Consider the following 56,624-nt stretch of genomic DNA (forward strand, 5'->3'; position numbering starts at 1 on the left):
AGGCTGTTGGTCGCCACCCAGGCCAGCGGGGCGACCTGGAAGATGACGAAGAAGACGGCGAACGGCAGCAGGCAGAGCAGGGCCAGGTAGCGGCCACGGGCGCCGCCATTCACTTCAGCAACTCCCGGCAAACTGTTTTGTCGTGCGCGGCGCCCAGCAGCTCGCAGATGGTGCCGCACAGCTCGGTCTGCAGCGGTTTGGCGGCCGGGTCCAGGCTGAAGGCGTCGCCAAACACGAACAGCGGCACTTCGCGCTCCTCGGCCAGCAGGCCGTTGTGCGAGCGGTCGTTGTTCATGCCATGGTCGGCGGTAACCAATACCTGATAGCCCTCTTCGAGCCAACCTGGCAGGTAGTCGGCCAGCAAAATATCCACGCTGCGCGCAGCGTTGCGGTACTGGCTGCTGTCCAGGCCGTGACGGTGGCCGATGTCGTCAACGCTCATCGGGTGCACCAGCAGGAAGTTGGGGGCGTGACGGCGGCGCAGGTACTCACCGTCGGCCAGCAGGTGCGAGTCGGGGTAACGGTCGTCCCAGTAGAACAGCCCGTGCTGGATCGGCAGCTTGGGCGCATGGGTGTGGCGGTCGCGCTGCGGGTCGAAGGGCGAGCGGTTGTACAGTTCGCTCATCCAGTGATAGGCCGCGGCTGCGGTGCCCAGGTTGGCCTCGCGGGCGTAGTGGAACACGCTGCGCTGGTTGGACAGGCGGTTGATGTTGTTGTGCACGATGCCGCTGTCGATCGGCGGCACGCCGGTGAGGATGCATTCGTACAGCGGCCGCGACAGCGACGGCAGCTCGCATTCCACCCGGTATAGCGCGGCGCGGTCGGCCTCGACGTAAGCGTGCAGGTGGCCCATGGCGTGGTGAGCGACCTGGTAGTTGAGGCCGTCCAGCAGGACCAGGATGACGTTGTGGCTCATTCAATACTCCGCAAAGGAACCGGGGAGGGCTTCGCCCTCCATTCGCGACACAAGGCCGCTCCCACAGGGACAGCGAAAACCTCTGGGGCGACGCGGGCCCTGTAGGAGCGGCCTTGCGTCGCGATGGGCTGCGCAGCAGCCCCAGGATGGTCCTGCCTTACTCCATTTCGATGATCACTTGCTCCTGCCACATCTGCGGCAGTTTCTTCGAGGTGGCTTCCCAGGCTTCGGCGTTCTTGATCGGCTGGGCAGCACCGTACTGCTCGTTAGGCAGCAACTTGGCTTGCACATCCGCTGGCAGCTTCAGGTGCTCGGCACGGATCGGCCGCGCATGCCCCTTGGCCAGGTTGATCTGCCCGGCGTCGCTGAAGATGTACTCGCGGGTCAGCTTGGCCGCATTGGGGTGCTTGGCGTACTTGTTGATGACCGTGGTATAGCCGGAAATCACCGAACCGTCCGACGGGATCAGCACCTCAAAACGTTTGGGGTCGATCTGTTCACGGTAGCTCAGGCCGTTGAAGTCCCACACCACGCCAACTTCCACTTCGCCCTTTTCCAACGTCTGGATAGTCGGGTTGGCCAGCGACAGGCGCTTCTGCTGGGCCAGCTTGGTGAACAGCTGCAGGCCCGGCGCCACGTTGCTCTCGTCGCCCTTGTAGGCAATGGCCGCGGCCAGCACGCCGTTGGCGGCCTGGGCGGCGGTGCCGACGTCGCCGATGGCGACCTTGTACTTGCCTTTTTCCAGGTCATGCCAGGACGTCGGGCGTTCGCCTTCCTTGACCAGGTCTTTGTTGATGATGAAGGCGATGGTGCCGGTATAGGCCAGTGCCCAGTGGCCGTCCTTGTCCTTGGCCCACTCCGGCACCTGGTCCCAGGTGCTTGGCTTGTAGGGCTGGCTGACGCCCTTGGTCACTGCGATCGGGCCGAAGGCGGCACCCACGTCGCCGATGTCGGCGCTGGCGTTGTCCTTCTCGGCTTCGAACTTGGCGATCTCCTGCGCCGAACTCATGTCGGTGTCGCTGTGCTTGAGGCCGTACTTGCTGGCCAGGTCTTCCCAGGTGCCTTTCCAGTTGGCCCAGGCATCGGGCATGCCCACGCTGTTGACCGTGCCTTCCTTGCGGGCGGCATCTTCCAGGGCCTTGAGGTCCGCGGCCATGGCCGAGGTGCAGAACGCGATGGCAGAGCCGAGCAGTGACGCCATGAACAACTTTTTCATCCGTAGCTCCTTGGGTGGGTGCCTTTTACCGATCGTTGTTATGAGTGAAACCGTTGCCTGGAACCTTTGGTCTAGGTCAGCAAACCTTGAGCCAAGGTAGGCCGCTTGCGTGACAGTTTGATGTAGGGAAGGGCCCGCGCAGGTGGCCGAGGGCTCCTGGCAATACAGCGTAGACCATGGCGCAGCCCCGGTTTTGCTGGGCTGGCCCGATTCTGGCAGTGCTCTGGGCGCAACCTTGTCACAGGATGTTCATCAGCCCTGCCTAGGCTTGCACTATTCTCCAAATGCCCTGTTCTGGGGCTGGAATAGTCCAGATAGGTAACCCTTGATGCAGCCGATGCCACCGCGAGCGGTAACAGCCATCTGCCATGCCCTGCAGGAGCAGATCGAGCACGGCCTGTTGGCGCCGGGCGGCAAGCTGCCGGCCGAGCGCCGGCTCAGCGAGGTGTTCGACACCACGCGTATCACCCTGCGCGAGGCGCTAGCCCAGCTGGAGGCCCAGGGCTTGATCTACCGCGAAGAGCGCCGCGGCTGGTTTGTCGCGCCCGAGCGGTTGACCTACGACCTGATCGAGCGCAGTCACTTCCATGCCATGGTGCGCGAGCAGGGTCGGGTGGCCAGTACCGAACTGCTGTCGGCGCGGCTGCAGCCGGCTTCGGCGGCCATCTGCGCGCGCTTGCAGTTGCCGGCGTTGTCCAGCGTGGTGCTTATCTGCCGCTTGCGGCGGATTGACGGGCGGGCGGTGCTGTATGCCGAGCACTACCTCAACCCCCGGTATTTTCCGGAGATTCTCGAACAGGATCTGGCGCAGTCGCTGACGGAGATTTATGGGCGAGTGTATGGCATCGAGTATGGGCAGGTGTGCTTTGAAATTTTGCCGACGGCGTTGCCGGTGGAGGCGGCGGGGGCGTTGAAGGTGTCGGTGGGTAGCCCGGGGTTGCACATCACTCGGGTCAACAGCGACCAGTACGGGCACCTGATCGACTGTGACCTGGAGTACTGGCGGCATGATGCCATCCGCATCCGCGCCCTGGCTGGCTAGGACGCCTTAACTGGAGGAACCGGAGTCTGCGACTGTTCCTCCACCGGCCGTCACCACCTGCACCGATAGCCGCGGCGTCGCCAGATCCAGCCCCGCCTCATCCAGCTGCCGCTTGAGCGCCAGGTTGAACGCCCGCGACACTTCCCATTGCTTGATCGGTGCGGTCTTGAAGCGTGCCCGCAAGATTGCCGAACCCGACTCGAAGCTCTCCACCCCCTGCAGCTCCAGCGGCGACCAGATGTTGCGGCGCATCAGCGGGTCATTGCGCAGTTTTTGCCCCACTTCCCGAATCAGCGTGATCGCCTGGTCGATGTTCATGCTGTGCGGGATGGCCACGCGGAAGATCGCGTAGCCGAACTCCCGCGAGTAGTTCTTGATGCTCTTGATTTCGCTGAACGGGATGGTATGCACGATGCCGTCGATATCGCGCAGGCGCACGGTACGAATGGTCAGCCCCTCCACCGTGCCCAGGTGCCCGCCGACATCCACGTAGTCGTCGATGGCCAGCGAGTCTTCGATGATGATGAACAGACCGGTGATCAGGTCGGCCACCAGCGACTGCGCGCCAAAACCGATGGCCAGGCCGATGACACCGGCACCGGCCAGCAGCGGTGTGACGTTCATGCCCATGTTGGCCAGGGCGACGATCACCGCAATGATGAAGATGATCACGAACATCACGTTGCGGATCAGCGGCATCATGGTTTGCGCGCGGGCATTGGCCAGCCCCCGGCGCGAGCGCACCAGGGCATGGTGTACGGCGGTGTCGGCCAGGATCCACACCAGCCAGGCGACGATCAGCGTGCCCGCCAGGCCCAGCAGGCGCAGGCTGATGTCGTGGCCGTCGCCTTCGGCGAAGCTGATCATCGACACGCCCCACACGCGCAGGCCCAGTTCGATGAACACCAGCCAGATGAACAGGTGCACCAGCAAATAGCCGAAGTTGCGCAGGCGCTCTGTGTACACCGCCTGGCGTTTGTTGGCGCGTTTGGGGTTGGCGGCGTGGCGGCGAACCAGGCCGTTGAGCACCATGCACACCACCACCAGCACCGTGCACATCAGCGACTGGCGCAGGGCGGTGCTGGTGTCACCGGCGGAGACGAAGGTGGCGAACAGCGAAATGGCCACCAGGATCAGCGCCGGGATGAACCAGAAGCTGCCGAGGATCTCGATGGTGTCGCTGAGGGTGCGGCGGGTCAGGCGCCGCGACAGTGGCTGGTTGCGGATCAGGTGGGCGATCGGGCGGCGAAAGCGCAGGATGAACAGCCCGGTGCACAGTGCTGCAACCACGTTGGCCAGGGTGGCCAGGGCGTGGGCCAGGTGGGTACCGAGGGCCACCAGCATGCGTGGGTCGCTCATTGCCTCGCCAAAGGCGGCGAAACTGCCGATCAGCCACAGTGGGCGGAACGCCTTGTGCCGCAGGATGTGCAGGGCGCGGTGGCGGTGTGGGCCGTCCAGCAGCGAGAAGGCGATGACACAGATGGCCGAGAAGCAGGTACCGACCACCAGCGCGTAGGCCAACACCATCGCCAGCGATTTGCCCAGCGACGGTGGCAGCACGAAGCTCAGGTATACGGTGAACACCAGCGCCACCAGCCAGGGGCCGAGCTTGCGCAGGGCGAAGCGCACCAGGTCCCAGGTGCGCGGGTGCTGTGGCAGTTCTTCACTCAGGCCAAAGCGCAGGCGTACCCGGTGACCGACCCAGTTGAAGGCGTAGGCCAGCACGCTCCACACGGCAATCACTGCAGCAAAGCCGAACAGGATCGCAGGCCACTGGTGCACCGGCACCATCAGCTCGCTCAGCTCGGCCTGGGCTTGTTCGATTTCCGCGGCCCAGCGGTGGAACGGGCTGGCATCGCCGCTGAACTGTTTCTCAAAGTCATGCAGGGCGCCGCCTATCAGGCCGAGCACGCCTTGCTCGACGCTGGGTTGCGATTGCTTCGTGGCGTCGCGCAGCTTTTTCAGGTCGGCCAGCAACTTGGCCCGTTGCTGATCGTTTTCAAGGTTTTTGATCACCTCGTCCAGCGACTTGCCCAGCGGCTCGGTGGCCTCCGGTTGCGCGGGCGCACTGCCGCCCAACAGGCCGGGCAGGCCCGCCGCCTGTACCGGGGTGATGAACAGCACAAGCAGCAGGAACAGGTAACGCAGGAGGGCAGGCACAGGCAAATCTACCTCAGGTCAAACGATTGACCGAGTGTAGAGGTTTATGTCGGCAGTTTCTCGAGGATCTTCCAGCAGGTGAGGCCGAAGATCCCCAAAGTGCCGATCCACATCATGAGCACACCGATATTGCGCTCGCGCATGCTGAAGCCGATGGTCAGCAGCAGCAGGAACAGGAACACCGGCACGAACAGGGACAGGAACGGGGACATGGACAGCAATCCTTATGCAGTGGGGCCATGTAACAAGCATAGCGCTTGGCAAGCGAGGCGGGATTGACCTTGAGCAGGTGTAAGCAGGCCCGGGCCTGCTTGCACCTGCCTGCATCAAGGCAATTCGCGGCTACGGTAGAAGGCGGTCAGTACCTTCACCAGGTGCGCCAGGTCGTGGCTGCCACACAGCTCGCGAATGGAATGCATGGCAAAGGTAGGCAAACCGATATCCACCGTGCGCACGCCCAGGTGGCTGGCGGTAATCGGCCCGATGGTCGAGCCGCAGCCCATGTCGCTGCGCACCACGAAGCTTTGCACCGGTACTTCCTCGGCCATGCACAGGTGGCGGAAGAAGCCGGCGGTTTCGCTGTTGGTGGCGTAACGCTGGTTGTTGTTCACCTTGATCACTGGGCCGGCATTGAGCTTGGGCCCGTGGTTACCGTCGTGCTTGTCGGCGTAGTTGGGGTGCACACCATGGGCATTGTCGGCCGACACCATCAGCGAGCGCTGGACGGTGCGCACGTAGGCGTCGCCATCGGGCAGCAGGCGCTGCAGGGTCTGCTCCAGCATCGGGCCGTCGGCACCGCAGGCCGAGCAACTGCCGACTTCTTCGTGGTCGTTGCACACCAGCACGCAGGTTTCGTCGCTGTCAGCGGCCAAGAGGGCCTGCAGGCCGGCATAGCACGACAGCAGGTTGTCCAGGCGGGCGCCAGCGATGAAGTCGCCGTGCAGGCCAATCAGCGCGGCGTCCTGGGTGTCGTAGAAGCTCAGCTCGTAGTCCAGGACCACGTCGGCGATCAGCTCGTGCTCACGGGCCAGTTGCTCGGTGAGCAGGGCGCGGAAGTCGATACGTTCGTCACCGGCGACCTGGGCCAGGATGGGCGGCAGCTCGTTCTGTGGGTTGATCGCCCAGCCTTCATTGGCGGTGCGGTTCAGGTGAATGGCCAGGTTGGGGATGATCGCGATCGGCAGCTTGAAGTCGATCAGCTGGCTTTCGACTTTGCCGTCACGGCGATAGGTGACGCGTCCGGCCAGCGACAGGTCGCGGTCGAACCACGGCGCCAGCAAGGCACCGCCATACACTTCCACGCCCAGTTGCAGGAAGCCCTGGCGCTGCAGTTCGGGCTGTGGCTTGACCCGCAGGCACGGGCTGTCGGTGTGGGCGCCGACCATGCGGATGCCGTTCAACAGTGGGGCCTGCTTGCCCAACTTGATGGCGATGATCGAAGAGTCGTTACGGGTGACGTAATAACGGCCGCCAGGCACGGTGGCCCAACTGTCGCGTTCGTCCAGGCGCTGGTAGCCGGCAGCCTCGAGGCGCTGGGCCAGGCTGGCGGTGGCGTGGAAGGGCGTGGGGGAGGCCTTGAGGAAGTCGATAAGGCCAGTATTCAGTGCGTCGCGCATAGCTCACTCCAGACAGCAGTGGCGCGAGTTTAGCGCAGAATGTCGACAATTTGTGTCTGCCTCTTCGCGGGCAAGCCCGCGAAGAGGCCGGAACAGCCAGCCAAAAATCAGAAGGGTGCAGGGCACTCGAACTTCAACCGCTCCCCCGAGACCGGGTGGGTAAAGCTCAGCATCGACGCATGCAGGCACAACCGTTCATGGGCCGCCAGCGCTTCGGGGTTGGCATACAGCCGGTCACCCAGCAGCGGGTGGCCGATGGACAGCATGTGCACGCGCAGCTGGTGCGAACGCCCGGTAATCGGCGTCAGCTCCACACGGCAGTAGTCGCCGCAGCGCTCGACGATGCGCCAGAACGTCAGGGCATGCTTGCCCTGCTCGTGGTCCACCACATGCCGTGGCTTGGTTGGCGGGTCGTAGCGCAGCGGCAGGTCGATACTGCCGCTGTCCAGCGCGGGTTGGCCCCAGCACAGGGCGGTGTAGGCTTTTTCGGTTTCGCGGTCGTGGAACTGGCGCGACAGCTCGCGGTGGCTGTCGGCATCGCGGGCCAGCAGGATGATGCCGGAGGTTTCCCAGTCCAGACGGTGCACGATCAGTGCGTCGGGGTAGCCGTTTTCCTGCAGGCGGGTGATCAGGCAGTCCTTGTTGTCCTCGGCGCGGCCGGGCACCGACAGCAGCAGGGTCGGCTTGTTGATCACCAGGATGGCGGCGTCTTCGAAGAGGATCTGGACATTCGACAGCGGCATTGCAGTTCTCACGAAAGTAGCAGAAAACGCTGGGGCCGCTTTGCAGCCCTTTCGCGACACAAGGCCGCTCCCACAGGGGAGTGCATAACCCTTGTGGGAGCGGCCTTGTGTCGCGAAAGGCTGCAACGCAGCCCCAGCTTTTAGCCTGATCAGCGATCCGGCAGGGTGATGTTCAGCTCCAGAATCGAGCAGCTGCCCTGGTTTTCCAGCTCGATATGCACGTCATCGTTGCCGATGTTCACATACTTGCGGATCACCTCCAGCAGTTCTTTCTGCAGCGCCGGCAGGTAGTCCGGCTCGCTGCGTTGGCCGCGCTCGTGCGCCACGATGATCTGTAGACGCTCTTTCGCTACCGACGCGCTGGTCTGTTTCTGTCTGCCACGAAAGAAGTCAAAAAGGTTCATGGTTTACTTGCCTCCAAACAGTCGCGCGAAGAATCCTTGCTTCGGCACTTCGATGAACCGCAGGGGCTTTTCTTTGCCCAGCAGACGGTCGACGGTATCGCTATAGGCCTGGCCGGCATCGCTCTGGTCGTCGAGGATGACCGGGATACCCTGGTTGGAGGCCTTCAGCACTGCCTGGGACTCGGGAATCACGCCCTTGAGCTTGATCGCCAGGATTTCTTCGACGTCGGCGATGCTCAGCATTTCGCCCTTTTCCACACGCTCTGGGTGGTAGCGGGTGATCAGCAGGTGTTCCTTGATTGGCTCTTCGCCGTTCTCGGAGCGGCGCGACTTGCTCGACAGAATGCCCAGCATGCGGTCAGAGTCACGTACCGAGGACACTTCGGGGTTGGTGACCACGATGGCTTCGTCGGCGAAGTACATGGCCAGGTGCGCGCCTTTCTCGATACCGGCCGGCGAGTCGCAGATGACGTAGTCGAAGGTTTCCTTCAGCTCCATCAATACCTTTTCCACGCCTTCCTGGGTCAGCGCGTCCTTGTCACGGGTCTGGCTGGCGGCCAGCACGTACAGGTTCTCGAGGCGCTTGTCCTTGATCAGGGCTTGCTGCAGGTTGGCTTCGCCGTTGACCACGTTGACGAAGTCGTACACCACGCGGCGTTCGCAGCCCATGATCAGGTCGAGGTTACGCAGGCCCACGTCGAAGTCGACGATGACGGTCTTGTGGCCGCGCAGTGCGAGGCCGGTACCAATGGCGGCGCTGGTGGTGGTCTTGCCCACACCCCCCTTGCCGGAAGTAACCACGAGAATCTTGGCCAAGGTGTTTCACCCCTAAAATAGTCGGGACACAAGTCCCTGCAAATAACTGAAATAGCGTAAATGACGGCAACGGTAAAAAAGTTGCTCTAAAAATGCTGGCAAGTATCCGTTAAAGACGGGTGATGTTCAACACGTCACCAGACAGGCTGACTTGCACGCCGGTACCCCACAGCGGGTCGCGGCGCAGGTCTTCGCAGACTTTGTACTGGCCGGCGATTGAAACCATTTCGGCGGTCATCTGCTGGCAGAAGATCCGCGCCTTGGTATTGCCTTTGATGCCGGCCAGGGCGCGGCCACGCATGGCGCCGTACACATGGATGTTGCCATCGGCCAGAAGTTCCGCACCCGGGCTGACCGAGGCGGTAACGATCAGGTCGCCACCCTGAGCATAGATCTGCTGGCCGCCGCGTACTGGCGCAGTAATGATGCGGGTCGGGCGCACTTCGGGTTCGGGGGCCGGTGGTGGCGCCGGGGCGGGTTCGGGCTTTTTGACCACCTCGGGCTCGGGCTCCAGCGGCCGTTCGCGCGCGCCGGACGGTGGCAGCACCGGCAGGTCGATGGCGATGGCGGCGGCGATGTCCTCGATGCGGTTGGCGCGGATGGCCAGGGTACGCAGGCCATGGTGGCGGCAGATGCGCATCAAGCCGGGCAGGTCGATTGCCCCTTCGTCGGCCGGCAGCTTGTCCAGCGCCAGCACCAGCGGCGTGTTGCTGAAGAAGTTCGGTGCCTGGGCGACTTTGGCCGCCAACTGGCGGTCAAGGGCTTCAAGGTCATTGCGCGCCAGTTCCAGTACTGTAATGGCGAGCATGCTGCCCTTGAGCTGGAACACGGAGGCGGTGTCGGGTGTGTGGTTTGGGCTCATGGTCTGCATAGACGGCTTGTTGCGAAAAAAGTGCCCTGACTTATAACGAGAACACCGGTTGCCCGCAACATGCGCTGATCCGTTGTAGAATGCGCGGCCTTTGTCTTTCCGGATGCTTCAATGGAACGCCCGCGTTTTCGTCCCTATTACCTTCACCCCAAGTTCTGGGGCCTGTGGCTGGGCCTGGGCCTGCTGTGGCTGGTGGTCCAGTTGCCGTACCGGGTGCTGTTGAAAATCGGTGCGGCACTGGGTGCCGTGATGTACCGCTTCGCCGGTGAGCGTCGGCGCATCGCCGCGCGCAACCTGGAGCTGTGCTTCCCGGAACTGTCGGTCGACGAACGGCGGCATTTGCTCAAGGCCAACTTCGCCTCTACCGGCATCGCCTTCTTCGAAATGGCCATGAGCTGGTGGTGGCCCAAGGCCAGGCTCGCGCGCCTGGCCCATATCGAGGGGCTGGAGCACCTGCAGGCCGCCCAGCAGGCGGGGCAGGGCGCCATCCTCATGGCGGTGCACTTCACCACCCTGGAAATCGGCGCCGCGCTGCTGGGCCAGCAGCACACCATCGACGGCATGTACCGCGAGCATGGCAACGCGTTGTTCGATTTCATCCAGCGCAGCGGCCGTGAGCGGCATAACCTTGACTCGCTGGCAGTGGAGCGCGAAGACGTGCGTGGCATGCTCAAGCTGCTGCGTTCGGGCCGGGCGATCTGGTACGCACCCGACCAGGACTACGGCGCCAAACAGAGCATTTTCGTGCCGCTGTTCGGCATCCCCGCAGCCACGGTCACCGCCACCACCAAGTTCGCCCGGCTGGGCAAGGCGCAGGTTATTCCGTTCACCCAGAAGCGCCTGGAGGATGGCAGCGGCTATCGTCTGGTAATCCACCCGCCACTGGCGGATTTCCCAGGCGAAAGCGAAGAGGCCGACTGCCTGCGTATCAACCAGTGGGTCGAGGGTGTGTTGCGCGAGTGTCCGGAGCAGTACCTGTGGGCGCACCGCCGGTTCAAGTCACGGCCCGAGGGTGCACCACGGCTGTATGAGAAGAAAAAGCGCTGAAAAATAGCTGATCCAGGAAGGAGTTCATGGCCCCACCCCCGGTAACCGGTCTTATCCTTTCTGGCGGCGGCGCCCGCGCCGCCTATCAGGTTGGCGTCCTTGCCGGCATTGCCGAGTTGCTGCCTGCCGGCGCACATAATCCGTTCCCGGTCATTGTCGGTACCTCTGCCGGTGCCATCAACGCCGTTACCCTGGCCAGCGGCGCCACTCATTTCAACGAGGCCGTGCAACGGCTTACTGCCTTCTGGCAGAACTTTCGCAGCCATCTGGTCATCCGCAGTGACTGGCCCGGAGTCGTTCGCCAAGCCAGCCGTTTCGTTGGCCATAGCCTGCTGGGCCTGGGCGGCCAGGCGCCGGTGGCGCTGCTGGACAGCAGCCCACTGCGCAGCCTGCTGGAGGCACACTTGAACATGGATGGTATCGGCCATTCTCTGGCGGCCGAGCAGTTGCGCGCCGTGGCCGTCACCGCCTTCGGCTACGAGTCCGGCCAGGCGGTCACCTTCTACCAAGGGCGCGGCACCATCGAAGCCTGGCTGCGCCATCGCCGCATCGGCGTGCCCACGCCGTTGACCATCGACCACCTGCTGGCCAGCGCGGCCATTCCGCTGCTGTTTGCCCCGGTGCAGTTGGGCGACGAATATTACGGTGACGGTGCGGTGCGCCAGTCGGCGCCGATCAGCCCGGCCCTGCACCTGGGCGCCAGCCGGGTGCTGGTGGTCGGGGTCAGCGGCAACCCGCAGCGGCCGGCACCGCCATTGCCCACTCAGCGCGTGTTCAGTGGCCAGCAGCCGAGCCTGGCGCAGATCGGTGGGCACATGCTCAACAGCACGTTCATCGACAGCCTGGAAGACGACATCGAGTTGCTGCAGCGGCTCAACCACCTGAGCCGCTTGCTGCCAGCGCACTTGGATGCCCGGCGCCTGGGGCTGGCGCCGGTCGAGGTGCTGGTCGTGGCGCCGAGCCAGCCGCTGGACGAAATCGCTGCCCGGCACCGGCGTGAGCTGCCGGCGGCGTTGCGCTTGTTCCTGCGCGGGCCGGGGGCTACGCGGACCAGTGGAGCGGGGGTGTTGAGCTATCTGCTGTTCGAGGCGAGTTATTGCAGTGAACTGATCGAGTTGGGGCGACGGGATGCTTTGGCCAAGAAGCGGGAGTTGTGTCAGTTCCTGGGGATTTGACGTTGTCAGTTACGGCCCATTCGCGGGTTCATCGAGGCGGCGAACCGCCGCGAATGGGCCAGCACAGGTTACTCGGCTATCTGCAACTTGCGCGCTTGGGTATACACATACCGCACCTTTTCATACTCGAACGGCGAGTTCAGCTGGCCATAGCGGAACTTGGTGGTGTAGCGCTTATCCACCACCTGCAGGGCAAAAATTTCCGGGTGGTCGGTGCTGGTTTCGGGCACGTTCAGGTAGTTGATGGCCTGCTCGCCCGCATAGTCCACCACCAGCCCGGTGGTATCGCGCAGGTTCGATGGCCCCAGCACCGGCAGCATCAGGTAGGGCCCGTCTGGCACACCGTAGAAGCCCAGGGTCTGGCCAAAGTCTTCGCTCTGGCGTGGTAGGCCCATGCTGGTCGCCGGGTCCCATAGCCCGCCCACACCAATGATGGTATTGAACATCAGCCGGGCAGTGATCTCTGCCGAGCGCTTGACCTTGAGCTGCAGCACACTGTTGAACAGGTTCGGCACATCGCCCAGGTTGTTGAAGAAGTTGCTCACCCCGGTACGCACGAAGCGCGGGGTGACGTACTGGTAACCACTCACCAGCGGCAGCAGTACCCATTGGTCCAGCCGGTAGTTGAAGTGGTAGACGCGCCGGTTGATCGACTCCAGCGGGTCGTAGACGTTCAACGCTTCCAGGGTGGAGCGCTCGAACTCGCGCTGGTCCAGCCCCGGGTTGAATTTCAGTTCGCGCAGCGGGTCGAGAAAACCGTCGGCTTCGGGCGCCAGTGGTGCGGCGGTCACTTGCGGGTCGGCCTCGATCACGCTGGCCCGAGGGGCGGTTTCGGCGGCCAGGGCTTGGCCGGCGGCCAGCAGGGCAGTGGCGAAGAGGAGTTTGTTAACCACGGAAGAACTCCAGCATGGCGTCACTGTTGACGCGGTAATTGAGGTTGCCGCAGTGGCCGCCGTGGGGGTAAAGGGTCAGGCGGTCACCGAACACCTGGCGCAGGAAGCCGATGTCGCCCGGGCCGAGGATGACGTCGTCGGCGTTGTGCATCACGGCGATCTTGTCGCTGCTGCGCAGGTAGTCTTCCAGGGCATACAGGCTGACCTGGTTCACCAGTTGCAGGATGCTGTTGCCATCGGTGCGCGCACGCCACATGGGGATCACCTGCTCGGTCATGTAGCAGTCGAAGTCGCACTGCAAGGCGCGTTTGAAGAACGGCGTGAGGCTGCTGCCTTCGGTGATCGGGAACTTCGGCGGAATGATCAGGCCACGGCGGTTGATCAGGTCGGAGGTGAAGGCAATGTCGGCCGCCGAGAAACGGAACGAGGTGCCGATCAGCATGGCCATCTGCTCGTTGGACAGGTGCTGGCGCGACTGCTGGAAGTCATACAGCAGGGCGTCGTTCAGGTCGATGTAGCCCTTGTCCTGGAAGTAGCGAGTGAGTTTTTGCAGCATCAGCTCATAGAACGTGGTGCTGCGGTCGATGCCCTTGACCTGCGTTTGCACCAGTTTGTCCAGGTTGTTGATCGAGGTGTACAGGTTGACTGGCGGGTTCAGCAGCAGCACGCGCTTGAAGTTGAAGCTGCGGCGGGTTTCGTCCAGGTGGCTGACGAAGGCGGCGTCGAGCGCGCCCAGGCTGTAGCCGGTGAGGTAGAACTCGCTGATTGGCAGGCGTGGGTGCTGGGCGCGCACGGCCTGCATGACCCGGTACATGTCTTCGGCGTCTTCCTGGCTGACGCCGGGGGTGGCAAAGCGCGAGGCGGCGCTCATGAAGTCGTAGCTGGTGGGTGACGACAGCTGCACCACGTGGAAACCAGCCTGGTAGAACAGCTTCTTCAGGTACTCGTTGATGCTGCTGCTGTAGGGCGCACCGGTGCCAGCAATGATGAAAATCAGTGGTGCCTCGTGATCCTGGCGGGCCAGGCGGTACTTGAGCTTTTTCACCGCCCAGAAGTTGTCGGGCAGAGTGAACTCGCGCTCCGGGCGCAGGTTGAGGCTGTAGTCGGACTGGTTGATTTCGTCGTCGCTGGGCAGGGTCGGGCGCTGGTCCGGCGGCGTGGTGGCGATGGTGGCTTCGAACGGGTTGGTCAAGGGGTAGCCGTAGCTCGCGGCGTCGATATCCCGCGCTGAAGCGGCCACAGCCATAAGCAGGCTGCCGAGCAAGGCAGCGAGGCGCAAAGATCGAAGCATGTAATCCCCCAAAAGAACGCAAGGTCGAGCAGTGTGCAGGCTAGGACCACATCAACGCAGGCAAAGTTGCCTGGCGCGGTGGCCTTTGGTGTGCTGGTTATCTGCAACATAGCTGCAGGTTTGTGATTTTGCCTTACAACCGGGCTTAAGCGATCATGGATGAATTCGATTACCGCTATTGGAGAACTGGATGTCTCGTTCGCTGCCGGCTGCGCTGCTGGTACTGCTTCTAGGGTTGTGGCTCGCGGCCAGTTACGGCGTGCGCTATGGGCTGATGGAGGATGGCCAGTGGGTAGGGCTGTGCACGTCGCCTGCGGCGTATTGGCAGTGTGAAGTACGCGCGCTGCTGGGCTTGGGTATTCATCATCAGGTGTTGGCCTGGAGTGGGTTGGCGTTGGCGCTGCTGGCACAGGTGGTTTCCGGCCGCGCCGGCTGGTGGTTGGCGGTGGTGGCATTGGTGTTCGCGGTGCCTGCGCTGGTGTTGTACACCGCCAGCATTGCCGTGTTTGCGCTGGTGCTAGCGGGGCTGCGGCTTGTAAGAAAAGCCAAGGCGACGCGGTCTGTGTAGGAGCGGCCTTGCGTCGCGATGGGCCGCGCAGCGGCCCCGGCAATCTGTGCTGCTTCTCGAATTCTGGGGCCGCTTTGCGGCCCATCGCAACACAAGGCCGCTCCTACCGTTACCTGTGTTTTCAGGCTTTTCGAGTCATTCGCAAGCTCCGCCACAACGCTGCTGTCATCAGCACACTCACTACCGCCCAGATCAAGGCCTGCTGGTTCTCCAGCCCTTCCACGAACAGCTGCGGCGCCACCCCGGCGCCGACGATGAACGCCAGCAGCGCCACCTCCGCCCGCCGCGCCCTTACCGGCCACAGCACATACACCAGCGCCGGCAACGCCAGCGCAGCGCTGGGGAAGCTGCGGTAGCGCGGGTCGAACACCATCGCCAGCATGCTCACCGCTGCGGCAAAACCCGCCGCCAGCAACAGCCAGCCGGCCCGCGCCTGCAGCCAGGCGAATAAACGTTCGCGCCAGCCGGCCCGTTGCGCCAAGGCCAGCAGCGCATGGGCCAATACCAGCAGGTTCAGCCCGGCCAGTGCCACCGCCCACACCCACTCCCCGACAAAGCGTGCATGGGTGCGCATCAACTCGCCCCACAGCCCCAGGCAAACCGCGCCAAACGCCGCCAGCAGTGGCAGCAACACTGCCGCCTGCACAGTCGCGGGGCGCCCGGCGAGCATCAACATGACCAACATCAACACCGCACTCGCCAGCAACCACTGTGGCCAGTAATGCAGGTTGCTCACCGGCCCTTCGAGCACGCCCTTGTCCTGCCGGTCGGCATCGTAAAGCCCCCAGTAACCGCCTACAGCACCTTCGTTGGCACGCTTCCACGGCTGGTCGAAGGCTTCGATCAGGTTGTAGCGCCAGCCGTTGCTTTCGGCCATGGCCACAAAGCCGCGAATGAAGCGCGCCTCGTTGGCTCGGCTGGGCACAGCGGTCTCGCGCTGGCGGCCTTCGCTGGGCCAGCCGGTTTCGCCGATCAGGATGTCCTTGGGCGCGAAGCGCGTGCCGAACACCCGGCGCACGTCGGCAACGTGGGCCAAGGCATCGTCGATGCCGCGCGGTTCGTCCTCCCAGTAGGGCAGCAGGTGGATGGTCAGGAAGTCCACCGCCGGTGCCACCTGCGGGTGCTGCAGCCAGAAATCCCAGACATCGGCGTAGGTCACCGGCACTTTGACCTGTTGCTTCACTCGGGCGATCAGCTTGGCCAGGTGTGCACCGGTCACCTCTTTGCGCAGCAGTGTCTCGTTGCCGACGATCACCGCGCTGACCACATCCGGGTTGGCGTTGGCGGTGGCGATCAGCAGGTCGATTTCCTTGTCGGTGTCGGCCGGGTGAGCGTTGACCCAGGCGCCCAACATCACCTTCAGGCCATGCTTGCGTGCCAGCGCCGGGATTGCCTCAAGGCCGCTCATGGAATAGGTGCGGATGCACTGGAATCGCTCAGCCAGCAAAGCAAGGTCGGCGTCCATCCGTGCCGGGCGCAGCTGTAATGGCTGGTCGTAGGGTGACTGGTCTTTGTCGAACGGCGTGTACGAGGCGCACTGCAGCTTGTGCGTCGGGCTGGCCGCATCGGCCAGGTGTACCGGCTTACCCAGCCCGTACCAGAGCCCTCCAAGCCCAAGCAGGGCCAACAGGCAGGCAAGCAGGTACAACGGCAACAGCAGGCGGGCAGAACTGGGCATCGGGCGGTCCATCGTCAGGCGCAAAAGGGTAGATAGTAGCCCGGCGCCAATGCTTTGGCATGCAAGGATCGCGCAGGCCGGCGTAGGCCGATGGCGCTAATGGCACAGTGCTGTCGCATATGGGGCGGGTGCAGGTCGCAGCTGGATCAGGTCGACCTGTGTTGCAGGAAGATGATGCAATCTCCAAGACCTGACGAGGGGATGCTTTGATGGCGACTTTGAAAAAAATGCGACGTTTCCTGGGTGTGGGCACCGCCCTGGTAATGGCCATGAGCGCTGCACAGGCAATGGCTAAAGAAGTAAGCATAGGTTACGTGGATGGTTGGGCCGACAGCGTGGCGACCACCAACGTGGCCGCCGAAGTGATCAAGCAAAAGCTCGGCTACGACGTGAAGTTGCAGGCCGTGGCCACGGGGATCATGTGGCAGGGCGTGGCAACCGGTAAACTCGATGCCATGTTGTCGGCCTGGCTGCCGGTGACCCATGGCGAGTACTGGACCAAGAACAAGGACAACGTGGTCGACTACGGCCCGAACTTCAAGGATGCCAAGATCGGCCTGATCGTCCCCGAGTACGTCAAGGCGGTGAGCATCGCCGACCTCAAGACCGATAGCAGCTTCAAGCAGAAGATCGTCGGCATTGACGCAGGCTCCGGTGTGATGCTGAAAACCGACCAGGCGATCAAGGACTACGACCTGACCGGCTACAAGCTGCAGGCCAGCTCGGGCGCCGCGATGACTGCGGAACTGGGCCGTGCCTACGCCAAGCAGCAGTCGATTGCGGTGACCGGTTGGGTTCCGCACTGGATGTTCGCCAAGTGGAAGCTGAAGTTCCTCGAAGACCCGAAAGGTGTGTATGGCGCGGCGGAAACCGTGAACAGCATCGGCAGCAAGGAACTGGCGACCAAGGCTCCGGAAGTGGCGGAGTTCCTGAAGAAGTTCAACTGGCAGTCCAAGGACGAGATTGGCGAGGTGATGCTGGCGATTCAGGAAGGTGCCAAGCCTGAAGCCGCGGCCAAGGATTGGGTGGCCAAGCACCCTGATCGTGTGAAGGAGTGGACTGGCAAGTAACAACCCGTTACTGCCAATTTTGCTTCTTCGCGGGTAAACCCGCTCCACAGGTACTGCGCAGGTTTCAACGCCTGTGTGATCCCTGTGGGAGCGGGTTTACCCGCGAAAGGGCCGCCACTTTGTTACGCAATCGGTAAAACACCGTTGCATCTAAGACTAAGGTCGTCTGGTTGGCGTTCAACAGCCGCATAAAGTAAGGGCGTGGGTTCCATCCCCTATCTGTGCTGCTAGGACAAAAACAATGAACGACAGCATTTACCTCTCGATACAAAACAGCCCCCGTTTCAAGGAGCTGGTTACCAAACGCGAACGGTTCGCCTGGGTGCTCTCGGCGATCATGCTCGGCCTGTACTGCGCCTTCATCCTCCTGATCGCCTACGGTCCTCACATACTGGGCGCCAAGCTCAGCCCTGAGTCGTCGATTACCTGGGGCATTCCCCTGGGCGTCGGCCTGATCGTTTCGGCATTCGTCCTGACCGCCATCTACGTACGCCGCGCCAACGGCGAATTCGATGAGCTGAACAAGGAAATCCTGAAGGAGGCGCAACAATGATTCGCCACGCCAAAGCCCTGGCCGTACTGGCCTGCGGAGCCTTCGCACCCGCCGTGTGGGCCGCCGATGCCCTGACCGGCGAGGTGCAGAAACAACCGCTGAACGTTTCCGCCATCGCCATGTTCGTGGCCTTCGTAGCCTTTACCCTCGGCATCACTTACTGGGCCTCCAAACGCAACAAGTCGGCAGCGGACTACTACGCGGCCGGCGGCAAGATCACCGGCTTCCAGAACGGCCTGGCGATTGCTGGCGACTACATGTCGGCGGCCTCGTTCCTGGGTATTTCCGCGTTGGTGTTCACCTCTGGCTACGACGGCCTGATCTACTCGATCGGTTTCCTGGTCGGCTGGCCAATCATCCTCTTCCTGATTGCCGAACGCCTGCGCAACCTGGGCAAGTACACCTTTGCCGACGTGGCCTCGTACCGCCTCGGGCAGAAGGAAATCCGCACCCTGTCGGCCTCCGGTTCGCTGGTGGTGGTGGCCTTCTACCTGATCGCGCAAATGGTGGGTGCCGGCAAGCTGATCGAGCTGCTGTTCGGCCTGGACTACCACGTGGCGGTCATCCTGGTCGGTATCCTGATGTGCCTGTACGTGCTGTTCGGCGGCATGCTGGCCACCACCTGGGTACAGATCATCAAGGCTGTGCTGTTGCTGTCCGGTGCCAGCTTCATGGCGCTGATGGTGATGAAGCACGTGGGCTTTGACTTCAACACGCTGTTCTCCGAAGCCATCAAGGTGCATGCCAAGGGCGAGGCGATCATGAGCCCCGGCGGCCTGGTCAAAGACCCGATCTCGGCGTTCTCGCTGGGCCTGGCTCTGATGTTCGGTACCGCTGGCCTGCCGCATATCCTGATGCGCTTCTTCACCGTCAGCGATGCCAAGGAAGCGCGCAAGAGCGTGCTGTACGCCACCGGCTTCATCGGCTACTTCTACATCCTCACCTTCATCATCGGCTTTGGCGCGATCCTGCTGGTCAGCACCAACCCGGACTTCAAAGACGCTGCCGGCGCACTGTTGGGTGGCAACAACATGGCAGCGGTGCACCTGGCCAATGCGGTAGGTGGCAGCGTGTTCCTCGGCTTCATCTCGGCGGTGGCTTTCGCCACCATCCTGGCGGTGGTTGCCGGCCTGACCCTGGCCGGTGCCTCGGCGGTGTCCCATGACCTGTACGCCAGCGTCTGGCGCAAGGGCAAGGCCAACGACAAGGACGAGATCCGCGTGTCGAAGATCACCACCGTCGCGCTGGGCGTGCTGGCGATCGGCCTGGGCATCCTGTTCGAGAAGCAGAACATCGCCTTCATGGTAGGCCTGGCCTTCTCCATCGCCGCCAGCTGCAACTTCCCGGTACTGTTGCTTTCGATGTACTGGAAGAAACTGACCACCCGCGGCGCCATGATCGGCGGCTGGCTGGGCCTGGTGAGTGCGGTGACGCTGATGATCCTCGGCCCGACCATCTGGGTGCAGATCCTTGGCCACGAGAAGCCAATCTACCCGTACGAGTACCCGGCGCTGTTCTCGATGGCCATTGCCTTCGTCAGCATCTGGTTCTTCTCGGTCACCGACAAGTCCAAGGCTGCTGATGACGAGCGTGCGCTGTTCTACCCGCAGTTCGTGCGTTCGCAGACGGGCCTGGGTGCCAGTGGGGCGGTGTCCCACTAAAAAAACGCTTCTTGCTTGAACACAACGCCCCGTCAATCGGGGCGTTGTCGTTTTGGTCCTGCGCCAGGTGTGGCGTCAAATCATGCCAAGCAACAACAACACCAGCAGAATCACCAGCACCACACCAACGATGCCCGACGGGCCATAACCCCAACTGCGCGAGTGCGGGAAGACCGGTAAGCCACCAATCAGCAGGAGGATCAGGATGATGATCAGAATCGTGGTCATGACAGAATCCTTGCGTGTTTGAGGGTCAAGGGCCTCGGACTGCTGGCCTCTTGTATGTTCGGACCGGTGCCGCTTGTGAAAGATTCCATCTGTGTGCTGCCTGCACTGGCCCTGTCGCTGGCTGGGCCGGGACTGACCGCATGGTCATGCCCGGCCATTCACTACCCTGATGAACCCTGCCTGCCTACTCGGCCTTGATTAGACTCGTGGCACAACCACTTGAAACAAGGCCAGCCACCATGCAAAACCGCATCATGATCACCGGCGCCGGGTCCGGCCTCGGTCGCGAGATCGCCCTGCGCTGGGCGCGCGAGGGCTGGCGCCTGGCGCTGGCCGATGTCAACGAAAGCGGCTTGCGCGAAACCCTGGAGCGGGTGCGCGAAGCCGGCGGCGAAGGGTTTGTCCAGCGTTGCGACGTACGCGACTACAGCCAGCTCACCGCATTGGCCCAGGCCTGCACCGAGCAGTTCGGCGGCATCGACGTGATCGTCAACAACGCCGGGGTCGCTTCGGGCGGGTTCTTCGCCGAGCTGTCTCTTGAGGACTGGGACTGGCAGATCGCGGTCAACCTGATGGGCGTGGTCAAGGGCTGCAAGGCGTTCCTGCCGCTGCTGGAGCGCAGCAAGGGGCGCATCATCAACGTTGCCTCGATGGCCGCGTTGATGCAGGGCCCGGGCATGAGCAACTACAACGTAGCCAAGGCCGGCGTGCTGGCACTCTCAGAGAGCCTGCTGGTGGAGCTGCGCCAGCTGGAAGTGGCCGTGCATGTGGTGTGCCCGTCGTTCTTCCAGACCAACCTGCTGGACTCGTTCCGTGGGCCGAACCCGGCGATGAAGGCGCAGGTTGGCAAGCTGTTGGAAGGCTCGCCGATCAGCGCGGCGGACATTGCCGATTACATCCATCAGCAGGTCGCCGCGGGTGAGTTTCTGATACTGCCCCACGAAGCAGGGCGCCAAGCCTGGCAATTGAAGCGCCAGGCCCCCGAGCGGCTGTATGACGAGATGGCGGAAATGGCGGTGAAAATGCGCACCAAGGCCCAGGCGCGATGAATAATCTGTAGGAGATTTTACCTGGCGGAGTAGGGTTCTTCTGATTCACTGCAGAACTATTGAGTAGGGGAATGCCGACACGGCAGGCTCCGGTTTTCCCTTTCGGTGGAGGACCGGACCATGCTGGTAATAGGACGCGAAGTGGGTGAGACCATCGTGATTGGCGATGATATTCGCATCAGGGTGGTGGAAACCCGTGAGGGGGTGGTGCGCTTTGGCGTGGATGCGCCGCGCGAGGTCCCGGTGCATCGGGCCGAGGTATACAAGCGCATCCAGGAGGCCAAACAAGGCAAGAGCTGCTAGTCAAGCAGCTCACGGGGCACATCGTGCTTGGCCAGCAACTGGCACTGCTGGCTTTCCGGGTCGAACAGGATGAACGCCTGGCCTTTGGCCAGGGCCTGGCGCACCCGCAGCACACGGGTTTCCAGCGGGGTGTCGTCGCCGTTGTCGGTGCCGTCGCGGGTGACGAAGTCCTCGATCAGGCGGGTCAGGGTTTCGGCTTGCAGTTGCTCGTAGGGGATCAGCATGGTGGGTGGTGTCTGAAGTAGGTGTGGCCATGCTACGCGAAACATTCGAGTTTTGGGGCTGCATAACAGCCCCAGGGCCTTCAGCCTTTATTGCCAACCAGGCTATCCACCGTCGGCACCCGCGTATCGCTCTCCATCTGCGCATCATGCTCCAGCTGATGGCTGAAGCGTTCAAGCGACGCATTGGCCGGTTGCGAATCGCTGGCGAACACCGGTGGGCTCAACAGGTACGCCGACAACAACCGGCTCAGCGCTGCCAGGCTGTCGATATGGGTACGCTCGTACCCATGGGTGGCATCGCAGCCAAACGCCACCAGCGCAGTGCGAATATCGTGCCCCGCCGTCACGGCCGAATGGGCGTCGCTGAAGTAATAGCGGAACAGGTCACGCCGCACGGGCAAGTCGTGGTCGCCGGCCAGTTTCAGCAGGTGCCGGGACAGGTGGTAGTCGTAAGGCCCCGACGAGTCCTGCATGGCCACGCTCACGGCATGCTCGCTGGACGCCTGCCCGGGCGCCACCGGGGCGATGTCGATGCCGACGAACTCGCTGACGTCCCAAGGCAGGGCACCGGCTGCCCCTGAGCCGGTTTCTTCGGTGATGGTGAACAGCGGGTGGCAATCGATCAAAGGTTGCCGGCCGCTTTCCACCACGGCCTTCAATGCTGCCAGCAATGCGGCTACGCCAGCCTTGTCGTCCAGATGGCGGGCGCTGATGTGGCCGCTTTCGGTGAACTCGGGCAAAGGGTCGAAGGCCACGAAGTCACCGATGCTCACGCCCAGTGCCTCGCAGTCGGCGCGGGTGGCGCAGTAGGCGTCCAGGCGTACTTCCACATGATCCCAGCTGATAGGCATCTGGTCGATGGCGGTGTTGAAGGCATGCCCGCTGGCCATCAGCGGCAGAACGCTGCCGCGGAACACCCCGGTATCGGTGAACACGCTGACGCGACTGCCTTCGGCGAAGCGGCTGGACCAGCAACCCACTGGCGCCAGGGCCAGGCGGCCGTTGTCCTGCAGCTGGCGCACACTGGCGCCGATGGTGTCGAGGTGGGCGGACACGGCCCGGTCGGGTGAAGTTTGCCGGCCCTTGAGGGTGGCGCGGATGGTGCCACGGCGGGTCAGCTCGAAGGGGATGCCCAGTTCGTCCAGGCGTTCGGCAACGTAGCGCACGATGGTATCGGTGAACCCGGTGGGGCTGGGGATGGCGAGCATTTCCAGGAGCACACGTTTGAGGTAGTCGAGATCGGGTTCGGGGAGTCGTTCGGACATGTCCAGGCCTCCGGTCGGGTTGATATTCCAGGCTGTGGCGCGGTCTTTGTAGGAGCGGCCTTGTGTCGCGAAAGGGGTGCGAAGCGCCCCCAGGATTTCAGCTTCGCTGCTTAGATTGCTGGGGCCGCTTTGCGGCCCTTTCGCGACACAAGGCCGCTCCTACAAAAAGCCGAGCAGTTGTCAGGCCAAAGGTCGGCTATGCGGAAACAGCAAGTCGATAAAGCGCTCGGCCGTTGGCTGCGGTTCATGGTTGGCCAGGCCGGCACGTTCGTTGGCCTCGATGATCACGTACTCCGGCTGCCCGGCGTCACGCACCATGAAGTCCAGCCCCACCACCGGAATTTCCAGCGCCCGAGCAGCGCGCACAGCAGCGTCGGCCAGTACCGGGTGCAGGCGCTCGGTGACGTCTTCCAGGGTGCCGCCGGTGTGCAGATTGGCGGTGCGCCGCACGGCCAGACGCTGGCCGGCAGGCAGCACGTCGTCATAGCCCAAGCCTGCCGCGCGCAAGGTGCGCTCGGTTTCGTCGTCCAGCGGGATGCGGCTTTCGCCACTGGTGGCGGCCTGGCGCCGGCGGCTCTGGGCCTCGATCAACTGGCGCACACTGTGCTTGCCATCGCCCAGCACCTGCGCCGGGTGACGGATGGCGGCGGCCACCACTTCGTAGCCGATCACCACGATGCGCAGGTCGAAGCCGGCATGGAAGCTTTCCAGCAACACGCGGCTGTCGAACTGGCGGGCGTGCGCCACGGCGCGGGTGATGTCGTCGATGCAGGTCAGGTTCACCGCCACGCCCTGGCCTTGCTCACCGTCGACCGGCTTGACCACGACTGCGCCATGCTCGTCGAGAAACGCCAGGTTGTCGTCGGCATTGCCCGCCAGTTGCTGCGCCGGCACCTGCAGCCCAGCGTTGTGCAGGGCGTGCTGGGTCAGGCGCTTGTCTTGGCACAGGGTCATGGTCACGGCACTGGTCAGGTCGCTGAGCGATTCACGGCAGCGAATGCGCCGCCCACCCAGGCTCAGCGTGAACAGGCCGCCAGCGGCGTCATCCACCTGTACTTCGATGCCCCGGCGCAACGCCTCGTCGACGATGATGCGGGCATAGGGGTTAAGGTCGGCTTGCGGCCCGGGCCCGAGGAACAACTGCTCGTTGATGCCATTTTTGCGCTTGACCGCAAAGGTGGGCAGGTTGCGAAAGCCCAGCTTCTGGTACAGGCGCTTGGCCTGGCGGTTGTCGTGCAGCACCGACAGGTCGAGGTAGGCCAGGCCCCGGCTCATGAAGTGCTCGATCAGGTGGCGCACCAGCACCTCACCCACGCCTGGGCGGGTGCAGTGCGGGTCCACGGCCAGGCACCACAGGCTGCTGCCATGCTCAGGGTCATCGAACGCCTTGGCGTGGTTCAGGCCCATGACGCTGCCGATCACAGCGCCGCTGTCTTCGTCTTCGGCCAGCCAGTACACCGGGCCGCCCAGGTGCCGAGGGGTCAGTAGTTCGGCGTCCACCGGCAGCATGCTGCGTGCCTGGTACAGGGTGTTGATCGCCTGCCAGTCGGCGGGGTTCTGCGCCCGGCGCACGCGGAAGCCGCGGAACACCCGCTGCGCCGGGCGGTAGTCGGTGAACCACAGGCGCAAGGTGTCGGACGGGTCCAGGAACAACTGCTGCGGGGCCTGGGCCAGCAATTGCTGGGGCGCGGCCACGTACAGGGCGATATCGCGCTCGCCGGGGCATTCGTCGAGCAAGTCCTCGGCCAGCGAAACCGGGTCGGGGTAGGTGTGGCCGATCAGCAGCCGGCCCCAGCCGCAGTGCACGGCTCGCGGCTGGTCGTGGGGCTGGCTGCCGTCGCCGGCCAGGCGCGCCTGCAGGCGCTCATAGGACGGCGCCTGGCCGCGCAGCAGGCGCTGCCCGTAAGCGATTTCATGGGCTTTCATCGGTCAGATTCCTTGTTCGCTCAGCCACAGGTTCAGCGCCGCCAGCTGCCACAGCTTGGAGCCGCGCAGCGGCGTCAGCTGGCCATGCGGGTTGCTCAGCAGGCGGTCGAGCATGGCTGGGTTGAACAGCCCACGGTCCTGGCTGGGGTCGGTCAGCAGCTCACGCACCCAGCCCAGGGTGGCGCCTTCCAGGTGTTTCAGGCCCGGCACCGGGAAGTAGCCCTTTTTGCGGTCGATTACCTCGTGCGGGATCACCCGCCGTGCTGCCTGCTTGAGCACCTGCTTGCCGCCGTCGGGCAGCTTGAAGCGCGCCGGGATGCGTGCCGACAGTTCCACCAGGCGGTAGTCGAGGAATGGCGTGCGTGCTTCGAGGCCCCAGGCCATGGTCATGTTGTCCACCCGTTTGACCGGGTCGTCGACCAGCATCACCGTGCTATCCAGGCGCAGGGCCTTGTCCACCGCGTCCCGTGCGCCGGGGCGGGCGAAGTGCTCGCGCACGAAGTCACCGGCGGCGTCGGTTTCCAACAGCCAAGGGGCCTGTACGGTATCGCGGTACTCGGCATGGCTGCGGTCGAAGAAGGCGTCGCGGTAGGCAGCAAAGGCATCGTCGGCGCCGGCCACCTGCGGGTACCAGTGGTAACCGGCGAACAGTTCGTCCGCGCCCTGGCCGCTCTGCACGCCTTTGCAGTGCTTGGCCACTTCCCGCGACAGCAGGTAGAAGGCGATGCAGTCGTGGCTGACCATCGGCTCGCTCATGGCGCGGAACGCGGCCGGCAACTGGTCGATGATTTCGTGTTCGGCAATGCGCAGTTGGTGATGGCGGGTGCCGTAGTGCTTGGCGATCAGGTCGGAATACTGGAACTCGTCGCCGCGCTCGCCGCCGGCGTCCTCGAAGCCGATGGAGAAGGTCGACAGGTCGTCCACGCCCACTTCGCGCAACAGGCCCACCAGCAGGCTGGAATCGACCCCGCCGGACAGCAACACACCCACGTCGACGGCAGCCCGTTGGCGAATGGCCACGGCGTCACGGGTGGCGTCGAGCACGCGGGTGGTCCAGCCTTCCAGGTCGAGATCGCGCTCGTCCGGGTTGGCGCCGTATTGCAGTTGCCACCAGGTCTGGCGCTCTACTTCGCCATGCCGGTCAATGCGCATCCAGGTGCCGGGTTCCAGCTTTTGCACGTTGGCCAGCAGGGTGCGCGGTGCTGGCACCACGGCGTGGAAGTTCAGGTAGTGGTTGAGCGCCACCGGGTCGAGCATCGGGTCGATGTCGCCGCCCTTGAGCAGCGCCGGCAGGGTAGAGGCAAAGCGCAGGCGCTCGCCGTTGCGCGACAGGTACAAGGGCTTCACGCCGAGGCGGTCGCGGGCCAGGAACAGGCGCTGGTTATCGCGCTCCCAGATGGCCAGGGCAAACATGCCGTTGAGCTTGGGCAGCAGTGCCGCGCCCCAGGCGTGGTAGCCCTTGAGCAGCACCTCGGTATCGCCGTCGGACCAGAAGCTGTAGCCCAGGTCTTGCAGTTCCTGGCGCAGTTCGGGGAAGTTGTAGATGGCACCGTTGAAAGCCAGTGACAGGCCCAGGGTGTTGTCGACCATCGGCTGCGCCGAGCCATCGGACAAGTCCATGATTTTCAGGCGCCGGTGGCCAAGGGCAATCGGGCCTTGGCTATGGAAGCCCCACGCATCCGGGCCGCGTGGCGCCAGGTGATGGGTGATGCGCTCTACCGCAGCCAGGTCGGCTGGGCGAGGGGCTTGGTCGATAGGGGTGAAACGCAACTCTCCTGCTAATCCGCACATAAGTCCTTACCGGTTTTTCCGTTGGGGAGGTGGTGCCCCGGATTAGGGCACCTTCAGGAACTGACCTGTGTGCTTTGCGAGAGTTTTAGAACAATCTGTTATATGAGGTTGAGTCCTGGGGGGCACTACGCCCCGAGAGCTATCACTTGCCCCGAATCAGCCTACGCAAGGCGAACCGGTTCGGATGACAAGCTTCTGCCACCGCGCGGGGCAACGGCAACGGTTCCCCGCACACCCAGGCCGCCACCAGCTCGCCACTCAACGGCGCTGTGATCAACCCGCGCGAGCCATGCCCACTGTTCACGTACAACCCGCCCAGCCATGGGCAGGCCACATCCGGCACCTGCCGCGCATCCCGGCCCAGCACCGCATAGGCCTCGGCAAACGCCTGGCTGTCGGCCAGCGGCCCGACGATTGGCAGGTAATCCGGGCTGGTGCAACGGAACGCTGCACGCCCCTGCAGTTGTTCAGCGTCCAGTTCAGCCACGCCCAGCCGCTGCGCCAGGTCGACGGAAATCTCGTCCAGCAGCGCCAGGTTGCCCTGGTGTTCGGCCACCGTCGGCGCAAGGTCTTCGCTGTGGAAATCAAAACTCGCGCCCAGGGTATGTTCATCCCCGCGCGGTGGTGCCACATAGCCTTCCGCGCACACTACGGTACGCAGCGCCCGGCTGCTGGCGGTGGCCGGCAAGCGGGTGATCTGCCCACGGATGCGCTTGAGCGGCAACTGCGCGCAAGGCTCGAAACGGCGCACATCGGCAGCGCCGGCCAGGACCACCACCGGTGCGCTGGCCAGCAGGCGATCGCCAGCCCAGGCTTGCCATTGTTGACCAATGCTGCGCAGCTCGATGACGTCCTGGTGGGTCAGCAGGCGAATACCTGGGTGCTGCAACTGCTGCTGGCACAGCGCCGGCGGGTGCACCCAACCCCCTTCGGGGTAGAACAACCCACCGGCTGGCAAGGCCACCCCGGCGATGGCTTCGGCCTCGGCGCGCTCCAGCGCGTGCAGCAAGTCGTGGTCGAAGGCGGCGGCCAGTTTGCCCTGGCGTTCGGCCTCCTTGGCGTCGAAGGCCAACTGCAGCACGCCGCAGGCATCCCAGTCCTGGCCACGTTGCAAGCGCTGGAGCTGGCGCCGTGTGTAGCCGAACCCGGACAGAATCATCTGCGACAGCGCGGTGCCATGGGCAGACAGCTTGAGGTACAGCACCCCTTGCGGGTTACCCGAAGCTTCCTGGGCCGGAGCTTCGTGGCGCTCCAGCACGGTGACCTGCCAGCCACGCCGGGCCAGGCTGGCAGCGGTGGTGCTGCCGGCGAGCCCGGCACCGATCACCAGCGCTTCGCGCGGCCCTTGTGCAACCGCTGGGCGTGCGTACCAGGGGGCTTTGGGACCGGGGACGGGGCCGACGTAGGCGCCGCTCATCACCTCCCACTTCTTGCCGATGCCTGGCACCTTCTTCATGGCGAAGCCAGCTTCGACCAGGCTGCGGCGTACCCACCCGGTGGTGGTGAACGTGCCCAGCACAGTGCCCGGGTGCGATAGCCGCGCCAGCTGCGCGAACAGCTCTGGGGTCCACATGTCGGGGTTCTTGGCGGGGGCGAAGCCATCGAGGAACCACACATCGATCTGTGCATCGAGTTGCGGCAGCTGTTCCAGCACATCGCCGATCAACAGCGTGAGGGTGACCCGGCCATTGGCGAAGGTGAACTGCTGAAAACCTGGGTGTACCGCCACGTATTGCTCCAGCAGCGGCTCGGTATAGGCAGCTAGCTCAGGCCACAGACTTACGGCGCGGGCCATGTCAGCGTGGCCAAGGGGGTACTTTTCGACGCTGACGAAGTGCAGGCGCGCGTCGCGGTGAGCGTGCTGGTCGAACAGCTGCCAGGCGCAGAAAAAATTCATCCCGGTGCCAAAACCGGTTTCGCCGATCACCCCGCAGGTATGCGGCGCCAGGTTGGCAAAGCGCTCGGCCAGGCGGGTCTGGCCGAGGAACACGTGCTTGGTTTCTTCAATGCCTTCGTTGACCGCGAAATAGACGTCGTCGTATTGCCGCGAGTGGGGGCGGCCCTGGTCATCCCAGTCGATCTGGGCGTGCTGGAGGAGGGTGGACATGGTTGGCTCGGTTGCAGCGGATGGCGAGATTTTATGTCATCCGGGTCAGCTGTGGGAGCGCGTTCATTCTCGAACAGGCCAGTACAGGCAGAAATGAAATCCGCTAGTCTTGGTTATCCATTGAAGGAGCCAGTGCATGTTCGAATCTGCCGAAATCGGCCACAGCATCGACAAGGAGGCTTACGACGCCGAGGTGCCCGCTTTGCGCGAGGCCCTGCTCGAAGCCCAGTACGAACTCAAGCAGCAGGCGCGTTTCCCGGTGATCGTGCTGATCAACGGCATCGAAGGCGCCGGCAAGGGTGAGACGGTAAAACTGCTCAACGAGTGGATGGACCCGCGCATGATCGATGTGCTCACGTTCGACCAGCAGACCGACGAGGAACTGGCCCGGCCACCCGCCTGGCGTTACTGGCGGGCCTTGCCACCGAAGGGGCGGATGGGCGTGTTCTTCGGCAACTGGTACAGCCAGATGCTGCAGGGGCGGGTGCATGGGGTGTTCAAGGACGCCGTGCTCGATCAGGCCATCATGGGCGCCGAGCGCCTGGAGCAGATGCTGTGTGACGAAGGTGCGCTGATCATCAAGTTCTGGTTCCACCTGTCCAAGAAGCAGATGAAGGCACGGCTGAAATCGCTCAAGGACGACCCGCTGCACAGCTGGAAGATCAGCCCGCTGGACTGGCAGCAGTCAGAAACCTACGACCGGTTCGTGCGCTTTGGCGAGCGCGTGCTGCGCCGCACCAGCCGCGACTATGCCCCGTGGCATATCGTCGAAGGGGTCGACCCGAATTATCGCAGCCTGGCGGTGGGGCGCATCCTGCTGGAAAGCCTGCAAGCCGCCCTGGCCAACAACCCCAAGGGCAAGCACCAGGGCAACGTGGCCCCGCTTGGCCGCAGCATCGACGACCGCAGCCTGCTTGGCGCCCTGGACATGACCTTGCGCCTGGACAAGGCCGACTACCAGGAACAGCTGGTCACCGAACAGGCCCGCCTGGCAGGCCTGCTGCGTGACAAGCATATGCGCCGGCACGCGCTGGTGGCGGTGTTCGAAGGCAACGACGCCGCCGGCAAGGGCGGTGCCATCCGCCGCGTGGCGGCTGCGTTGGACCCGCGCCAGTACCGCATCGTGCCGATTGCCGCACCCACCGAAGAAGAGCGCGCCCAGCCGTACCTTTGGCGGTTCTGGCGGCATATACCGGCGCGTGGCAAGTTCACCATCTTCGACCGTTCCTGGTATGGCCGGGTGCTGGTGGAGCGGGTGGAAGGCTTTTGCAGCCCGGCCGACTGGATGCGCGCGTACAGCGAGATCAACGACTTTGAAGAGCAGTTGGTGAACGCCGGCGTGGTGGTGGTCAAGTTCTGGCTGGCGATTGACCAGCAAACCCAGCTGGAGCGCTTCGAAGAGCGCGAGCAGATCCCATTCAAACGCTACAAGATCACCGAGGAGGACTGGCGCAACCGTGACAAGTGGGGCGAGTACACCCAGGCAGTGGGCGACATGGTCGACCGCACCAGCAGCGAGATTGCACCGTGGACGCTGGTGGAGGCCAATGACAAGCGCTGGGCGCGGGTGAAGGTGTTGCGCACCATCAACCAGGCGCTGGAAGCGGCGTTTGCCAAGGACAAGAAATAATCGAAGATCCTGGTTGCCTGTTCTGGCCTCTTCGCGTTTTTACCCGCGAAGAGGCCAGAACAGGCATCACATTTGCCAAGCCATGCCGCCGAAGAATGACCTGATGAATTCTTTTCTCGGCACGCTTTCCCGCCACGGCCCTCCAAGTCCGTAGAATCCAATCACCCCCACCACGGGTTTGATCGAGGATTTTATGCACACCACTTCCGGCCGCTGGGGCTATGGGCTGTTCCTGGCGCTTCTGACGGCGCTGCTCTGGGGTATCTTGCCGATCAAGCTCAAGCAGGTGCTGCAAGTGGTCGACCCGATCACCGTCACCTGGTATCGCTTGTCGGTCTCCGGCGGCCTGCTGTTCGCCTGGCTGGCGGCTCAGCGGCGCTTGCCGTCCGTGCGCAAACTTACGCCCAAGGGCAAAGGCCTGGTGGTGCTGGCCGTGCTTGGCTTGATGGGTAACTACGTGCTGTACCTGATCGGTCTCAAGCTGCTCAGCCCCGGCACCGCGCAACTGGTGGTGCAAATCGGCCCGGTGCTGTTACTGGTGGCCAGCGTATTCGTGTTCCGCGAGCGCTTCAGCCTGGGGCAGGGCGTGGGCCTGCTGATTCTGCTGGCGGGTTTTGGGCTGTTTTTCAACCAGCGCCTGGAAGAACTGCTGACGTCGCTGGGCACCTACACCACCGGGGTGCTGACTATCCTGCTGGCCACCAGCATCTGGGTGTTCTACGCCCTGAGCCAGAAGCAATTGCTGACCGTATGGCATTCGCAACAGGTAATGATGGTGATCTACCTCAGTTGCGCCGCGCTGCTCACGCCTTGGGTGCACCCGCTGGAAGCGCTGCAACTGACCCCAGTGCAAGGTTGGCTGCTGCTGGCCTGTTGCCTGAATACCCTGGTGGCCTATGGCGCGTTTGCCGAAGCGCTGGCGCACTGGGAGGCGTCGCGAGTGAGTGCCACCCTGGCGCTGACGCCGCTGGTGACCTTTGTCGCGGTGGCGCTGGCGGCGGTGATTTGGCCAGCGTACGTACATGCCGAGGACATCAATGCCCTGGGCTATGTGGGAGCGGTAACCGTGGTGTTCGGCTCGGCGGTGGTGGCGCTGGGGCCATCGCTGGTTGCCGGGTGGCGGGCCCGCAAAGCGCGATTGGCCCAGGTTCATTAAGCCTACGCGTTCCCACAATGCCCGGGTAATGAGTGGCTGGCCGATTTAGCCATGCCCCCCTGGGGCCAGCATGTTCTCTGGCCGCACCCACTGGTCGAACTGCTCATTGGTCAGATACTTCAACTCCAAAGCCGCCTCCCTCAAGGTCTTGCCTTCGCTGTAAGCCTTCTTGGCAATTTCCGCCGCCTTGTCATAGCCAATGTGCGGGTTGAGCGCGGTCACCAGCATCAACCCGCGTTCCAGGTGCGCAGCCATCTGCTGGGCATCCGGTTCGATACCCGCCACGCAATGCAGCTGGAAATTGCGGCAACCATCGGCCAGCAATTCGACCGATTGCAGCAGGTTATGAATGATTACCGGCTTGAACACGTTCAACTGCAAATGCCCCTGGCTGGCGGCAAAACCAATCGCCGCGTCATTGCCCAGCACCTGGCAGGCCAGCATCGACAGTGCCTCGCACTGGGTCGGGTTGACCTTGCCCGGCATGATCGAACTGCCCGGCTCGTTGGCCGGCAGGCGCACCTCGGCCAGCCCCGCGCGCGGGCCAGAGCCCAGCAGGCGCAGGTCGTTGGCGATTTTCATCAGGGCTACAGCCAGGGTCTTCAGGGCCCCGGCCAGGCTGGTCAGCGGTTCGTGGCCAGCGAGGGCGGCAAACTTGTTGGGCGCGGTGACGAATGGCAGCCCGGACTCCGCCGCCAACTCGGCAGCGATGGCTTCGGCAAAACCATGCGGGGCGTTGAGCCCGGTACCCACGGCGGTACCGCCCTGGGCCAGTTCACACACCGCCGGCAGGGTGGCGCGGATGGCGCGCTGGGCGTAGTCGAGTTGCGCGACGAAGGCCGAAACCTCCTGGCCGAAGGTGATCGGTGTGGCGTCCATCATGTGCGTGCGGCCGGTTTTCACCAGCTTGTGGTGGCGCGCCGACAACTCGGCCAGCCCTGACGACAACTCGGCGATCGCTGGCAGCAGCTGTTCATGCACTGCCTGCGCAGCAGCAATGTGCATGGCCGTGGGGAAGCAGTCGTTGGAGCTTTGCGAGCGGTTGACGTGGTCGTTGGGGTGTACTGGCGCCTTGCCGCCACGGCCTTTGCCGGCCAGCTCGTTGGCGCGCCCGGCAATAACCTCGTTGACGTTCATGTTGCTCTGGGTGCCGCTGCCCGTTTGCCAGACGACGAGCGGGAACTGGTCATCGTGCTTGCCATCCAGCACTTCATCGGCGGCCTGTTCGATCAACCGGGCGATGTCGGCCGGCAAGTCGCCATTGCGGTCGTTGACGCGCGCCGCGGCCTTCTTGATCAGTGCCAGGGCGTGCAGCACCGCGAGGGGCATGCGTTCCTTGCCAATGGCGAAGTTGATCAGCGAACGCTGGGTCTGCGCACCCCAGTAGGCGTCCTCCGGAACTTCGACCGGGCCCAGGCTGTCTGTCTCGATACGGCTCATTCTGTACTCACTCCTGTGTAGTTCGAAATCGCAGTTTAGGCCCTGATTCGACCGAGCGGTTCCGTCGCTCGTCGTGCCACTTGAGCACATCGCCACCACGGCGCAGAATGCTCTACTCTGAGGTACCCGCCTCCGTCTCTTTGAAGGAAATGCAATGACCCGTCTCCGTGTCCTTTGTGCCGCCGTTGCCCTGGTTTGCGCCAGCGGCCAGGTACTCGCTGCCACCGCCAGCCACAACGCTGCTGCCGAGAAATTCCTGACCCTGGCCAACGCCGACAAGCTGGGCACCCCGGTGTACATGCAAGTACAGCAAATGTTCGCCCAGCGTTTCGCCCAGACCAAGGCCCCGGCCGCCAAGCAGCCGGTACTGGAAAGCTACCAGGCCAAGGCCAACGCGGCACTGGACAACGCCATCGGCTGGAACAAGCTGAAGCCGAAGATGGTCGACCTGTACACCCAGACCTTCACCGAGCAGGAGCTCAAGGACCTGGTCAAGTTCTATGAATCGCCACTGGGCAAGAAAGTGCTGCGTGAAATGCCCAAGGTTACCCAGCAGTCGGCGCAGCTGACCCAACAGAGCCTGGAGCCAGCGGTGCCAGTGGTGAACAAGCTGCTGGAAGACATGACCAAGGAACTGGACCCGAACGCAGGCAAGGCCGCCGCCCCGGCGAAGAAGTGAGTACGCCGCGATGACCATGCAACAGCGTATCGAACAGCAGCTGGCCACGCTGGCGCCGCAACACCTGCAAGTGCTCAACGAAAGCCACATGCACAGTCGTGGTCAGGAGACCCACTACAAAGCAGTGATCGTCAGCGAGCAGTTTGCCGGGTTGAACAGCGTCAAGCGCCACCAGAAGGTCTATGCCACCATGGGTGAGCTGATGGGTGAGATCCACGCCCTGGCTATCCACACCTACACCGCCGAAGAGTGGGCCAAGGTCGGCGTTGCACCGGCCTCGCCGGTGTGTGCGGGCGGCGGGCACTGAAACCTTTTTGTCGTTCTGGTAGAATTCGCAACGCGCCGCTTGTCGGCGCGTTTTTATTTGTCAATCCGGTCCGCCCCTTACGAGGGCAACCACCTGGAGAATCTGCTTCATGTCCCAAGCCATCGTCGTCGCGGCGCTGTACAAGTTCGTCACTCTGGAAGACTACGTCGAGCTGCGCGAGCCGCTGCTGCAAGCCATGCTCGACAACAACGTCAAAGGCACCCTGCTGCTGGCCCACGAGGGCATCAACGGCACCGTGTCGGCCACCCGCGAAGGCATCGACGGCCTGCTGGCCTGGCTGCGCAACGATCCGCGCCTGGTCGATGTCGACCATAAAGAGTCGTACTGCGACGAACAGCCCTTCTACCGCACCAAGGTCAAGCTCAAGAAAGAAATCGTCACCCTCGGCGTGCCGGGCGTAGACCCCAACCAGGCAGTCGGCACCTATGTCGAGCCCAAGGACTGGAACGCCTTGATCAGCGACCCGGAAGTGCTGCTGATCGACACCCGTAACGACTACGAAGTGGCCATCGGTACTTTCAAGGGCGCCATCGACCCGAAGACCGAAACCTTCCGTGAATTCCCGGAGTACATCAAGGCCAACTTCGACCCGAGCAAGCACAAGAAAGTGGCCATGTTCTGCACCGGTGGCATCCGCTGTGAAAAAGCCTCCAGCTACATGCTCGGTGAAGGCTTTGATGCGGTCTATCATCTTAAGGGCGGCATCCTGAAATACTTCGAGGAAGTGCCTCAGGAAGAAAGCCTGTGGGACGGCGACTGCTTCGTCTTCGACAACCGCGTCACGGTGCGCCATGACCTGAGCGAAGGCGAGTACGACCAGTGCCACGCCTGCCGCCACCCGATCAATGCACAGGAGCGTGCGTCCGAGCACTATTCGCCAGGTGTCAGCTGCCCGCATTGCTGGGACACCCTGAGCGAAAAGACCCGGCGCAGTGCCATCGACCGGCAGAAGCAGATCGAGCTGGCCAAGGCCCGCAACCTGCCGCACCCGATCGGTTACAACTACAAAGCCGAGGCCTGATGCATGTCTGCACGCCTGATCTATGTGATGGACCCGATGTGCTCCTGGTGCTGGGGTTTCGCGCCAGTGGCCGCGGCCCTGATCGCCCAGGCGCGTGAGGCAGGCGTTGCCACCCGTCTGGTGCCGGGTGGGCTGCGTACCGGCGGCAGCGCCTTGGACAGCTCCACCCGCAAGTACATCCTCGAACACTGGCAGGCGGTGGCTGAGGCTACCGGCCAGCCGTTCCGCTTCGAGGGTGCCATGCCCGACGGCTTCGTCTACGACACCGAGCCGGCCTGCCGTGCTCTGGTCACAGCCCGTGAGCTGGACGCCGAGCGCGTCTGGCCGCTGCTGGCGCTGATCCAGCGTGCGTTCTACGAGCAAGGCATGGATGTGACCACCGCGCCACAGCTGGTCGAGCTGGCTGAACAGGCCGGCTTCGACCGTGCCGTGTTCGCCGAAACCTTCGCCCGTGCCGACACCCGTGCTGCCACAGCGGCCGACTTCGCCTGGGCGCAGGACCTGGGTATCGCCGGCTTCCCGACCCTGTTGGCCGAGCGCAACGGCCAACTGGCCTTGCTGACCAACGGCTATCAGCCGCTGGAGCGCCTGCAACCCTTGCTCGGCCGTTGGCTGCAGCAGGCTGCCTGTGCTTGATGTGCCTGGGTCACCCGACCCGGTGCCGGGCAAGCCATACAGTGCGGCCGATCGACTGAGCTGGGCGGAAATCCGCCGCCTGGCCCTGCATCACAAGAAAAACCTCTGGTCTGCCAACCTCATCGCTGTGCTGGCGGCATGCTGCAGTGTGCCCATTCCGCTGCTGCTGCCGTTGCTGGTGGATGAGGTGCTGCTCGGCCATGGTGATGCCGCGTTGAAGTGGATGAACCACCTGCTGCCGTCCAGCTGGCAGGTGGCCGCCGGCTACATTGGCCTGATGCTGGCACTCACCCTGTGCCTGCGCCTGGCTGCGCTGGCGTTCAACGTGATTCAGGCCAAGCTGTTCGCCGGCTTGGCCAAGGATATCGTCTACCGCCTGCGCATTCGCCTGATCGAGCGGCTCAAGCGTATTTCGCTGAAGGAATACGAAAGCCTGGGCAGCGGCACGGTGACCACCCACCTGGTCACCGACCTGGACACCCTCGACAAGTTCGTCGGCGAAACCCTCAGCCGCTTCCTGGTGGCCATGCTGACCCTGACCGGCACGGCAGCCATCCTGATCTGGATGCACTGGCAACTGGCCTTGCTGATCTTGCTGTTCAACCCGCTGGTGATCTACTTCACCGTGCAGTTGGGCAAGCGGGTAAAACACCTGAAAAAGCTCGAAAACGACAGCACCGCGCGCTTTACCCAGGCACTGGCGGAAACCCTCGATGCCATCCAGGAAATCCGCGCGGGCAACCGCCAGGGCTATTTCCTTGGCCGGTTGGGCTTGCGTGCCCGTGAGGTGCGCGACTACGCCGTGGACTCTCAATGGAAAAGCGACGCCAGTGGCCGTGCCAGTGGCCTGCTGTTCCAGTTCGGCATCGACATCTTCCGCGCCGCGGCGATGCTTACCGTGTTGTTTTCAGACTTGTCGATCGGCCAGATGCTGGCGGTGTTCAGCTACCTGTGGTTCATGATCGGCCCGGTGGAGCAACTGCTCAACCTGCAATATGCCTATTACGCCGCCGGTGGTGCGCTGAGCCGCCTCAACGAGCTGCTGGCGCGTGACGACGAGCCGCAGTACCCCGCCGCCAGCGACCCGTTCGCCGGTCGCCAGACCGTGGGTATCGAAGTGCGCGACCTGCGCTTTGCCTATGCCGACGAGCCGGTGCTGGAGCATCTCGACCTGTCGATTGCCCCGGGTGAGAAGGTGGCGATTGTCGGTGCCAGCGGCGGCGGCAAGAGCACCCTGGTGCAACTGCTGTTGGGCCTTTACAGCGCCCAGGCCGGAACCATCCGCTTCGGCGGGGCCAGCTTGCAGGAAATCGGCCTTGAAACCCTGCGCGAGAACGTCGCGGTGGTGTTGCAGCACCCGTCACTGTTCAACGACAGCGTGCGTGCCAACCTGACCATGGGCCGTGATTGCAGTGACGATGCCTGCTGGCAGGCGCTGCACATTGCTCAACTGGATGCCACCATCGCTGCCTTGCCCCAGGGCCTGGACAGTGTGCTGGGGCGTTCTGGGGTGCGCTTGTCTGGCGGCCAGCGGCAGCGCCTGGCGATTGCCCGCATGGTGCTGGCCGAGCCCAAGGTGGTTATCCTCGACGAGGCCACATCGGCCCTGGATGCCGCCACCGAGTACAACCTGCATCAGGCCCTGGCGCGCTTCCTCAGCGGCCGCACCACGCTGATCATCGCCCACCGGCTTTCGGCGGTGAAGCAGGCTGATCGAGTACTGGTGTTCGATAGTGGGCATGTGGCTGAAGATGGCGACCACCAGCAGCTGATTGCCGAAGGCGGGTTGTATGCCAAGCTGTATGGGCACCTGCAGCAGAGCTGAATTTCAGGATGTACAAATCCCCCGATTCCCTGTCATAAAAATCCCCTCCACAACGATGGCAAATGGCCTACGCTGTGCTTGTCTGGGTTGATTTGCGCCTTATCTGCTCTGTGACAGGGACTCCATGAAGGGACATCGCACTCTAGAAGCGCCAAAGTTGCTCGGTATCACCTGGCCCTTCATCGCCGTTGTGGTCCTCCAGGTGGCGTTGGGCAGCCTCAGCCTTTATACGCTCTCGGCCGTGCGCGCGTATGTCGCGGGCGAAAGCCTGTGGTCCAAGGCGCAGAAAGACGCCATCTACTACCTCAACCTGTACGCTGAAACACGCGACGACAGCACCTACCAGCGTTATCGCCAGGCCATTACCGTACCTCAGGGCGACCATCAGTTGCGCGAGGTGCTCGACCGCCCCAACCCTGATCTGGAGGCCGCGCGCCAGGCAGTGCTGCAAGGGGGCAACCACCCTGACGATGTCGAGCGGATCATCTGGTTCTACCGCAATTTCCGCAACGTCAGCTACATGCAGACGGCCATCGACTACTGGGATGTCGGCGACGATTACCTGGCCAAGCTGGATGTGCTGGCTGGCGAGATGCGCCAGCGCTTGAGCAGTGGCCCGGTTGATGCCGGCACGGTCAGCGACTGGAAGGCGCGTATCGTCACCATTAACGAAGGGGTCACGCCTGCGGCCAAAGCGTTCAGCGATGCCTTGGGCGAAGGCTCGCGCATGTTGCTGCGGGTGCTGCTGATCACCAACCTGCTGACGGCAATGGTGCTGATTACCATTGCCTGGCGCCGATCCAGCAAGCTGCTGGCTCAGCGCCAGGCATTTGCCAGCGCCCTTCAGGAAGAAAAAGAGCGGGCGCAGATCACGTTGCAAGCCATCGGTGATGCGGTGATCACCACCGATGTGGAGGGCAGTATCGGCTACATGAACCCGGCCGCCGAGCAATTGACTCACTGGCAAGCCAGCCAGGCGCTGGGCCTGCCGCTGTCGGCAATGTTCAGCCTGGTTGACGAGCAGGCCGAGGAGGAGGGTCGCAGCCTGGTCGAGCAGGTGCTCAGTGGCAGCCTCAAGGGCGGCGCGGAACACGCCAGGTTGATTCAGCGGCTGGACGGCAGCACCGTGTCAATCAACCTGGTCGGTTCGCCTATCGTCAGTGACGGCCAGGTCAGCGGTATCGTACTGGTGCTGCACGACATGACCCAGGAGCGGCAGTACATCGCCAACCTGTCCTGGCAGGCCACCCACGATGCGCTGACCGGGCTGGCCAACCGCCGCGAGTTCGAATACCGCCTGGAGCAGGCGCTCAACGGCCTGGCGCGCCAGGCCGGGCGGCACTCGCTGATGTTCCTCGACCTCGACCAGTTCAAGCTGGTCAACGACACTTGCGGCCATGCCGCTGGCGATGAGCTGTTGCGGCACATTTGCGCCGTATTGCAGTCCGGCCTGCGCGAAGGCGATACCTTGGCGCGGCTGGGTGGCGACGAATTTGGCGTGTTGCTGGAAAACTGCCCGCCCGATCAGGCCGAGCGCATCGCCGAGCAATTGCGCCAGATGGTGCAGAGCCTGCACTTCGTGTGGAAAGGGCGGCCGTTCGTCACCACGGTCAGCATCGGGCTGGTGCACATGGCCCAGGCCCCGGGCACGCTGGAGGCTTCGCTGCGCGCTGCCGACATGGCGTGCTACATGGCCAAGGAGAAGGGGCGCAACCGTGTGCAGGTGTACCATGCCGATGACAGCGAACTGTCCATGCGCTTCGGCGAAATGGCCTGGATCCAGCGCTTGCATGTGGCTTTGGAAGAAAACCGCTTCTGCCTGTATGCCCAGGAAATCGCCCCGCTGAAAAGCTTCGAAGGCCCGGGGCACATCGAGATTCTGCTGCGCCTGCACGACGAAAGCGGCCGTACCATCCTGCCCAGCAGCTTTATCCCGGCGGCCGAACGCTACGGCCTGATGACCGCGCTTGACCGTTGGGTGGTGCGCAATGTGTTTCTGGTCATACGCCAGTGCCTGGACGAAGGGCGCGAAGGGCCGTTGTCGATCTGTGCGATCAACCTGTCGGGGTCGAGCATCGGCGACGACAAGTTTCTCGAATACCTGCAGCGGTTGTTCGTCGAGTACGCCATCCCGCCGCGAATGATCTGCTTTGAAATTACCGAAACCAGTGCCATCGCCAACCTGGGCAGCGCCATCCGTTTCATCAACGAGTTGAAGGGGCTGGGTTGCCGCTTTTCGCTCGATGATTTCTGCGCTGGCATGTCCTCGTTCGCCTATCTCAAGCATTTGCCCGTGGATTACCTGAAGATTGACGGCAGTTTCGTCAAGGACATGCTCGACGACCCGGTCAACCGGGCCATGGTCGAGGTCATCAACCATATCGGCCATGTGATGGGTAAGCGCACCATTGCCGAGTTCGTCGAAACACCCTTGATCGAGCAGGCCTTGCAGGAAATTGGCGTGGATTACGCCCAGGGCTACCTGATCGAACGCCCCCAGGTGTTCACCTGTGACAGTCTGCAGCGCCAACGGATCGCCGCCCGGCCTCTGTTGCAGCGGGCACCTGGCACGTTTCGCTAGCTAGAAATCACAAGGATCAAGGAGCTGAAAGTGATTGATGCATTCGTACGTATCGGGCCTTTGATGGACCCTGCCAGTTACCCCCAATGGGCCCAGCAACTGATTGAAGACTGCCGCGAGAGCAAGCGTCGGGTGGTGGAGCATGAGTTCTATGCGCGTCTGCGCGATGGCCAGCTGAAACAATCGACCATCCGTCAGTACTTGATCGGTGGCTGGCCGGTGGTGGAGCAGTTTTCGCTGTACATGGCGCATAACCTGACCAAGACCCGCTACGGCCGGCACCAGGGCGAGGACATGGCCCGGCGTTGGCTGATGCGCAACATTCGCGTCGAGTTGAACCATGCCGACTACTGGGTAAACTGGTGCCAGGCGCACGGCGTGCACCTGCACGAATTGCAGGCGCAGGAAGTGCCTCCCGAGCTGAACGGCCTGAACGACTGGTGCTGGCGGGTGTGTGCCACCGAGAACCTGGCCATTTCCATGGCGGCGACCAACTATGCCATCGAAGGCGCGACCGGCGAGTGGTCGGCGGTGGTGTGCTCGACCGATACTTACGCGCAAGGCTTCCCGGAAGACCAGCGCAAGCGGGCGATGAAGTGGCTGAAGATGCACGCCCAGTATGACGATGCGCACCCGTGGGAGGCGCTGGAGATCATCTGTACCTTGGCCGGTGAGAACCCGACGCTGGGGCTGCGTACCGAGTTGCGCAGGGCGATTTGCAAGAGTTACGACTGCATGTACCTGTTCCTGGAACGGTGCATGCAGCTGGAAGGGCGCCAGCAGGGGCGTATGCGCCCGGCGTTGGCGGCGGGTTAGGGCCTTGGGGCCGCTGCGCGGCCCATCGCGACGCAAGGCCGCTCCTACAAGAGATCGCGTACCCTTGTAGGAGCGGCCTTGCGTCGCGATGGGCTGCACAGCAGCCCCGGCAATCTCAAGCCTTACTGGGCGTTGAGCGCTTGCCCGTTGACTGCTTTGCTGTCCGGCCCCATCAGGTACAGATACACCGGCATGATCTCTTCCGGCAGCGGGTTGTTCTGCGGGTTCTCGCTGGGGTAAGCCTGAGCCCGCATCGCCGTACGCGTGGCGCCCGGGTTGATGCTGTTGGAGCGCACCGGCGCCACGCCTTCCAGTTCGTCGGCCAGAGTCTGCATCAGGCCCTCGGTGGCGAACTTCGACACGCCGTAGGCGCCCCAGTAAGCCCGGCCCTTGCGCCCGACGCTGCTGCTGGTGAACACCACCGAGGCGTCTTCCGACAGCTTCAGCAGTGGCAGCAAGGTGCTGGTGAGCATGAAGGTGGCATCGACGTTGATGTGCATCACACGCATGAAGTTGTCGCCCGACAGCTGCTCCAGCGGCGTGCGCGGGCCGATGATCGAGGCATTGTTCAGCAGGCCGTCGAGGCGGCCGAACTGGTCTTCGATCATGACCGCCAGCTCGTCGTACTGGTGGGGCAGGGCGGTTTCCAGGTTGAACGGGATGACCACCGGCTGTGGGTGCCCGGCGGCTTCGATCTGGTCGTAGACCTCGTTCAGGTTGGCCTCGGTCTTGCCCAGCAGCAGCACGGTGGCACCCAGTGCGGCATAGGCCTTGGCAGCAGCAGCACCAATGCCACGGCCGGCGCCGGTCACCAGAATGACCCGGCCTTGCAGCAGGTCGGGGCGGGCGGTGTAGTCGAACATTGTGTATTCCCTGTCTCTAGTTCAGCAGCCGCACAGCGCGCTGTCGATCACTTTGCGCAGCTCCAGCGGGTGGTCCACCACCACGTCGGCGCCCCAGTTGTTCGGGTTGTCCTCTGGATGAATATAGCCGTAGCGCACCGCCGCCGTGCGGGTGCCAGCGTCGCGGCCAGACTCGATGTCGCGCAGGTCGTCGCCGACGAACAGCACGCTGGCCGGGTCCAGGTTCAAGGTTTTGCAGGCCAGGATCAGCGGTTCGGGGTCGGGTTTGCTGTTTTTCACGTGGTCCGGGCAGATCAGCAGTGCCGAGCGTTCGGCCAGGCCCAGTTGCTGCATGATCGGCTCGGCGAAGCGTACCGGCTTGTTGGTGACCACGCCCCACAGCAGGTTGCCTTTTTCGATGTCGGCCAGCAGCTCGGCCATGCCATCGAACAGTTTGCTGTGTACCGCGCAGTCGCGTTGGTAGCGCTCGAGGAACTCCAGGCGCAGGGCCTCGAAGCCTTCGGTTTCCGGGTCCATGGCAAACGTGGCGGCAACCATGGCGCGCGCGCCGCCAGAGATCACGCCGCGGATCAGGTTGTCGTCAACGGCCGGCAGGCCGCGCTCGGCGAGCATGGCCTGGCAAATGGCGATGAAGTCCGGCGCCGTGTCGAGCAAGGTGCCGTCCATGTCGAAGAGTACTGCTCGCAAACGCATGCTTATTCCTCGCGCAGGGTCTGGATCATGTAGTTGACGTCGACGTCGCTGTTGAGCTTGTAGTGCTTGGTCAGCGGGTTGTAGGTGAGGCCGATGATGTCCTTTACCTGCAGGCCGGCATCGCGGCTCCAGGCACCCAGCTCGGACGGGCGGATGAACTTCTTGAAGTCATGGGTGCCGCGCGGCAGCATTTTCAGAATGTATTCGGCGCCGACGATGGCCAGCAGGTAGGCCTTGGGGTTGCGGTTGATGGTGGAGAAGAACACCTGGCCGCCAGGCTTGACCATGCGGTAGCAGGCGCGAATCACCGAAGACGGGTCGGGCACGTGCTCGAGCATTTCAAGGCAGGTGACCACGTCGAACTGTTCAGGCATTTCCTCGGCCAGCGCTTCGGCGGTGATCTGCCGGTATTCCACCTGCACGCCCGACTCCAGCTGATGCAGTTGGGCCACTGCCAGCGGTGCCTCGCCCATGTCGATACCGGTGACCGTGGCGCCGCGCAGGGCCATGGCTTCGCTGAGGATGCCGCCGCCACAGCCTACGTCCAGCACTTTCTTGCCGGCCAGGCTGGCCCGCTCGTCGATCCAGTTGACGCGCAGCGGGTTGATTTCGTGCAGCGGCTTGAACTCGCTTTCGCGGTCCCACCAGCGGTGGGCCAGCGCTTCGAACTTGGCGATTTCGGCGCGGTCGACGTTGCTCATTGAACAGTCCTCTGAAACTTCGCAAAATTGCGCCGGAGTATACCCGAGCGCTCAGCCCCAAGGGTCGCTATAATCGCCGGCTTTTGATATCCGAACGACAGGGAGAGGTGATGCGCGAGCGACTTTTGGCGGCGGAGAAGGTGACCGCGATCCGCTGGCAGGGCGGCGCCTTGCACCTGCTCGACCAGCGTCTGCTGCCGTCGCAAGAGCGCTGGCTGGCCTGCGACAATGTTGCGCAGGTGGCTGCGGCGATCCGCGACATGGTGGTGCGCGGGGCTTCGGCCATCGGCATTGCCGCCGCCTACGGCCTGGTGCTGGCCCTTGAAGAGCGGCTGGCCCAGGGTGGCGATTGGGAGATGGACCTGGAAGAAGACTTTCTCACCCTGGCCGAAGCGCGCCCCACTGCTGCCAACCTGTTCTGGGCGCTGAACCGCATGCGCGAGCGCCTGCTGCGCCTGCGAGCGGACGAAGACGTGCTCGCCGCGCTGGAAGCCGAAGCCGTGGCTATCCATGAAAGCGACCGTGAAGCCAACCTGACCATGTCCCAGCAAGGTATCGAGCTGATCCGTCGCCATCAGGGCAATGCCCAGGCCTTGCTCACCTACGGCAACGCCGGCGCCCTGGCCAGCGGCGGCTTTGGTACCGCACTGGGGGTTATTCGCGCCGGTTACCTGGAGGGCATGGTCGAGCGGGTCTATGCCGGCGAGACCCGTCCCTGGTTGCAAGGCTCGCGCCTGACCGCCTGGGAGCTGGCCAACGAAGGCATCCCGGTGACCCTGTGCGCCGATTCGGCGCTGGCCCACCTGATGAAGACCAAAGGCATCACCTGGGTGGTGGTGGGGGCGGACTGCATTGCCGCCAACGGCGACGTGGCCAGCAAGATCGGCACCTATCAGCTGGCGGTCAGCGCCATGCATCATGGTGTGCGGTTCATGGTGGTAGCGCCGAGCACCAGCATCGACCTGAACCTGGCCACGGGCGAGGATATCCCGTTGGAGGAGCGTGACGCCGACGAGTGGCTGGACTTTGGCGGTGCCCCGGCGGTGCCGGATGTCGAGGTGTTCAACCCGGTATTCGACGTGACCCCGGCCGACCTGATCGATGTGATCGTGACCGAGCGCGGCATCGTCGAGCGCCCGGATACTGCCAAGCTGGCCCAGCTGATTTGCCGTAAGCGGTTGCACTGATGCCTGTATTGCCTGTACCGCCGCGAAGAGGCCGGTACAGGCAATGAAAATTCAAGATTCAAACCCACCTGAGACCACCTGCCACATCTCCCCACCGCCCCCGCCTTTGTGATAACATCCGGCAGTTTCCAGGACCGCCCATCACGGCGGCCTTCATTGCGCAGATCCATGGCACAACTCATTGATTTGTCGTAAGTCGTCGCACCCATATGCGCTGCGGCGGCGAGCTTCGTTCGGCCCTTGATGGAGCTGCGAAGTTTCACCAGAAAAAGGAATCAGGCTTCTCATGGGCGAACTGGCCAAAGAAATCCTCCCGGTCAATATCGAAGACGAACTGAGACAGTCTTACCTCGACTACGCGATGAGCGTGATTGTCGGGCGAGCGCTGCCCGATGCGCGTGACGGCTTGAAGCCCGTGCATCGTCGCGTTCTCTATGCGATGAGCGAACTGGGCAACGACTGGAACAAGCCGTACAAGAAATCCGCCCGTGTGGTCGGTGACGTGATCGGTAAGTACCACCCGCACGGCGACACCGCGGTCTACGACACCATCGTGCGTATGGCCCAGCCGTTCTCGCTGCGCTACCTGCTGGTCGACGGTCAGGGCAACTTCGGTTCGGTGGACGGCGACAACGCCGCGGCCATGCGATACACCGAAGTGCGCATGACCAAGCTGGCCCACGAGCTGCTGGCCGACCTGCACAAGGAAACCGTCGACTGGGTGCCCAACTACGACGGCACCGAGCAGATTCCGGCGGTCATGCCGACCCGTATTCCCAACCTGCTGGTCAACGGCTCCAGCGGTATCGCCGTGGGCATGGCGACCAACATTCCGCCGCACAACCTTGGCGAGGTCATCGACGGCTGCCTGGCGCTGATCGACAACCCGGACGTCACCATTGATGAGCTGATGCAGTTCATTCCTGGGCCAGACTTCCCGACTGCCGGCATCATCAACGGTCGCCAGGGCATCATCGAGGCCTATCGCACCGGCCGGGGCCGCATCTACATGCGTGCCCGCTCCGAGATCGAAGACATCGACAAGGTAGGCGGCCGCCAGCAGATCGTTATCACCGAGCTGCCGTACCAGCTGAACAAGGCACGCCTGATCGAAAAGATCGCCGAGCTGGTCAAAGAGAAGAAGATCGAAGGCATTACCGAGCTGCGCGACGAGTCCGACAAGGACGGCATGCGCATCGTCATCGAGCTGCGTCGCGGCGAGGTGCCGGAGGTGGTGCTCAACAACCTCTATCAGCAAACCCAGCTGCAGAGCGTGTTCGGCATCAACGTGGTGGCATTGGTCGATGGCCGTCCGCGCCTGCTCAACCTCAAGGACCTGCTCGAAGCGTTCGTCCGTCACCGCCGTGAAGTGGTGACCCGCCGTACCGTGTTCGAGCTGCGCAAGGCCCGTGAACGTGGCCACATCCTTGAAGGCCAGGCGGTCGCGCTGTCCAATATCGACCCGGTCATTGCCCTGATCAAGGCCTCGCCGACCCCGTCCGAAGCCAAGGAAGCCCTGGTTTCCACGCCGTGGGAATCCAGCGCCGTGCAGGTCATGGTCGAGCGCGCTGGCGCCGACTCCTGCCGCCCAGAGGACCTGCCGGAACAGTACGGGCTGCATGATGGCAAGTACTTCCTGTCGCCTGAGCAGGCTCAGGCCATTCTCGACCTGCGCCTGCACCGCCTGACCGGCCTGGAGCACGAGAAGCTGCTGGCCGAGTACCAGGAAATCCTCGAGCAGATCGGCGAACTGATCCGCATCCTCAGCAGCGCCGAGCGCCTGATGGAAGTGATCCGCGAAGAGCTGGAAGCCATTCGCGCCGAATACGGCGATGCCCGTCGTACCGAAATCCTCAATGCCAGCCACGACCTCAACTACGGCGACATGATCCCGGAAGAAGAGCGCGTGGTCACTATCTCTCACGGTGGTTATGCCAAGACCCAGCCATTGTCCGCTTACCAGGCCCAGCGCCGTGGCGGCAAAGGCAAGTCGGCGACTGGCGTGAAGGACGAGGACTACATCGAGCACCTGCTGGTCGCCAACAGCCACGCCACCCTGTTGCTGTTCTCCAGCAAGGGCAAGGTGTACTGGAAGAAGACCTACGAAATCCCCGAAGCGTCCCGTGCTGCCCGTGGTCGCCCGCTGGTCAACCTGCTGCCGCTGGAGGAGGGTGAGCGCATCACCGCCATGCTGCAGATCGACCTCGAAGCGCTGCAGCAGAACGCCGACCTCGACGAAGAGCTGGAAGAAGCGGATGACACCGTGCTCGAAGGTGAGCTGGTAGAGGCCGAGGAAGTCGACGAAGAAGACGGCGACACTCCGGAGTGGGTGGCGGAGCCGACCGGCGCGTACATCTTCATGGCTACCGCCTCCGGCACCGTCAAGAAGACCCCGCTGGTGCAGTTCGCCCGTCCGCGCTCCAACGGCCTGATCGCCTTGAAGCTGAAGGAAGGCGATACCTTGATTGCAGCGGCCATCACCGACGGCGCCAAAGAAGTCATGATGTTCTCCGACGCCGGCAAGGTCATCCGCTTCGCTGAGAGCGTAGTGCGTGAAATGGGCCGTAACGCGCGTGGTGTGCGCGGCATGAAACTGGGTAAAGGTCAGCGCATCATTTCCATGCTGATCCCCGAGTCGGGCTCGCAGATCCTCACCGCGTCCGAGCGTGGCTTCGGCAAGCGCACCCCGCTGTCCAAGTTCCCGCGTCGCGGCCGTGGTGGCCAGGGTGTGATCGCCATGGGTACCAAGGGGCGCAACGGTCTGCTGATCGGTGCTATCCAGGTGCAGGAAGGCGAGGAGATCATGTTGATCTCCGACCAGGGTACGCTGGTGCGCACCCGGGTTGGCGAGGTATCCAGCCTGAGCCGTAACACCCAGGGCGTTACGCTGATCAAGCTGGCGGCTGATGAGACGCTGGTGGGCCTGGAGCGTATCCAGGAGCCGTCCGAGGACGAACTCGATGATGTGGTCGAGGCGGACGAGGAGGGTGTCGAGGCTGAAGCGCCAGACAACGAAGAAGCTGCTGGCGCCGAAGAGGCCCCGCAAGAGTAAGCAAGCGTAAACCCGAGCGGGGCGACCAAGGTCGCCCCGTTTGACTGATTGCAGCAGGCAACAACGAATTTGTTCTATTTGGCAGAGCGAGAGTGGATGTGAGCAAACGAGCCTTTAACTTCTGCGCAGGCCCTGCCGCGCTTCCTGACGCTGTCCTGCAGCGCGCCCAGGCCGAGATGCTGGACTGGCGTGGCAAGGGCTTGTCGGTGATGGAAATGAGCCATCGCAGCGACGATTACGTGGCCATCGCCGAAAAGGCCGAGCAGGACCTGCGTGACCTGCTGTCCGTCCCCTCCAACTACAAGGTGTTGTTCCTGCAGGGTGGTGCCAGCCAGCAGTTCGCTGAAATCCCGCTGAACCTGCTGCCGGAAAACGGTACCGCCGACTACATCGAAACCGGTATCTGGTCGAAAAAGGCCATCGAGGAAGCGCGCCGCTTTGGCAACGTCAATGTCGCCGCCAGCGCCAAGCCATACGATTACCTGGCCATCCCAGGTCAGAACGAGTGGAGCCTGACCAAGAACGCGGCCTACGTGCACTATGCGTCCAACGAGACCATTGGCGGCCTGCAGTTTGACTGGGTGCCGGAAACCGGTGACGTGCCGCTGGTCGTCGACATGTCGTCCGATATCCTCTCGCGTCCGATCGATGTGTCGCAGTACGGTCTGATCTACGCCGGCGCGCAGAAGAACATCGGCCCAAGCGGCCTGGTGGTGGTGATCGTCCGTGAAGACCTGCTGGGCCGCGCCCGCAGCAGCTGCCCGACCATGCTCGACTACAAGGTGTCGGCCGACAACGGTTCGATGTACAACACCCCGGCCACCTACTCCTGGTACCTCTCGGGCCTGGTCTTCGAGTGGTTGAAAGAGCAGGGTGGCGTCGACGCCATGGAGCAGCGCAACCGCGCCAAGAAAGAGCGTCTGTACGGCTTCATCGACAACAGCGATTTCTACACCAACCCGATCAGCGTCAATGCTCGTTCGTGGATGAACGTGCCGTTCCGCCTGGCTGATGAGCGCCTGGACAAGGCCTTCCTCGCCGGCGCCGACGCCCGTGGCCTGCTCAATCTCAAGGGCCACCGTTCGGTTGGCGGCATGCGCGCCTCCATCTACAACGCCCTGGGCCTGGAGGCGGTGGACGCGCTGGTGGGCTACATGGCTGAATTCGAGAAGGAGCACGGCTGATGTCCGAACAGGAGCTCAAGGCGCTGCGCGTACGCATCGACAGCCTCGACGAGAAAATCCTCGAGCTGATCAGCGACCGCGCCCGTTGCGCTGAAGAAGTGGCCCGGGTCAAGACCGCCTCGCTGAAAGAAGGCGAGAAGCCGGTGTTCTACCGTCCCGAGCGTGAAGCTGCGGTGCTCAAACGCGTGATGGAGCGCAACAAGGGCCCGCTGGGCAACGAAGAGATGGCGCGGCTGTTCCGCGAAATCATGTCGTCGTGCCTGGCCCTGGAAGAGCCGCTGAAAGTCGCCTACCTCGGCCCCGAGGGTACGTTCACCCAAGCCGCGGCCATGAAACACTTCGGCCACGCGGTGGTCAGCCGGCCAATGGCGGCCATCGACGAAGTGTTCCGTGAAGTGGCGGCCGGTGCCGTCAACTTCGGCGTGGTGCCGGTGGAAAACTCCACCGAAGGTGCGGTCAGCCACACCCTGGACAGCTTCCTCGAGCATGACATGGTGATTTGCGGCGAAGTCGAGCTGCGTATCCACCACCACCTGCTGGTGGGCGAGAACACCAAGACCGACAGCATCACCCGCATCTACTCCCACGCCCAGTCGCTGGCCCAGTGCCGCAAGTGGCTGGACGCGCATTACCCGAACGTTGAGCGCGTGGCCGTGTCGAGCAACGCCGAAGCGGCCAAACGGGTCAAGGGCGAGTGGAACTCGGCGGCGATCGCCGGCGACATGGCGGCCAACCTGTACGGTTTGACTCGCTTGGCCGAGAAAATCGAAGACCGCCCGGACAACTCCACGCGCTTCCTGATGATCGGTAGCCAGGAAGTGCCACCGACCGGTGACGACAAGACCTCGATCATCGTGTCGATGAGCAACAAGCCAGGTGCCCTGCACGAGTTGCTGGTGCCGTTCCACCAGAACGGCATCGACCTGACCCGTATCGAGACCCGCCCGTCGCGCAGCGGCAAGTGGACCTACGTGTTTTTCATCGACTTCGTTGGCCACCACCGCGACCCGCTGATCAAGGCGGTGCTCGAGCAGATCAGCCAGGAGGCTGTGGCGCTGAAGGTGCTGGGCTCTTATCCAAAGGCGGTGCTTTGATTCAAGGTTGCCGGGGCCGCTGCGCGGCCCTTCGCGACACGAGGCCGCTCCTACAGGAGTACGCAGTCCCTTGTAGGAGCGGCCTTGTGTCGCGATGGGCTGCAAAGCAGCCCCCTGCGGTCTCACAGGCTGTCCAGATTTCAGAACAGGGTTCGCATCAGTGGTAAATGCAGCAAAAACCAAACCCGCGCCAATCATCAACCGCTTGGTCGTGGTCGGCCTCGGCCTGATCGGTGGCTCGTTCGCCAAGGGCCTGCGTGAAAGCGGCCTGTGCCGGGAAGTGGTCGGGGTCGACCTGGATGCCCCTTCGCGCAAGCAGGCCGTGGCCCTGGGCGTGGTCGACCGCTGCGAAGAAGACCTGGCTGCTGCCTGTGTCGGTGCCGATGTCATCCAGCTGGCCGTGCCAATCCTGGCCATGGAGAAAGTCCTGGCCCGCTTGGCCCAGCTCGACCTGGGTGATGCGATCATCACCGACGTCGGCAGTGCCAAGGGCAACGTCGTTCGTGAGGCGCGCGCCGTTTTCGGGCAGCGCCTGCCACGCTTCGTTCCAGGCCATCCCATCGCCGGCTCCGAGCAAAGCGGGGTAGAGGCCTCAAACGCCACCCTGTTCCGTCGGCACAAGGTGATTCTCACGCCGCTGGTCGAAACCGACCCGGCGGCGCTGGCCTTGGTCGACCGCCTGTGGCGTGCGCTGGATGCCGACGTGGAGCACATGTCGGTCGAGCGCCATGATGAAGTGCTGGCCGCCACCAGTCATCTGCCGCACCTGCTGGCCTTTGGCTTGGTCGATTCGCTGGCCAAGCGCAATGAAAACCTCGAGATCTTCCGGTACGCTGCGGGAGGCTTCCGCGATTTCACAAGAATCGCCGGCAGCGACCCGACCATGTGGCACGACATCTTCCTCGCCAACCGCGACGCTGTCCTGCGCACGCTTGATACATATCGCAGCGATCTCGACGCCTTGCGCGACGCGATCGCTGAAGGGGACGGGCACCAACTGCTGGGTGTATTCACCCGCGCTCGGGTTGCCCGCGAGCATTTCAGTAAAATCCTGGCCCGCCGGGCCTATGTGGACGCTATGAACGCCAACGATCTGATTTTCCTGGCCCAACCGGGTGGCCGCCTGAACGGGCGGATTCGCGTACCGGGCGACAAGTCGATTTCCCACCGCTCGATCATGCTCGGCTCGCTGGCCGAAGGCACTACCGAGGTCGAAGGCTTCCTCGAGGGTGAAGACGCGCTGGCGACCCTGCAGGCATTCCGTGACATGGGTGTGGTCATCGAAGGCCCCAACCATGGTCGAGTGACCATTCATGGTGTCGGCCTGCATGGCCTCAAGCCGCCGCCTGGCCCGCTGTATGTGGGTAACTCCGGTACTTCGATGCGCCTGCTGTCGGGCCTGTTGGCCGGTCAGTCGTTCGACGTGACCATGACGGGCGACGCCTCGCTGTCCAAGCGCCCGATGAACCGTGTGGCCAACCCGCTGCGCGAAATGGGTGCCGTGGTCGAGACCGGCCCGGAAGGCCGCCCGCCGCTGACCATCCGTGGTGGCCACAAGCTCAAGGGGCTGACCTACACGCTGCCGATGGCCAGCGCCCAGGTAAAATCCTGCCTGCTGCTGGCTGGCCTGTACGCCGAAGGCAAGACCACTGTCACCGAGCCTGCGCCTACCCGTGACCACACCGAGCGCATGCTGCGTGGTTTCGGCTATTCGGTCGAAAGCAACGGCCCGGTCGCTTCGCTGCAGTCCGGCGGCAAACTGACCGCTACCCGCATCGAAGTGCCGGCCGACATTTCCTCGGCGGCGTTCTTCCTGGTGGCAGCTTCTATCGCCGAAGGCTCCGAGTTGGTGCTGGAGCACGTTGGCATCAACCCGACCCGTACCGGCGTAATCGACATTCTGCGCCTGATGGGTGGCGACATCACCCTGGAAAACCAGCGTGAAGTCGGCGGCGAGCCAGTGGCCGACCTGCGTGTGCGCGGTGCCAAGCTCAAAGGTATCGATATTCCAGAAGCGTTGGTGCCGCTGGCCATCGACGAATTCCCGGTGCTGTTCGTCGCGGCTGCATGCGCTGAAGGGCGCACAGTGCTACGTGGCGCCGAAGAGCTGCGGGTGAAGGAGTCCGACCGCATCCAGGTCATGGCTGACGGCCTGATCACGCTGGGAATCAAGTGCGAGCCGACCCCGGACGGCATCATCATCGACGGCGGCCAGTTGGGCGGCGGCGAAGTACACGGGCATGGTGACCACCGCATCGCCATGGCCTTCAGCGTGGCCTCGCTGCGCGCCAGTGCGCCGATCCGCATCCACGACTGCGCCAACGTCGCCACCTCGTTCCCCAACTTCCTGGCACTGTGCGCCGAAGTGGGCATCCGCGTGGCGGAAGAGGGCAAGTCGTGAATTCGCTGGCACCGGTCATCACCATCGACGGGCCGAGCGGCTCGGGCAAGGGCACGGTCGCCGGCCTGCTGGCCCGCGAGCTGGGCTGGAAGCTGCTGGATTCTGGCGCGCTTTACCGGTTGCTGGCATTCAATGCCAGCAACCACGGCGTCGACCTGACCAACGAAGAGTTGCTGACCAAGCTTGCCGCCCATCTGGATGTGCAGTTCATCGCCGCCGAGCCCGGTAAGCTGCAACAGATCATCCTCGAGGGTGAGGACGTCAGCAACGTCATCCGTACCGAAACCGTCGGCGCGGGTGCGTCGATGGTGGCCTCGCTGCCGGCCGTGCGTGATGCACTGTTGGTGCGCCAGCGTGAATTCCGCGACGTGCCGGGGCTTATCGCCGACGGCCGCGACATGGGTACCGTGGTGTTCCCGGACGCGCCATTGAAGGTCTTCCTCACCGCCAGTGCGGAGGAGCGCGCACGTCGCCGTTACCTGCAGTTGAAGGGCAAGGGTGAAGATGTTAGTCTGTCGAGTCTGCTGGATGAGATTCGTGCGCGTGATGAGCGCGACACCCAACGTGCAGTGGCCCCGCTGAAGCCAGCGGCCGATGCCATTCAGTTGGACTCTACCGAGTTGTCCATCGAGCAGGTGTTGCAACGTATCAGAAGTGAAATCGCCCAGCGCGATCTCGCCTGATAGCCAGGAAAGCAGGCAGGGGCACCAGTCAACGTCCTGCCGGCTTTCCTTTACTTAAAACGAACCCACATTGTCTGGAATGTGGTTATGGGCGTTTGTTTCGCCCGAATCTACAGGAATTAAAATGAGCGAAAGCTTTGCAGAACTCTTTGAAGAAAGCCTGAAAACCCTCAATCTTCAGCCGGGTGCGATCATCACCGGTATCGTTGTCGACATCGACGGCGACTGGGTTACCGTACACGCTGGCCTGAAGTCCGAGGGCGTCATCCCGCTCGAGCAGTTCTACAACGAAGCTGGCGAGCTGACCATCAAGGTCGGTGACGAAGTGCACGTTGCGCTGGACGCGGTCGAAGACGGCTTTGGCGAAACCAAACTGTCCCGTGAAAAAGCCAAGCGCGCCGAGTGCTGGATTGTTCTGGAAGCAGCTTTCGCCGCCGAAGAAGTGGTCAAGGGCGTTATCAACGGTAAGGTTAAAGGCGGCTTCACTGTCGACGTTAACGGCATCCGTGCGTTCCTGCCGGGCTCCCTGGTTGATGTCCGCCCAGTGCGCGACACCACCCACCTGGAAGGCAAAGAGCTGGAATTCAAGGTCATCAAGCTGGACCAGAAGCGCAACAACGTTGTTGTTTCGCGTCGCAGCGTGCTGGAAGCCGAGAACTCCGCCGAGCGCGAAGCCCTGCTGGAAACCCTGCAGGAAGGCCAGCAAGTCAAGGGTATCGTCAAGAACCTCACCGACTACGGCGCATTCGTGGACCTGGGCGGTATCGACGGCCTGCTGCACATCACCGACATGGCTTGGAAGCGCATCAAGCACCCATCGGAAATCGTTAACGTTGGCGACGAAGTCGACGTACGCGTTCTGAAGTTCGACCGCGAGCGCAACCGCGTATCGCTGGGTCTGAAGCAGATGGGCGAAGATCCGTGGGTAGCTATCACTGCCCGTTACCCAGAAGGTACTCGCGTACAAGCTCGCGTTACCAACCTGACCGACTACGGCTGCTTCGCTGAGCTGGAAGAAGGCGTTGAAGGTCTGGTACACGTTTCCGAAATGGACTGGACCAACAAGAACATCCACCCGTCGAAAGTCGTTCAGGTTGGCGACGAAGTGGAAGTCATGGTTCTGGACATCGACGAAGAGCGTCGTCGTATCTCCCTGGGCATCAAGCAGTGCAAGTCCAACCCATGGGAAGACTTCTCCGGCCAGTTCAACAAGGGTGACAAGATCACCGGTACCATCAAGTCGATCACCGACTTCGGTATCTTCATCGGTCTGGACGGCGGCATCGACGGTCTGGTTCACCTGTCCGACATCTCCTGGAACGAAACCGGCGAAGAAGCCGTGCGTCGTTTCAAGAAGGGCGACGAGCTGGAAACCGTCATCCTGTCGGTCGACCCAGAGCGCGAGCGCATCTCCCTGGGCATCAAGCAGCTGGAAGACGATCCGTTCTCCAACTTCGTTGCTGTCAATGACAAGGGCGCTATCGTCAAGGGCATCGTGAAAGAAGTTGACGCCAAAGGCGCCATCGTCACCCTGGCCGACGACATCGAAGCTACTCTGAAAGCTTCCGAAATCAGCCGTGACCGCGTTGAAGACGCGCGTAACGTTCTGAAGGAAGGCGAAGAGATCGAAGCCAAGATCATCAGCGTTGACCGCAAGTCCCGCGTTATCAGCCTGTCGATCAAATCGAAAGACGACGCTGAAGAGCGCGAAGCCATCCAGAGCCTGAAAAACGCTCCGGAAGCGGCTGCCGACACCACCATGGCTGCGCTGCTGCGCGAAGCAATGGCCAAGCAGAACTGAGTTCTGTTTGATCGGTAAAAAGGGCGACCCTCGGGTCGCCCTTTTTTTGTGCCGAAAATGGCTCTAATCGGAGGGGCAGGTCGGTTATGTTGATGTTTGGCGACGTTATGAAAGGTCGTGGGCGTGATAACAATTTCCTGATCATCAGGTTGCTGGCGGCAACTGCGGTGGTGGTTGGGCATTCCTTCGCGCTCTCTTACTTGGAGTGCCTGAGCTGCACTGATCCGGGGATGCAGTTGGGGATGCCGGTGCCGGTGCACAGCCTAGGTGTAGAAGTGTTCTTCATGGTCAGCGGATTTTTGATCGCTGCCAGTGGTGAGAGGAACAGCGTCAAGGATTTCTACCTGGCGCGTGCACTCAGGATTCTGCCCGGTCTGTTGGTGTGTTTGTTCCTCATGGCTTTCGTACTGGGGCCTGTGATTACCTCGCTGCCGCTTGCCGAGTATTTCTCGCAAGGCCAGGTATACAAGTACTTCTATAGCCCACTGCTGATTTTCAAGGATGCCCAGTTCGTGCTGCCTGGAGTGACGTTTACCCCGCGCTTCCAAGGGGTTTCGGTCAATGGCAGTTTGTGGACCATACCGCTTGAAATGCGCATGTACTTGGTTCTCGGGGCGTTGGTGCTTGTGGCCAGGTTTTTCCGTTGGCCGGCATCGGGGCTGACGCTGATGGCGCTGCTGGTCTCGCTGGGGTTGCACACCCTGCATCCTGCCTATGCAGACTACCCGTTCAAGCTGGTGGTGTGTTTCCTGGCGGGCTCGGCGTTCTATTCGTGCAGGGCGATGATTCCGCATGCCGGCTGGCTTTTGCTCTTATGCGCTGGATTGTTCTTATTGAGCAAGGGTGGGCGCTTTGAGGTATTTACCTTCGCCACCCTGACTATTTACGCGACATTGTATTTTGCGTATTGCCCGCAATTGAGGCTGCCTTCTTTGGTGCAGGACTATTCCTACGGGATCTATCTGTATGCATTTCCGATCCAGCAGATTTTGGCGGGAGCGATGCCGTGGGCCGGGCCGTATTGGCTAATGTTGGCCGCAGTGCCGGCTTCTTGGTTGGCAGGGTATGTGTCGTGGCAGCTGGTGGAAAAGCCAGCATTGCTGATGAGACGGCGCTTTTCGAATGAATGGCCTCGACGGCAATTGGCGTGAGGGTGCGCGCGGGGGTGGCTGGCATGCCCGCGCTGAGTTGGGTCATGGTGAGCCCCTTCTGCTAGACCATTCTTGTAAAACTTCAATCTTGAATTTTTTTATTAAGTCAAGAACCACCCTGTTCAAAACCTTCCCGGCGTGCTACAAACTGGTTAAGCAATGATCTAGCTGCTTGATAACGAAGGGAAAAATATGACGAAGTCGGAGCTGATCGAACGTATTGTCACCCATCAGGGGCTGCTCTCGTCCAAGGACGTGGAGCTGGCCATCAAGACCATGCTTGAGCAGATGTCACAATGCCTGGCCACTGGCGATCGCATCGAAATTCGCGGTTTTGGCAGCTTCTCGCTGCACTATCGCGCACCTCGTGTGGGTCGCAACCCAAAAACCGGCCAGTCGGTCAGCCTCGAAGGTAAATTCGTGCCGCACTTCAAGCCCGGCAAAGAGCTGCGTGATCGGGTCAATGAAGAAGACGAGGCTGAAGCCTGATCAACCAAGGAGGAATCTGATGCGTAACCTCAAGCGCGCCCTGGCGGCGGTATTCGTGCTGCTGTTGGCGGCTGTGGTGCTGTTCTTCGTGCTGGAGAACCAGCAGGCCGTGTCGTTGGTTCTGTTCGGTTGGGCCGCGCCGGCCATGCCGGTTGCCGTACTGGTACTGGCAGCTTTGGTCATTGGTCTGGCGGTAGGGCCATTGCTGGGGGCTTATGGTGTGCAGCGCAGCAAGCGCAAAATCAGGGCCTCTGCGCGACAGGCGGCACTAAGCGGAAATTAAGGAAATTTCCTACACCTGCTTAGGAAAGTTTCACCTATGCATACATCGGTTGACATGGAGTAATAGCGCACTTCATTTTCGGCCCAGGCGAGTGTGCGCAGCATGGAATATCCCAGCCTTTCCCATCACGGTGGTACCCGCGGCGTCACCGGGTCTTGCCACCAGTTGCACGTCGATCCGTCAACCAGCCTGTTGATCGACTGCGGCCTGGAGCAGGGAAGCGAAGCGGCGCCGGGTGCGGAAAGCGCGGCGCTCGGCTTCGACATTCAGGGTATCCGGGCTCTGGTTATCACTCACGTTCATCTCGATCATGTTGG

At 62.9% G+C, this 56,624-nt stretch carries 52 protein-coding genes (2 of these 52 cut by a window edge); 29 read left to right on the plus strand and 23 right to left on the minus strand.

The window, feature by feature from the left end; translation table 11 throughout:
- The 3 genes from APH35_RS08220 to APH35_RS08230 form a co-directional block, all read right to left on the minus strand.
- On the minus strand, positions 1–113 hold the 5' portion of the coding sequence (locus APH35_RS08220; protein WP_012270997.1) for an ABC transporter permease. Its footprint begins 727 nt before the window's first position; the window shows 113 of its 840 coding nt (coding positions 1–113); it begins with the start codon at positions 111–113; its stop codon lies beyond the left edge, outside the window.
- Complete coding sequence (locus APH35_RS08225; RefSeq protein ID WP_012270998.1) at positions 110–916, minus strand: alkaline phosphatase family protein; 807 nt, start codon at positions 914–916, stop codon at positions 110–112. Before APH35_RS08225 ends, APH35_RS08220 begins: the two co-directional genes overlap by 4 nt.
- A 157-nt stretch (positions 917–1,073) precedes the next feature.
- On the minus strand, positions 1,074–2,132 hold the full coding sequence (locus tag APH35_RS08230) for an ABC transporter substrate-binding protein (protein ID WP_012270999.1): 1,059 nt from the start codon (positions 2,130–2,132) through the stop codon (positions 1,074–1,076).
- 328 nt (positions 2,133–2,460) lie between these two features.
- Here APH35_RS08230 and APH35_RS08235 point away from each other — a divergent pair, with 328 nt between their 5' ends.
- Positions 2,461–3,174: a UTRA domain-containing protein gene (locus APH35_RS08235; RefSeq protein ID WP_060514533.1), complete on the plus strand. Its 714-nt coding sequence runs from the start codon at positions 2,461–2,463 to the stop codon at positions 3,172–3,174.
- Between the two features lie 6 nt (positions 3,175–3,180).
- Here the strand turns inward: APH35_RS08235 and APH35_RS08240 are convergent, their stop codons facing one another.
- The 7 genes from APH35_RS08240 to minC form a co-directional block, all read right to left on the minus strand.
- Positions 3,181–5,334 (minus strand): mechanosensitive ion channel family protein, encoded by a 2,154-nt coding sequence (locus APH35_RS08240; RefSeq protein WP_012271001.1) that lies wholly within the window; start codon positions 5,332–5,334, stop codon positions 3,181–3,183.
- 44 nt (positions 5,335–5,378) lie between these two features.
- Positions 5,379–5,546 (minus strand): hypothetical protein, encoded by a 168-nt coding sequence (locus APH35_RS28970; RefSeq protein WP_012271002.1) that lies wholly within the window; start codon positions 5,544–5,546, stop codon positions 5,379–5,381.
- A gap of 114 nt (positions 5,547–5,660) precedes the next feature.
- Entirely contained in the window at positions 5,661–6,950 is a 1,290-nt protein-coding gene (locus APH35_RS08245; protein ID WP_060492598.1) for a M18 family aminopeptidase, read from the minus strand.
- A 107-nt stretch (positions 6,951–7,057) separates the two neighbouring features.
- Positions 7,058–7,693, minus strand: a complete 636-nt coding sequence (locus tag APH35_RS08250; RefSeq protein WP_060492597.1) for an RluA family pseudouridine synthase — start codon at positions 7,691–7,693, stop codon at positions 7,058–7,060.
- Positions 7,694–7,842: 149 nt separating this feature from the next.
- Entirely contained in the window at positions 7,843–8,097 is a 255-nt protein-coding gene (minE, locus tag APH35_RS08255; protein WP_003252572.1) for a cell division topological specificity factor MinE, read from the minus strand.
- 3 nt (positions 8,098–8,100) lie between these two features.
- On the minus strand, positions 8,101–8,913 hold the full coding sequence (minD, locus tag APH35_RS08260) for a septum site-determining protein MinD (protein WP_012271005.1): 813 nt from the start codon (positions 8,911–8,913) through the stop codon (positions 8,101–8,103).
- 109 nt (positions 8,914–9,022) lie between these two features.
- Positions 9,023–9,784, minus strand: a complete 762-nt coding sequence (minC, locus tag APH35_RS08265; protein ID WP_060514534.1) for a septum site-determining protein MinC — start codon at positions 9,782–9,784, stop codon at positions 9,023–9,025.
- Between the two features lie 111 nt (positions 9,785–9,895).
- On the opposite strand from minC, the gene APH35_RS08270 reads away from it, so the two are divergent.
- Together APH35_RS08270 and APH35_RS08275 are read left to right on the plus strand one after the other, a co-directional pair.
- Positions 9,896–10,831 carry a lipid A biosynthesis lauroyl acyltransferase gene (locus tag APH35_RS08270; RefSeq protein ID WP_060514535.1) on the plus strand — a complete coding sequence of 312 codons (936 nt, stop codon included), beginning with the start codon at positions 9,896–9,898 and terminating at the stop codon, positions 10,829–10,831.
- A 26-nt stretch (positions 10,832–10,857) separates the two neighbouring features.
- Positions 10,858–12,006 (plus strand): patatin-like phospholipase family protein, encoded by a 1,149-nt coding sequence (locus APH35_RS08275; RefSeq protein ID WP_012271008.1) that lies wholly within the window; start codon positions 10,858–10,860, stop codon positions 12,004–12,006.
- A gap of 68 nt (positions 12,007–12,074) precedes the next feature.
- Here the strand turns inward: APH35_RS08275 and APH35_RS08280 are convergent, their stop codons facing one another.
- Positions 12,075–12,899 (minus strand): MlaA family lipoprotein, encoded by an 825-nt coding sequence (locus APH35_RS08280; RefSeq protein WP_081336902.1) that lies wholly within the window; start codon positions 12,897–12,899, stop codon positions 12,075–12,077.
- Positions 12,892–14,190: a serine protein kinase PrkA gene (locus APH35_RS08285; protein ID WP_012271010.1), complete on the minus strand. Its 1,299-nt coding sequence runs from the start codon at positions 14,188–14,190 to the stop codon at positions 12,892–12,894. Before APH35_RS08285 ends, APH35_RS08280 begins: the two co-directional genes overlap by 8 nt.
- Before the next feature lie 190 nt (positions 14,191–14,380).
- Between APH35_RS08285 and APH35_RS08290 the strand changes: the two genes are divergently transcribed.
- Positions 14,381–14,758, plus strand: coding sequence for a hypothetical protein (locus tag APH35_RS08290; RefSeq protein WP_012271011.1), 378 nt, complete (start codon positions 14,381–14,383; stop codon positions 14,756–14,758).
- Positions 14,759–14,879: 121 nt separating this feature from the next.
- Here the strand turns inward: APH35_RS08290 and APH35_RS08295 are convergent, their stop codons facing one another.
- Positions 14,880–16,448, minus strand: a complete 1,569-nt coding sequence (locus APH35_RS08295; protein ID WP_012271012.1) for a glycoside hydrolase family 17 protein — start codon at positions 16,446–16,448, stop codon at positions 14,880–14,882.
- Between the two features lie 197 nt (positions 16,449–16,645).
- Here APH35_RS08295 and APH35_RS08300 point away from each other — a divergent pair, with 197 nt between their 5' ends.
- The 3 genes from APH35_RS08300 to APH35_RS08310 all read left to right on the plus strand — a co-directional run bounded on the left by APH35_RS08300 (position 16,646) and on the right by APH35_RS08310 (position 19,720).
- Positions 16,646–17,506: a glycine betaine ABC transporter substrate-binding protein gene (locus APH35_RS08300; protein ID WP_012271013.1), complete on the plus strand. Its 861-nt coding sequence runs from the start codon at positions 16,646–16,648 to the stop codon at positions 17,504–17,506.
- A 241-nt stretch (positions 17,507–17,747) separates the two neighbouring features.
- Positions 17,748–18,059, plus strand: coding sequence for a DUF485 domain-containing protein (locus APH35_RS08305; RefSeq protein ID WP_012271014.1), 312 nt, complete (start codon positions 17,748–17,750; stop codon positions 18,057–18,059).
- Entirely contained in the window at positions 18,056–19,720 is a 1,665-nt protein-coding gene (locus tag APH35_RS08310; RefSeq protein ID WP_012271015.1) for a cation acetate symporter, read from the plus strand. The genes APH35_RS08305 and APH35_RS08310 overlap by 4 nt, the downstream gene beginning before the upstream one ends.
- A gap of 75 nt (positions 19,721–19,795) precedes the next feature.
- Here APH35_RS08310 and APH35_RS28175 read toward each other — a convergent pair whose 3' ends face one another.
- Positions 19,796–19,948 carry a DUF3309 family protein gene (locus tag APH35_RS28175; RefSeq protein ID WP_012271016.1) on the minus strand — a complete coding sequence of 51 codons (153 nt, stop codon included), beginning with the start codon at positions 19,946–19,948 and terminating at the stop codon, positions 19,796–19,798.
- A 239-nt stretch (positions 19,949–20,187) separates the two neighbouring features.
- On the opposite strand from APH35_RS28175, the gene APH35_RS08315 reads away from it, so the two are divergent.
- Both APH35_RS08315 and csrA read left to right on the plus strand, forming a co-directional pair.
- The gene (locus APH35_RS08315) at positions 20,188–20,997 is read left to right on the plus strand and encodes an SDR family oxidoreductase (protein WP_060514536.1); all 810 of its coding nucleotides are present in this window, start codon (positions 20,188–20,190) and stop codon (positions 20,995–20,997) included.
- A gap of 120 nt (positions 20,998–21,117) precedes the next feature.
- Positions 21,118–21,300: a carbon storage regulator CsrA gene (csrA, locus tag APH35_RS08320; protein WP_012271018.1), complete on the plus strand. Its 183-nt coding sequence runs from the start codon at positions 21,118–21,120 to the stop codon at positions 21,298–21,300.
- On the opposite strand, the gene APH35_RS08325 is transcribed toward csrA, so the two are convergent.
- The 5 genes from APH35_RS08325 to mnmC form a co-directional block, all read right to left on the minus strand.
- Complete coding sequence (locus APH35_RS08325; protein ID WP_009682864.1) at positions 21,297–21,524, minus strand: YheU family protein; 228 nt, start codon at positions 21,522–21,524, stop codon at positions 21,297–21,299. The genes csrA and APH35_RS08325 overlap by 4 nt on opposite strands.
- Before the next feature lie 80 nt (positions 21,525–21,604).
- Complete coding sequence (locus APH35_RS08330) at positions 21,605–22,789, minus strand: osmoprotectant NAGGN system M42 family peptidase (protein ID WP_012271019.1); 1,185 nt, start codon at positions 22,787–22,789, stop codon at positions 21,605–21,607.
- A gap of 180 nt (positions 22,790–22,969) precedes the next feature.
- Positions 22,970–24,715 carry an N-acetylglutaminylglutamine synthetase gene (gene ngg, locus APH35_RS08335; RefSeq protein ID WP_012271020.1) on the minus strand — a complete coding sequence of 582 codons (1,746 nt, stop codon included), beginning with the start codon at positions 24,713–24,715 and terminating at the stop codon, positions 22,970–22,972.
- 3 nt (positions 24,716–24,718) lie between these two features.
- A complete protein-coding gene (locus tag APH35_RS08340) occupies positions 24,719–26,506 on the minus strand; it encodes an N-acetylglutaminylglutamine amidotransferase (protein WP_060514537.1) in 1,788 nt (595 codons plus the stop codon).
- Positions 26,507–26,648: 142 nt separating this feature from the next.
- Complete coding sequence (mnmC, locus tag APH35_RS08345; RefSeq protein ID WP_060492592.1) at positions 26,649–28,613, minus strand: bifunctional tRNA (5-methylaminomethyl-2-thiouridine)(34)-methyltransferase MnmD/FAD-dependent 5-carboxymethylaminomethyl-2-thiouridine(34) oxidoreductase MnmC; 1,965 nt, start codon at positions 28,611–28,613, stop codon at positions 26,649–26,651.
- A 136-nt stretch (positions 28,614–28,749) separates the two neighbouring features.
- On the opposite strand from mnmC, the gene pap reads away from it, so the two are divergent.
- The gene (pap, locus tag APH35_RS08350; protein ID WP_012271023.1) at positions 28,750–30,243 is read left to right on the plus strand and encodes a polyphosphate:AMP phosphotransferase; all 1,494 of its coding nucleotides are present in this window, start codon (positions 28,750–28,752) and stop codon (positions 30,241–30,243) included.
- 193 nt (positions 30,244–30,436) lie between these two features.
- Positions 30,437–31,399, plus strand: a complete 963-nt coding sequence (locus APH35_RS08355) for a DMT family transporter (protein WP_012271024.1) — start codon at positions 30,437–30,439, stop codon at positions 31,397–31,399.
- Between the two features lie 45 nt (positions 31,400–31,444).
- Here the strand turns inward: APH35_RS08355 and APH35_RS08360 are convergent, their stop codons facing one another.
- Positions 31,445–32,839, minus strand: coding sequence for a class II fumarate hydratase (locus tag APH35_RS08360; protein WP_060492591.1), 1,395 nt, complete (start codon positions 32,837–32,839; stop codon positions 31,445–31,447).
- Between the two features lie 154 nt (positions 32,840–32,993).
- Here APH35_RS08360 and APH35_RS08365 point away from each other — a divergent pair, with 154 nt between their 5' ends.
- The 7 genes from APH35_RS08365 (at position 32,994) to APH35_RS08395 (ending at position 40,725) form a co-directional block, all read left to right on the plus strand.
- Positions 32,994–33,518, plus strand: coding sequence for a DUF2059 domain-containing protein (locus tag APH35_RS08365; protein ID WP_003252642.1), 525 nt, complete (start codon positions 32,994–32,996; stop codon positions 33,516–33,518).
- A 10-nt stretch (positions 33,519–33,528) separates the two neighbouring features.
- Positions 33,529–33,825 (plus strand): BolA family protein, encoded by a 297-nt coding sequence (locus tag APH35_RS08370; RefSeq protein ID WP_012271026.1) that lies wholly within the window; start codon positions 33,529–33,531, stop codon positions 33,823–33,825.
- A gap of 109 nt (positions 33,826–33,934) precedes the next feature.
- Entirely contained in the window at positions 33,935–34,867 is a 933-nt protein-coding gene (gene trhO, locus APH35_RS08375) for an oxygen-dependent tRNA uridine(34) hydroxylase TrhO (RefSeq protein WP_060514538.1), read from the plus strand.
- A gap of 3 nt (positions 34,868–34,870) precedes the next feature.
- Positions 34,871–35,503 carry a DsbA family protein gene (locus tag APH35_RS08380; RefSeq protein ID WP_012271028.1) on the plus strand — a complete coding sequence of 211 codons (633 nt, stop codon included), beginning with the start codon at positions 34,871–34,873 and terminating at the stop codon, positions 35,501–35,503.
- On the plus strand, positions 35,496–37,328 hold the full coding sequence (locus tag APH35_RS08385; RefSeq protein WP_012271029.1) for an ABC transporter ATP-binding protein: 1,833 nt from the start codon (positions 35,496–35,498) through the stop codon (positions 37,326–37,328). The genes APH35_RS08380 and APH35_RS08385 overlap by 8 nt, the downstream gene beginning before the upstream one ends.
- A gap of 124 nt (positions 37,329–37,452) precedes the next feature.
- Positions 37,453–39,909, plus strand: a complete 2,457-nt coding sequence (locus APH35_RS08390; protein ID WP_060492589.1) for an EAL domain-containing protein — start codon at positions 37,453–37,455, stop codon at positions 39,907–39,909.
- 30 nt (positions 39,910–39,939) lie between these two features.
- The gene (locus APH35_RS08395; RefSeq protein WP_012271031.1) at positions 39,940–40,725 is read left to right on the plus strand and encodes a TenA family transcriptional regulator; all 786 of its coding nucleotides are present in this window, start codon (positions 39,940–39,942) and stop codon (positions 40,723–40,725) included.
- 122 nt (positions 40,726–40,847) lie between these two features.
- Here the strand turns inward: APH35_RS08395 and APH35_RS08400 are convergent, their stop codons facing one another.
- Genes APH35_RS08400 through ubiG form a run of 3 tightly spaced genes read right to left on the minus strand, consistent with a single transcriptional unit; the run spans position 40,848 to position 42,982 of the window.
- Positions 40,848–41,588, minus strand: a complete 741-nt coding sequence (locus tag APH35_RS08400) for a YciK family oxidoreductase (RefSeq protein ID WP_012271032.1) — start codon at positions 41,586–41,588, stop codon at positions 40,848–40,850.
- Between the two features lie 21 nt (positions 41,589–41,609).
- Complete coding sequence (mupP, locus tag APH35_RS08405) at positions 41,610–42,281, minus strand: N-acetylmuramic acid 6-phosphate phosphatase MupP (protein WP_012271033.1); 672 nt, start codon at positions 42,279–42,281, stop codon at positions 41,610–41,612.
- Positions 42,282–42,283: 2 nt separating this feature from the next.
- A complete protein-coding gene (ubiG, locus tag APH35_RS08410; RefSeq protein ID WP_012271034.1) occupies positions 42,284–42,982 on the minus strand; it encodes a bifunctional 2-polyprenyl-6-hydroxyphenol methylase/3-demethylubiquinol 3-O-methyltransferase UbiG in 699 nt (232 codons plus the stop codon).
- 110 nt (positions 42,983–43,092) lie between these two features.
- Between ubiG and mtnA the strand changes: the two genes are divergently transcribed.
- The 11 genes from mtnA to APH35_RS08465 form a co-directional block, all read left to right on the plus strand.
- Complete coding sequence (gene mtnA / locus APH35_RS08415; protein ID WP_012271035.1) at positions 43,093–44,169, plus strand: S-methyl-5-thioribose-1-phosphate isomerase; 1,077 nt, start codon at positions 43,093–43,095, stop codon at positions 44,167–44,169.
- 286 nt (positions 44,170–44,455) lie between these two features.
- A complete protein-coding gene (gene gyrA, locus APH35_RS08420) occupies positions 44,456–47,221 on the plus strand; it encodes a DNA gyrase subunit A (RefSeq protein WP_012271036.1) in 2,766 nt (921 codons plus the stop codon).
- 98 nt (positions 47,222–47,319) lie between these two features.
- On the plus strand, positions 47,320–48,405 hold the full coding sequence (gene serC / locus APH35_RS08425; RefSeq protein WP_041166649.1) for a 3-phosphoserine/phosphohydroxythreonine transaminase: 1,086 nt from the start codon (positions 47,320–47,322) through the stop codon (positions 48,403–48,405).
- A complete protein-coding gene (pheA, locus tag APH35_RS08430; RefSeq protein ID WP_012271038.1) occupies positions 48,405–49,499 on the plus strand; it encodes a prephenate dehydratase in 1,095 nt (364 codons plus the stop codon). Before serC ends, pheA begins: the two co-directional genes overlap by 1 nt.
- Before the next feature lie 193 nt (positions 49,500–49,692).
- Entirely contained in the window at positions 49,693–51,900 is a 2,208-nt protein-coding gene (locus APH35_RS08435) for a bifunctional prephenate dehydrogenase/3-phosphoshikimate 1-carboxyvinyltransferase (RefSeq protein ID WP_060492614.1), read from the plus strand.
- Positions 51,897–52,583, plus strand: a complete 687-nt coding sequence (gene cmk, locus APH35_RS08440) for a (d)CMP kinase (protein ID WP_012271040.1) — start codon at positions 51,897–51,899, stop codon at positions 52,581–52,583. Before APH35_RS08435 ends, cmk begins: the two co-directional genes overlap by 4 nt.
- A gap of 124 nt (positions 52,584–52,707) precedes the next feature.
- On the plus strand, positions 52,708–54,384 hold the full coding sequence (rpsA, locus tag APH35_RS08445; RefSeq protein WP_003252673.1) for a 30S ribosomal protein S1: 1,677 nt from the start codon (positions 52,708–52,710) through the stop codon (positions 54,382–54,384).
- A gap of 92 nt (positions 54,385–54,476) precedes the next feature.
- Positions 54,477–55,535: an acyltransferase family protein gene (locus APH35_RS08450; protein WP_177335356.1), complete on the plus strand. Its 1,059-nt coding sequence runs from the start codon at positions 54,477–54,479 to the stop codon at positions 55,533–55,535.
- A 192-nt stretch (positions 55,536–55,727) separates the two neighbouring features.
- Positions 55,728–56,024, plus strand: coding sequence for an integration host factor subunit beta (gene ihfB, locus APH35_RS08455; protein WP_003252675.1), 297 nt, complete (start codon positions 55,728–55,730; stop codon positions 56,022–56,024).
- Between the two features lie 19 nt (positions 56,025–56,043).
- The gene (locus APH35_RS08460) at positions 56,044–56,307 is read left to right on the plus strand and encodes a lipopolysaccharide assembly protein LapA domain-containing protein (protein WP_012271042.1); all 264 of its coding nucleotides are present in this window, start codon (positions 56,044–56,046) and stop codon (positions 56,305–56,307) included.
- Between the two features lie 102 nt (positions 56,308–56,409).
- Positions 56,410–56,624: the beginning of an MBL fold metallo-hydrolase RNA specificity domain-containing protein gene (locus APH35_RS08465; protein WP_060514540.1), read on the plus strand. It continues 1,219 nt past the right edge of the window; the window shows 215 of its 1,434 coding nt (coding positions 1–215); the start codon lies at positions 56,410–56,412; its stop codon lies off the right edge, out of view.

The sequence above is a fragment of the Pseudomonas sp. NBRC 111132 genome (assembly GCF_001320565.1).
In the GTDB taxonomy this organism is placed as follows: Bacteria; Pseudomonadota; Gammaproteobacteria; order Pseudomonadales; family Pseudomonadaceae; genus Aquipseudomonas; species Aquipseudomonas putida_P.

Bases quoted from the DNA above. Each gene is read 5' to 3' on its own strand.
- APH35_RS08225 (WP_012270998.1), bottom strand. From the start codon at position 916: ATGAGCCACAACGTCATCCTGGTCCTGCTGGACGGCCTCAACTACCAG.
- APH35_RS08230 (WP_012270999.1), bottom strand. From the start codon at position 2,132: ATGAAAAAGTTGTTCATGGCGTCACTGCTCGGCTCTGCCATCGCGTTC.
- APH35_RS08235 (WP_060514533.1), top strand. From the start codon at position 2,461: ATGCAGCCGATGCCACCGCGAGCGGTAACAGCCATCTGCCATGCCCTG.
- APH35_RS28970 (WP_012271002.1), bottom strand. From the start codon at position 5,546: ATGTCCCCGTTCCTGTCCCTGTTCGTGCCGGTGTTCCTGTTCCTGCTG.
- APH35_RS08245 (WP_060492598.1), bottom strand. From the start codon at position 6,950: ATGCGCGACGCACTGAATACTGGCCTTATCGACTTCCTCAAGGCCTCC.
- APH35_RS08250 (WP_060492597.1), bottom strand. From the start codon at position 7,693: ATGCCGCTGTCGAATGTCCAGATCCTCTTCGAAGACGCCGCCATCCTG.
- minE (WP_003252572.1), bottom strand. From the start codon at position 8,097: ATGAACCTTTTTGACTTCTTTCGTGGCAGACAGAAACAGACCAGCGCG.
- minC (WP_060514534.1), bottom strand. From the start codon at position 9,784: ATGCAGACCATGAGCCCAAACCACACACCCGACACCGCCTCCGTGTTC.
- APH35_RS08270 (WP_060514535.1), top strand. From the start codon at position 9,896: ATGGAACGCCCGCGTTTTCGTCCCTATTACCTTCACCCCAAGTTCTGG.
- APH35_RS08275 (WP_012271008.1), top strand. From the start codon at position 10,858: ATGGCCCCACCCCCGGTAACCGGTCTTATCCTTTCTGGCGGCGGCGCC.
- APH35_RS08285 (WP_012271010.1), bottom strand. From the start codon at position 14,190: ATGCTTCGATCTTTGCGCCTCGCTGCCTTGCTCGGCAGCCTGCTTATG.
- APH35_RS08290 (WP_012271011.1), top strand. From the start codon at position 14,381: ATGTCTCGTTCGCTGCCGGCTGCGCTGCTGGTACTGCTTCTAGGGTTG.
- APH35_RS08295 (WP_012271012.1), bottom strand. From the start codon at position 16,448: ATGGACCGCCCGATGCCCAGTTCTGCCCGCCTGCTGTTGCCGTTGTAC.
- APH35_RS08300 (WP_012271013.1), top strand. From the start codon at position 16,646: ATGGCGACTTTGAAAAAAATGCGACGTTTCCTGGGTGTGGGCACCGCC.
- APH35_RS08305 (WP_012271014.1), top strand. From the start codon at position 17,748: ATGAACGACAGCATTTACCTCTCGATACAAAACAGCCCCCGTTTCAAG.
- APH35_RS08310 (WP_012271015.1), top strand. From the start codon at position 18,056: ATGATTCGCCACGCCAAAGCCCTGGCCGTACTGGCCTGCGGAGCCTTC.
- APH35_RS28175 (WP_012271016.1), bottom strand. From the start codon at position 19,948: ATGACCACGATTCTGATCATCATCCTGATCCTCCTGCTGATTGGTGGC.
- APH35_RS08315 (WP_060514536.1), top strand. From the start codon at position 20,188: ATGCAAAACCGCATCATGATCACCGGCGCCGGGTCCGGCCTCGGTCGC.
- csrA (WP_012271018.1), top strand. From the start codon at position 21,118: ATGCTGGTAATAGGACGCGAAGTGGGTGAGACCATCGTGATTGGCGAT.
- APH35_RS08325 (WP_009682864.1), bottom strand. From the start codon at position 21,524: ATGCTGATCCCCTACGAGCAACTGCAAGCCGAAACCCTGACCCGCCTG.
- APH35_RS08330 (WP_012271019.1), bottom strand. From the start codon at position 22,789: ATGTCCGAACGACTCCCCGAACCCGATCTCGACTACCTCAAACGTGTG.
- ngg (WP_012271020.1), bottom strand. From the start codon at position 24,715: ATGAAAGCCCATGAAATCGCTTACGGGCAGCGCCTGCTGCGCGGCCAG.
- APH35_RS08340 (WP_060514537.1), bottom strand. From the start codon at position 26,506: ATGTGCGGATTAGCAGGAGAGTTGCGTTTCACCCCTATCGACCAAGCC.
- mnmC (WP_060492592.1), bottom strand. From the start codon at position 28,613: ATGTCCACCCTCCTCCAGCACGCCCAGATCGACTGGGATGACCAGGGC.
- pap (WP_012271023.1), top strand. From the start codon at position 28,750: ATGTTCGAATCTGCCGAAATCGGCCACAGCATCGACAAGGAGGCTTAC.
- APH35_RS08355 (WP_012271024.1), top strand. From the start codon at position 30,437: ATGCACACCACTTCCGGCCGCTGGGGCTATGGGCTGTTCCTGGCGCTT.
- APH35_RS08360 (WP_060492591.1), bottom strand. From the start codon at position 32,839: ATGAGCCGTATCGAGACAGACAGCCTGGGCCCGGTCGAAGTTCCGGAG.
- APH35_RS08365 (WP_003252642.1), top strand. From the start codon at position 32,994: ATGACCCGTCTCCGTGTCCTTTGTGCCGCCGTTGCCCTGGTTTGCGCC.
- APH35_RS08370 (WP_012271026.1), top strand. From the start codon at position 33,529: ATGACCATGCAACAGCGTATCGAACAGCAGCTGGCCACGCTGGCGCCG.
- trhO (WP_060514538.1), top strand. From the start codon at position 33,935: ATGTCCCAAGCCATCGTCGTCGCGGCGCTGTACAAGTTCGTCACTCTG.
- APH35_RS08380 (WP_012271028.1), top strand. From the start codon at position 34,871: ATGTCTGCACGCCTGATCTATGTGATGGACCCGATGTGCTCCTGGTGC.
- APH35_RS08390 (WP_060492589.1), top strand. From the start codon at position 37,453: ATGAAGGGACATCGCACTCTAGAAGCGCCAAAGTTGCTCGGTATCACC.
- APH35_RS08400 (WP_012271032.1), bottom strand. From the start codon at position 41,588: ATGTTCGACTACACCGCCCGCCCCGACCTGCTGCAAGGCCGGGTCATT.
- mupP (WP_012271033.1), bottom strand. From the start codon at position 42,281: ATGCGTTTGCGAGCAGTACTCTTCGACATGGACGGCACCTTGCTCGAC.
- ubiG (WP_012271034.1), bottom strand. From the start codon at position 42,982: ATGAGCAACGTCGACCGCGCCGAAATCGCCAAGTTCGAAGCGCTGGCC.
- mtnA (WP_012271035.1), top strand. From the start codon at position 43,093: ATGCGCGAGCGACTTTTGGCGGCGGAGAAGGTGACCGCGATCCGCTGG.
- gyrA (WP_012271036.1), top strand. From the start codon at position 44,456: ATGGGCGAACTGGCCAAAGAAATCCTCCCGGTCAATATCGAAGACGAA.
- pheA (WP_012271038.1), top strand. From the start codon at position 48,405: ATGTCCGAACAGGAGCTCAAGGCGCTGCGCGTACGCATCGACAGCCTC.
- rpsA (WP_003252673.1), top strand. From the start codon at position 52,708: ATGAGCGAAAGCTTTGCAGAACTCTTTGAAGAAAGCCTGAAAACCCTC.
- APH35_RS08450 (WP_177335356.1), top strand. From the start codon at position 54,477: ATGTTTGGCGACGTTATGAAAGGTCGTGGGCGTGATAACAATTTCCTG.
- ihfB (WP_003252675.1), top strand. From the start codon at position 55,728: ATGACGAAGTCGGAGCTGATCGAACGTATTGTCACCCATCAGGGGCTG.
- APH35_RS08460 (WP_012271042.1), top strand. From the start codon at position 56,044: ATGCGTAACCTCAAGCGCGCCCTGGCGGCGGTATTCGTGCTGCTGTTG.